The sequence below is a fragment of the Micromonospora sp. A3M-1-15 genome, assembly GCF_024213425.1.
GTDB lineage: Bacteria > Actinomycetota > Actinomycetes > Mycobacteriales > Micromonosporaceae > Micromonospora > Micromonospora chersina.
The window spans coordinates 454,448-512,118 of record NZ_JANAVK010000001.1; the positions used below are offsets into that span (position 1 = coordinate 454,448).

Consider the following 57,671-nt stretch of genomic DNA (forward strand, 5'->3'; position numbering starts at 1 on the left):
TGGCGCGGGCGCCGGTGTCGACGTCCGGGCCCGGTACGACGAGCGCGACCACGAGGTCGGCCTGACCCTGGTGAACCGGGGCGCGAAGCGGATCGAGGTGACCGTCGCCGACCGCTACTCGTCGCGGCGGACCAGGCTGTCGCTCAAGCCGGGCGAGACGACGTCCCCGTCGTGGTCCGTGTCGCGGGCACACGGCTGGTACGACCTGACCGTCACGCTCCCCGCCGACGCCGCCTTCACGGTCCGGTACGCCGGTCACGTCGAGAACGGCAGGCCCAGCATCAGCGACCCGGCCATGGGCGGCCTCGTCTGATCTCCTTCCGACGGCACGACCCGAGGTGACCGTCAGCCCCCGATGCCGGGGGCGGGCGGTCACCTCGGGCAGCAGCGGCGGCGTCGCCTTTCCGACGCCGGTGTTCCCGCGCACGGCCCGCAGGTCGTTCACTGTCGCCACACCGAACCGGCGGAAGGGAACCCCGACATGACGATCAGCCACCTCAGCGTCGGTCACGGACCGCACCGGGTGTTGGCCCTGCACGGCTGGTTCGGGTCGGCGCAGGGCTGGGGCTGGCTGCCGGAGCTGATCGACGTGGAGCGCTTCACCTGGGCGTTCCCGGACTACCGGGGGTACGGCGCGCGCGCCGGCGTCGCCGGTGAGCACACCATCGCCGAGATCTCCCGCGACGCCCTGGCGCTTGTCGACTCGCTCGGCTGGGACACCTTCTCGGTGGTCGGGCACTCGATGGGCGGCAGCGCCGCCCAGCGGGTCCTCGCCGACGCCCCGGGCCGGGTGGACCGCCTCGTCGGGATCAGCCCGGTCCCGGCCGGCGGGGTGCCGTTCGACCTCCAGGGCTGGACCCTGTTCGACGGCGCGGCCGGCAACCCGGCGAACCGGCGCGCGATCATCGACCTCACCACCGGCAACCGGCTCTCCGGCCGCTGGCTGGACGAGATGGTCCGGTTCTCCCTGGACCACTCCACCCCGGAGGCGTTCGGCGCATACCTCACGGCGTGGGCGCGCACCGACTTCACCGACGAGGTGAAGGGCAACCCGGTGCCGGCGCTCGCCGTGGTCGGCGAGCACGACCCGGCGCTGGGCGCCGACACGATGCGCGAGACCTGGCTGCGCCACTACCCCAACGCCCGGCTGGAGGTCCTCGCCAACGCGGGGCACTACGCCATGTACGAGACCCCGGTGCGGCTGGTCACGGTGGTCGAGGAGTTCCTCGGGCGGTGACGCCGGGACGCCCGCTCACCGCACCGGCCGCCGGCCCCGCGTCGACACGAACTGGTACGACATCACGGCGAACCCCGGATCCCGCAGCAGCCGGCGGAACGCCTCCAGCTGCCCCGGCGACAGCCCCGCGTCGAGCAGTTCCGGCTCCAGTTGCCGGGAGTTCGTCCCGTACAGCGATGCACCGAGGGAGCCGCCGGGCCAGCTCTGCGCGTGGGTGACCGTGTCCACCTCGACCAGCCCGGCCGCCACCAGTTCCCCGTGCACGTCCTGCGCCCAGGCCAGGTCCGCGCCGTGGCCCTGGAGGATGTCGAGCATCGCGTCCGTGACCTGGGCGAAGAGCTTCGCCGCGTCGTCACTCGGCGCGGTCAGCACCCGCAGCGGCGCGGTGCAGTCGAACTCCTCGACCACCAGCCACCCGCCGGGGGCCAGGGCGCCGGCGAGCGAGGCCAGCACGCGCCGCCGCTCCGGCAGGTGCAGCAGCACGAGCCGCGCGTGGATCAGGTCGAAGGCGTCGCCGGGCGGCGGCTCGGTACGCACGTCGTGCCGCCGTACGTCGAGGTTGTCGGTCGGGGTGAGATGCGCGGTGTCCAGGTCGGTCGCCACCACCTGGCCGCCCGGGCCGACCGCCCGGGCCAGGCTGCGGGCGACCGAGCCGCCGCCGGCGCCGACCTCCCAGCACGTGCCGCCCGGCGCGAGCACCGGCGGGGCGATCCGGCGCGCGGTGATCGGATCCAGGAAGGACTCCAGCGCCCGCAGCTGGGGCACGGCCTCCGGGGAGCCGTTGTCGAAGGCGTAGTCGGTGTCATGGACGTGGGTCGGCATCGTTCCTCATCCCTGTCGCAGCGGGTCGGGTCAGGCGCCCGGCGTCGGGCCACAGCCCGGGCACCGGTCGGGGAGCCGGCGGCTCCGGGACCGCGGCGACGCTGAGCATCGCCGCCAGGACGTCCGGGTCGGCCCGGACCTCGTGCGCCGGCCGGTCGTAGACCACCCGGCCGTACTCCAGCACCGCGACCCGGTCGGCCACCTCGACGGCGTGCCGGAGCTGCTGCTCCACGAGGAGCACGGTGAGCCCGGCCCGGGCCAGCGTGCCGACGAGGTCCCGCACCCGGGCCGCCAGGTCGGGGGCCAGCCCCTCGCACGGCTCGTCGAGCAGCAGCAGCCGGGGCTGGCCGAGCAGGGCCCGGGCGATGGCCAGCATCTGCTGTTCGCCACCGGACAGCTGGTCGCCGCGGTGGCGCAGCCGGGCCCCGAGGCGGGGCAGCAGCTCCAGGACCCGGGTCACCGTCCAGCCCTCGCCGCCGGGTGTCGCGGCCCGCCACGGCGCGGCCGCCAGGACCAGATGCTCGGCCACGGTCAGCCGGGAGAACACCCGGCGGCCCTGCGGCACGAGACCGACCCCGGAGCGGGCGATCCGGTGCGGCTGCCGGCCGGCCACCGGCACGCCGCCGACCTCGATGGCGCCGGCGTAGGGCCGCACCAGGCCGGCCACGCTGTGCACCAGCGTGCTCTTGCCCGCGCCGTTGCGGCCCACCACGGCCTGGACGGTGCCGGTCCGCACGGCGAGGCTGACCTCGTGCAGCACCGTGCCGCCCGCGTAGCCGGCGCAGAGCCGGTCGATGCGCAGCATCAGGCCACCCCCTCGGCGTACGCCTCGCGGACCGGGCCGGAGGCGCGGATCTGTGCCGGTGTGCCGGTGGCCAGCGTCCGGCCGTCGCGCAGCACGGTCACCGTGTCGCAGAGCGCGTAGACCAGGTCCAGCCGGTGCTCCACCAGCAGCACCCCGACCGCGCGCGGCAGTGTCCGCAGGAACTCCCCGAGCCACGCGACCTCGACGGCGGACAGCCCGGCGGCCGGCTCGTCGAGCAGCAGCAGCCGGGGCCGGCCGGCCAGCCCCATGGCGATCTCCACCTGCCGGCGCTGCCCGTGGGCGAGCTGGCCGGCGGGGAACGCGGCGATCTCGTCCAGGCCCACCCGGGCCAGCAGCGCGTCGGCCGTCCGCCCGGCCGCCCGCCGCCGCGCGGACGGGCGCCAGCGGCCCGGCCGCACCGCCCTCGGCAGGGCGGCGACCAGCACGTTCTCCCGCACGGTCAGCGTCGACCAGACGGCGGGGCGCTGGTGGATCCGCCCGATGCCCCGGCGGGCCCGGGCGGCCGGGCCCCGCCGGGTGACGTCCCGGCCGGCCAGCAGCACCCGGCCGCCGCCGGCCCGGGTGGACCCGGCGAGCACGTCCAGCAACGTCGTCTTGCCGGCGCCGTTCGGCCCGATGAGCGCGTGCCGCTGGCCGGGTTCGATCCGCAGGTCGACGCCGTCGAGCGCGGCCAGCGACCCGTACCGGACGGTGATCTGCTGGGCGGACAGCAGCGGGGTCATGCGCGTACTCCCGTCGGCGTCGGGCGGTCCGGTGCGGGACGGCGGGCCGGGACGGCCGGGAGCAGCCGGCCGCGTGCCGGCGGCCGACGCCCGCCGTCGGGGAGCAGGTGGACAGCGGCGACGAAAGCCAGCCCGAGCACCAGGGGCGCCTGCCCGGGGAGCGCGCCGAACAGCCAGTCCCGGCCGGCCACGACGAGCGCGGCCCCGACCAGCGCGCCGCCGACCGAGGCGGTGCCCCCGATGACCACGCCGAGCAGCAGCAGGGCGGAGGTGTCGAAGCCGAAGTCGGCCGGCGAGACGAACTGCTGGGCCACCACGAGCAGCGAGCCCGCGGCGCCCGCGACGGCCCCGGCGGCGACGTGCACGCCGGCGACGTGGACCGGCACCCGGTGGCCGCTGGCCCGCAGCCGCGCCTCGTCGTCCCGGCCGGCCCGCAGCAGCAGCCCGACCCGGGTACGCAGCACCAGCAGCACCACGCCGGCGAGGACCGCGACGACCACCAGGGTGTACAGGTAGCGCGCCCGGTCGGTGGCCAGCACCGGCAGCCCCCACAGTGGACGGGCGGCCGGGACGCCGGCCAGGCCGTCGGTGCCGCCGGTCACCGACCGCCAGCGCCCGACGACGGTCACCGCGAGCTCGCCCACCGCCAGGGTGATCATCAGGAGCACCACGCCCCGCGCGGAGACCACCAGCGGCACGGTCACGCCGGCCAGCGCCGCCCCGGCCACCGCCGCGACGCCCAGGTGCACGAGGCCGACGTCGGAGAGGTGGCTGCCGACGACCGCGCTGGCGTAGGCGCCCGCCGCGTAGGGCGCGGTCTGGCCGAGGGTGGGCAGGCCGGCGACCCCGGTGAGCAGCGCGACGCTCACCGCCACCAGGCCGAGCGCCAGGGTGCGGGCGAGCAGCGCGACGGTGTAGTCGTCGACCGTCCACGGGGCCAGCACCAGGGCGGCCACGACCGCCGCGGCGACACCGCGGCGCAGTGCGCGGACGGCTCCCTGCCTCACGTCGCCCTCCGGGCCGTGGCGAGACCCCGCGCCCGTACCGCGAGCACCGCGGCCATGGCGGCGAAGAGCAGGAACGGGGCGGCGGACGGGGCGAGCGCGACGCCCAGGGTCTGGATCTGCCCGACGGCCAGCGCGGCGAGCAGGGTGCCGGTCATCGAGCCGAGGCCACCGAGGACGACGACCACCAGGGACAGCAGCAGCACGGCGTCGGCGGTGTCCGGCCCGGGGCCGATGATCGGCGCGCCGAGCACGCCGGCGGCGCCGGCCAGCGCCCCGGCCGCCGCGAGGACGCCGACGCGGATGCGGGCCGGGCTCACCCCGAGGACGGCGACCATCTCGGCGTCGTCGACGGCCGCGCGGACCAGCATCCCGGCCCGGGTGCGCCGCACCACGAGGTGGAGCAGGCCCGCGAGCAGCGCGGCCACGACGATGAAGACCAGCCGGTACGCCGCGTAGCGGTGGCCGGCGACGACCACCGACCCGTCCAGCGCGGCGGGGACGCGCACCGGCGGGTCGTCCGGCCCGAAGGCGCCCACGAGCAGGCTCCCGCCGGCCAGCGCCACCCCGAAGGTCAGCAGCGCCTGGGTGAGGTGGTTGCGCGCGGCGACCCGGGTGAGCAGCCCGGCGACCAGCGCGCCGGACGCGGTGGCGGCCACCACCCCGACGGCCAGCGCCAGCGCCAGGCTCGGCCAGCCGCCGTCGAGCAGCGCGGCAGCCGCGTAGCCGCCTATCGCGTAGAGCGTGCCGTGCGCCAGGTTCAGGATGCCGGCGACGCCGAAGCAGAGCACCAGCCCCGCGGCGGCGACGAAGACCAGCAGCCCGTAGGCGACCCCGTCCAGGGCGGGGACGACGTACGGGTCGAACCGGATGCCGGCGGCCACCGCGGTCACCCGCCGACGGTGGCGAGATCGCCCACCACGGTGTTCGACAGCGCCCGGCCGTCCTGGCGCACCTGGCGCAGGTACCACTTCTGCACGGGCGCGTGGGTGGTCGGCGAGAACTGCCAGGTGCCGCGCGGGCTGGCGATCTGGCCGAGCTGGCCGATGGCCGCGTTGACGCGTTCCGGCGTCGGGTCGTCCCCGGCCGCCGCGACGGCCCGGTCCAGCACGGCCGCCGCGTCGTAGGAGGCCATGGCGTACGTCGTCGGGGAGCCGTCGTGCTCGGCCTTCCAGGCGGCCACGAACTCGCGGTTCTCCGCGTTGTCGAGGTCCGGCGAGTAGTTGAGCACCGAGTAGATGTCCCGCGCGGCCTCGCCCTGCGCGTTGAGCACCCCGCCCTCGGTCAGGAAGCCGGCGGCGTACAGCGGCAGGTCCCTCACCTCCGACTGGGCGTACTGCTTGACGAAGTCGACGGCCGCGCTGCCGGCGTAGAACGTGTAGACGGCGTCCGCCCCGGAGGCCTTGATCCGCGCGAAGTACGGGGTGAAGTTGGTGGTCGTCGGGAACGGGGTGAAGGTGGCCTTCCCGTCCGGGTTGGCCAGCCGGCCGCCGGCCCTGGCGAACGCCTCGGTGAAGCCGCGCAGCTCGTCCCAGCCGCCCTGGTAGTCCGGGCCGATGGCGTAGACGCTGCCCTTGACGTCGTCGCGGACGTGCTGGGCGATCGCCTCCCCCGGTTCGTCGGACAGGTAGGAGGTGTGCCAGACCCGGGAGACGTCCTTCAGCTCCGGCCGGCCGTTGGAGCCGACGAACGGCACCTTCGTCTCGTTGAGCAGCGGGTAGACCGCCGCCACCGAGCCACCGCCGACGATGCCGGTGAGCGCGACCACCCGGTCCTGCTTCAGCAGTTTCGTGGCGGCCGGCACCGCGGTCGCCGCGCCGTTGCCCTCGTCGGCGACCACGAGCTCCACCGTCCGGCCGCCGAGCTTGCCGTCGTGGTTGGACAGGTAGAGCTGGAAGCCGTCGCGGATGTCCTTGCCGACCGCCTGGTACGTGCCGGAGAGCGACGCCAGCAGGCCGATCTTGACGGATCCGCCGGAGCCGGCGCCGCCCTCGTCGTCGGCGCACGCGGGCGCGGCGAGCAGGACGAGGGCGAGCAGCGCCGCGGTGCGGGCACGGCTGCGCCGGGGCATGGTCAGGGACATGTTCGTTCCTCCGTGAGGGGTGGGGTGTCCGGCGTGGGGGCGCCGGAGGAGGTCAGCGGCTGCGGCTCAGGGCCGCCCGCGCCGCGGGGGTCAGGGCGTCGCCGATGCGGTTCGCCAGCTCGGTCATCTCGTAGGAGACCTTGCCGACGTCGCACTGCGGGTCGGCGAGCACGAGCAGCGAGGCGCCGTCGTTGAAGGCCATGGAGAACATGAAGCCGCCCTCGAGCTGGGTGACGTTGGAGATCACCGCGCCGGCGTCGAAGAAGGCCGCCGCGCCGCGGAGCAGGCTCACCAGCCCGCTGCCGGTGGCCGCCAGCTGGTCGGCCCGGTCGGGCGGGAGCCCCCGGGTGGCGGCCACCATCAGGCCGTCGCTGGAGATGGCGATCGCGTGGCTGACCTCGGTGGCGCGCGAGGCGAAGGCGTCCAGCAGCCAGCCGAGATCCTGATGGTCGGTCACGTGCACTCCCTGTCGGATCAGTTGTTGACCAGATTGGGCCGGCGGCCGGCGACGCCCCGGGCGTACGCGGCCATCGCGGTGGCCACCCGGGCCGGGTCGCGGTGCTCGGAGCGCTGCCGCGGGACGGTGACGCCACCCGGCACCAGGTGCTGCTGCGGCTGCCGCTTGGGCAGCCCGGAGGTGGTGGTGCCGGCGACCTCGGGCGAGTCGGCCCGTGCCGCCGTACGCCAGGCGTCGTCGGCGGGGGTGGCCCACGACGTGCCGTTCCCGTCGTCCGGGCGGTCGGCCTGGAACCAGTGGTTGACCTGGTGGAAGATGACCAGTTCCTCGGTGGGCGCGGCGCCGCGGTCCGGCGCGGGCGCGGGCCGGAAGACCGGCGCCACCGGCAGCGCCGGCTCGGCCGGCGGGCTGCCGGCCCACGGCTCCGGCGCCGCGCCGTACGTCGGCGCGACGGTGGTCCGCGCGGCCCGGCGGGACGGCCGGGCGGGCGTGAGCAGGAACTCCTCCGGGGGCAGCGGCCGGATGATGGTGCCCGGCAGCGCCACCTCGGCGATGGTGCCGCGGCGCGGGCCGGGCCGGAGCTGCACGGCCACACCGAGCCGCGCGGCGAGCTGCCCCACCACGACCAGCCCCATGGCCCGCACGGCGGCGACGTCGATGGCGGGCGGCCGGGCGAGCAGGTCGTTGAGCTGTTGCCGGCGTTGCGGGGACAGCCCCACGCCCTCGTCGCTGATCTGGACGATCACCCGGTCGCCCAAGCCGCGGCCGGTCACCCACGTCTCGGTCTCCGGTGGCGCGTAGCCGGTGGCGTTCTCCATCAGCTCGGCGAGCAGGTGGACGACCTCGTCGACGGACTCGGCGGCGACGGCGACGTCCCCGTCGACCAGGCCGAGGCGGATCCGGGCGTAGTGCTCGATCTGGCTCTGCGCGGCCTGGAGCACCTGTTGCAGCGGCACGTCGTGGTGGCGGACCCGGCCGACGCCGACCCCGCCGAGCACCAGGAGGCTCGCGTTGATGCGCCCCATCCGGGTGGCCAGGTTGTCCAGCGTGTAGAGCTGGTGCAGCCGGTCGGGGTCGGTCTCGTCCTGCTCGACCTTGTCGACCTGGGCCAGCACCGCGTCGACCAGGCGCTGCTCCCGCCGGCTGAGGTGGATGAAGATCTCGGCGGTGTTGGCCCGCATCACGGCCTGCTCGGCCGCGGTCCGTACGGCGGCCCGGTGCACCGCGGTGAAGGCCTGCCCCACCTCGCCGATCTCGTCGTCGCCTGACGGTTCGAGCGCGTCGGCGGCCTGCCGCCGGGCCAGCTCGTCGGGGTCCACCGTGGAGCTGTCCGGGTGCTGGAGCCGGGCCACCACCTGCGGCAGCCGCTCGAACGCCACGGCGTTCGCCGCGTCCCGCAGCCGGCGCAGCCGCCGGGTGATCTGCCGGGCGACCGCCCAGGTGACAAGCGTGGTGAGCAGCAGGGCGACCAGGGTGGCGGCCGCCTCCACCGCGGTGCGCCGCCGCTGGTCCGCGTGTGCGGCACGGACGTCGTCGAGGACCGCCGAGTCGACCCGCTGGCGCAGTTCGGCCAGGCGCACGGACCACTGCCGGGTGGCGGTCACCCAGGTGTCCAGGTCCAGCTCCAGGCGGCTGCCCGCGACGGTCCGGGACACCTGGTCCTGCATCCGTTGCAGCAGCAGGGCGCTCTCGCCGCTGCCGGCCTGCTCCCACCAGCCCCGCCAGGCGGGCCGGGCGAGTGCCAGGAAGGCGAGGCTCGACTCGGTGATGCCGGTGCGGGCGGCGGTGATGTCCTGCTGCATGGCGGGGGTCAGCTGGTCGGCGGCGACCGCGCGCAGGACGGCGACCTGCTGCTGGCCGACGGCCTCGGCCACCTCGGACAGCGCCGCGGAGGCCCGGATGCCGTCGGCGATGCGGGCGTTGACCACGCCGAGGGTGACGTGCTCGCGGAGGCTCAGCAGGTCGGCGATGGCGATCCGGTAGCTGAAGGTCATCGCCGACACCGAGGCACGCTCCGCGGTGCGTACCTGGGCGCGCAGCGGCGGCAGGCCGGTCAGCGCCGCGTCGATCCGTGGCAGGACGGCCTGGTCTGCGGCGGCGCCGGCGGGCAGCTCGGCCCGCTGGCGGCGGTAGTGGGCGACGGCGGCGTCGGTGGCGGTGGTGGCGTCGGCGAAGGCGTCCTGCTGCTCCGGCGCGCCCCGGGTCAGCAGGTCGGCGGCGACGATGCGCTCGTGCTGCAGCCGGTGGGCGAGGTCGCCCGCCTTGGCCCCGAGCTGCGCCAGGAGGCCGAGGTCGCTGGCGCGGGTGGTCTGGCGGGCGCTCTCGGTCAGGGCCAGGCCGGCGAAGCCCAGCACGGCGACCAGCGGGGCCGCGACGATGAGGCGCATCCGGGCGGCAATCTTCCAGCCGCGGCGGCGGGTCGGGTAGGGTCGGGCCGCGTGGGACCTCGTGCTCGACGCCAAGGCTGACTCCCCGCACTCATCGACAAAGTTCTATCTGCATTTGCGGATTGCACGTCTCATTGCGCCGGAAGCCGTGCGCTCAGACCAGACCTGGCCGTGGTACAAACAGCCCGTACCAGCATCTGTACCCAGAGTCGGCGGCGCCGACGGCGCGCGCCGCCCCGGCCCCGACGCGGGCCCCGCCGGCGTCAGCGCCCGCCGGGCGACGGCGGCGGGCCGCCGGCCTCCGGCTGGCTGAGCACCTGACCGATCAGCTCCCGCAGCTCGTCGATGGCCGCCACCACCGCCTCGGGATCGCGCGCGTCGCGTCGCACGGCCGGAGCCGGTTCGAGCTGTGCCACCTCGCCGAACCGGGGCCCGCGCCGACCGTCCGCGGCCAACTGCTCCGCCGCGACCTGGGGCCACAGCGCGGCCAGCCGGCCACCGGTGCCGAGCACCTCGTCGCAGCGGACGGCGAACTCCTGGCTGCCGAACCGGCGACCGGACTCGACCGCGGCGACCGTCTCCCGGCTGAACCGCACCCGTTCCGCCAGCGCCCGCTGGGTCAGCCCCTGCCGGGTCCGCCAGCGGCGCAGCTCCGAGCGGAACCGGTGGCTGGCAGCGCAGTGAGCGGCGCTCGACGGGGGCGTGCGATCCATGTGCTCACCTTCGCGACGCCGGGTCGGCATCGGCATGAGATCGGGGTGGGGTGATGACTGGGCATTCGCAGGGGACAATTCTTAACCCATCGGCGGACGGGTGTGAAGTCGTGACTCCGCTCCGTGACCGCGTCCGCAGGTCAGCGCCCGGCACGGCGGAGCGGGTCAGGCCGCCGGACGCTCGACGGCGGGCGCCGCCCGGCCGCCGGACGGCACGGCCGTGTCGATGAGCACCGGCAGGCTCCGGTGCGCCCGGAACGCCACGTTGGGGTGGTACGCCCGGCGGTGGCCGGGGGCCAGCCGCAGCCCGGGCACGGCCGCGGCGAGCCGGGTGAGCGCGATCCCGGCCTCCAGCCGCGCCAGCGCCGCGCCGATGCAGAAGTGCGGCCCGTGCCCGAAGGAGAGGTGGTCGTTCGCGTCGGGCCGGGCCGGGTCGAACCGGTCCGGGTGGGCGAACACCGTCGGGTCCCGGTTCGCGGCGCCGATGAGCAGCAGGCAGCGCGCCCCGGCCGGGATGGTGACGCCACCCAGCGTGACCGGCCGGTTGGTCACCCGCAGCCAGCCGTCGATGGCGGGCGCGAAGCGCAGGGTCTCGGTGAGGAACGCGGGGATCCGGTGCGACTCGGCGGCGATCGTGCGCCACCGGTCCGGTTCGGAGAGCGCCTGGTCCAGCGCGTGGGCGAGCAGCCCGGCCGTGGTCTCGCGCCCGGCGACCAGGAGGTTGAACACGATGCTCGACACCTCGGCGACCGTGAGGACCTCGTCGTCGCCGTCCCGGTACGCGAGCAACTGGTCCACGTAGCCGCCACCGGGCCGGTCGCTGTCGGGCAGGTCGCTGTCGAGCCGGTCGCGTACGAGCGCCTGGCAGTAGCGCCAGAACTCCAGCAGGCCCTGGGCGAGCCGCACCTGTTCCGCCGGATCGGGGCGCCCCCAGACCAGGGCGATCTGGCCGTCCGCCCAGGCCCGGACGCGGGCGATGTCCCGCTCCGGCACGCCGAGCAGGTCGAGCAGGACCAGCAGGGGCAGCTCGGTGGTGAACTCCCGGACGAGGTCGACCTGTTGCCCGGCGCGGGCGACGAGGCGGGACACCAGTTCGCCGACCCGGCGTCGGACGATCGCGCCGTACCGCTGCTCGACCCGGTCGGCGGTGTTGGCGAAGGTGGCCCGCAGCGCCCGGCGGGTCCGCGGGTGCACCGGCGGGTCGGCGGCGGCCGTGGTGGGCGGGGCGTCGATCCGCATGATGACGGCCAGGGCCTCGGGGCAGACGTCGTAGACCGGCGCGAGGGTGAGGGCGTTGCCGAAGCTCTCGGTGTCGCCGAGCGCCCGCCGCACGTCGGCGTGCCGGGTGATCAGCCAGAGCCCGAGGTCCTCGTCGTGGTGCACGCCGCCCGGGGAGTCGAGCAACCGCCGCCACACCTGCGCCGGGTCGGCGAGATACGCGCCGGCGAACGGATTCCACCGCATGACCGCCTCCTGACCTGGCGACCCGGCGACCCCGTCGGGCGCCGGCGCTTCTCACGGTGCGCCTCCCCGCCAACCAAGTCAAGATTGGTTAACGTCAATAGATTCTCCCTGGGAATTGCGTTCCGCCGCGCCCGCGAATTCCTTGCCGGGCTGCAACTTGCGGCTTGCCCGTTGCGCCCTGGCACCCGTGGTGAGCAGCCCGAACGACCCTACGTGAAGCGGCGTGAATGAGCGCCAGCCGACCCGGTCGTTCCATTGAACGAACGCGCGGGAATTGCGGTGTTCACCCGTCGGCGTGGGTCAGCAGCCGGCGCAGCAGCGCGACCAGCGCCGCCGCGTGGACACCGTCCGGATCCAGGTCGGGCCGGAAGTCGGCGACGCTCAGGCCGAGCAGCCGGGGCGAGGCGAGAAGCGGCGCCAGCAGGTCGGCCAGCTGCCGGAGGCCCGGTCCGCCGGGTTCCGGATAGGTGACGGCCGGCATGGCCGCCGGATCGAGGACGTCGCAGTCGACGTGCAGCCACACTCCCCCGTCGACATCGGCGAGCAACCCCGCGGCGCGCTCGCCGCACGCCCGCGGCGCGCCGACGACCGCCGGGGCGTCGATGCGCCGGATGCTGTCGGGCACCCGGGCCAGCTCGGCGGCGGCCTCCGGGTCGAGGTCCCGGGTGCGGTGGCCGACCAGCACCACGTCGCCGGGCGCCACCAGCGGCGCGGACGCTCCGGCCGGCGCGGCGAGCTGCTCGGGACCGGAGCCCGTGAGCAGGGCCAGGTCCATGTCGGCCGTCTCCCCCGTCGGCGAGGCGGCGCCGTCGAGGAAGTCGGGATGCCCGTCGACGAACCACAGCCCGACCCGGTCGCGGCTCCGCCGCAGCCACGGCAGCACCCCGAGCAGGAGGCTGCAGTCACCGCCGACCACCAGCGGCCGGCGGCCGGGCCGGTGCCCGGCGGCGTCATCGAGCCCGTCGGCCAGCAGCCGCGCCGCCCGAGCGGTCTGCCGCAGCGCGCGTACGCCGGTGGCGTCGTCCCGCCGCGCGTCGTCGATGACGATCGGCACGTCCCCGGCGTCGTCGGGGACGAGATCGGACAGCCCGGCCGAGCGCAGGGCAGCAGGCGCGAGCCGCTCGCCCCGGCCGAGCGCCGAGCAGTCCCACGGCGCCCCCACCAGATACCAGCCCGGCGCTGTCACGCTGACATCGTGGCACCCGTCGCACGCGGGAGCGGCGGTATGCGCCGGCTCACCCACCAGGGCAGGATCTGGGCGAGGCCGAACGCCACCTCGACGACGAGGAACAGCCACAGCAGCCGGGTGGAGCCCTGGGCCAGCGCGTACGCCTGCCAGGCCGCGAAGAGGGCGCGCGCGACGGCGTCGTACCGGCCGTGCGCGGGCTGTGGCCGGACGAGGCGCAGCAGCGCCCACACCACCACGACCGAGCCCATCAGGTTCGCGTACAGGACCTGGATCGGGTCGAGGGCGGGCAGGCCGCCCAGTCCGAGCGCGCCGCCCAGCCGGGACAGCGCGCCGTGCAGCAGCGCGTACGTCCACGGCGTCGCGAAGCCGGCCGTGATCAGGAGGTCGTATCCGGCGCTCGCGCGGACGAGGCGCAGGTAGGTGGGGTGGGAGGGGGCGGGAAGGCGGATCACGGGAGGCTCCTGCCGGTCTGACTGCGGGACGCCCGACGCTAAACCCTGGAGTACGCTCCAAGGTCAAGTCCACGAGCCGGCGAGGTGTTCATGCGTATCGGTGAGCTGGCCGCGCAGGCGGGAATCAGCACGGACACCGTCCGGTACTACGAGAAGGTCGGCCTGGTCACCGGCCGGCGGCTGCCCAACGGCTACCGCGACTTCCCGCCCGGGACCGTGGCATGGCTGCACTACATCCGCACCGCGCAGGCGCTCGGCTTCTCGCTGGCGGAGATCTCGCGCAACTGCGCGAAGCTGCGCGCCGCGCCCGACACCGCGGCGGCGCTGTCCGCGCTGTTCCAGGAGAAGATCACCGTCATCGACGCCCGGATGGCCGAACTCGCCGCCCTCCGGGCCGACCTCGCCGCCCGCGTCGACACGGGGTGCCCGTTGCGGGCGGCCGGCCGGGCTCCGGAGGCGACCTCGCGCGTGTGAGGATGCGGGGCATGCGTGCCGTGATCTTCGACGAGTTCGGTGCCCGGCCCGAGGTCCGCGACGTCCCGGATCCGGTGGCGCCGGCCGACGGCGCCGTCATCCGGGTGGAGGCGACCGGGTTGTGCCGCAGCGACTGGCACGGTTGGCAGGGGCACGACCCCGACATCCGCCCGCCGCACGTCCCCGGGCACGAGTTCGCCGGTGTCGTGGCGGCGGTCGGCGCGGGCGTCCGCGGCTGGCGGCCCGGCGACCGGGTCACCGCGCCCTTCGTCTGCGCCTGCGGGCGGTGCCCCGCCTGCCTCGCCGGCGACCAGCAGGTCTGCGAGCGGCAGACGCAGCCCGGCTTCACCCACTGGGGCTCGTTCGCCGGGTACGTGGTGGTGCGCCACGCCGACGTCAACCTGATCCGGCTGTCCGACGAGCTGGACTTCCCGACCGCGGCGGCGCTCGGCTGCCGCTTCGCCACGGCGTTCCGGGCCGTGGTGAGTCAGGGACGGGTGGCCGCGGGCGAGTGGGTGGCCGTGCACGGCTGCGGCGGTGTCGGCCTGTCGGCCGTCATGATCGCGGCGGCCTGCGGCGCGCGGGTGGTGGCCGTCGACATCTCCCCCGGCGCGCTGGACCTCGCCCGGCGCTGCGGGGCGGCGGTCTGCCTGGACGGCGGCGCGCTGACCGGCCCCGGCGCGGTCGCCGCGGCCGTCCGGGAGGCGACCGGCGGCGGCGCCCACCTGTCCCTCGACGCGCTGGGCAGTCACGCCACCTGCGCGGCGTCCGTCGAGAGCCTGCGGCGACGCGGCCGGCACGTGCAGGTCGGCCTTCTTCCGGCCGCGGAGGGCCGCCCGGCGCTGCCCATGGACCTGGTGATCGCGTACGAGCTGGAGCTGCGCGGTAGCCACGGCATGGCCGCGCACGCCTACCCGGAGCTGCTCCGGCTGGTCACCGCCGGGGTGCTGCGCCCGGGCGAGCTGATCACCCGCACCATCGGCCTCGACGAGGTGCCGGACGCGCTGACCACGATGGACCGGCCCACGACCGGCGGCATGTGCCTCATCGCCCCACGTTGAGCCGGCGTCGCCAGCAGGCGCCCGCAGCAGCAGGTAGCGGCGGAGGTCCCCCAGCCTTCGGGCTGCGGTGGGCGGGACCGCCTGCCAGAGTGACGGCATGTCGGAGATCGGGACCAGCGATTTGAGCGACGACAACGAAGCCGTACACATCGAGCCATACGACGACCGATGGCCCGAGCGCTTCGCCGAGGAGGCCACGCTGATCAGCGGGACCATCGGTCCCTGGATCACGGGCGGCATTCACCACGTCGGCAGCACCGCCGTACCCGGGCTCGCCGCCAAACCGGTCATCGACATCATGGTCGGCGTCGCGGATCTGCAGTCGTCGCGTCCCTGCATCGAGCGGCTGCAGCCCCTGGCGTACTGCTACTGGCCCTACCGCGCCGAGGTCATGCACTGGTTCTGCAAGCCGCGCCCCAGCCACCGGACCCACCACCTGCACCTGGTGCCGGCGGACTCACCGCGTTACCTCGACGTCCTGGCGTTCCGGGACCACCTCCGCGCCCGTCCTGACGCCCGTGCCGACTACGAAGCGCTGAAGCGGGACCTGGCAGGCCGCTACCCGAACGACCGGGAGGCGTACACCGAGGGCAAGACGGACCTGATCAGGCAGCTGACGGAGGCGGCCCGGGCGTACGGCCGCGGACCGCTCCGGCATCGGGAGTGACGTAGCTTCCCGACCGGAGCGGTCCGCGGCCGGGCGGCTCAGCTGACGGTCACCGAGACGGTCCGCGGCGGCTGCTGGAGCTGCCCGTAGTTGTCGACCCCGCGGATCGTCACGGTGTACGTGCCCGCCGGGATCACCGGCGAGGTGTACGCGAAGTTCGACCCCGGGGAGCCCGGACTGGTCAGGAAGGACGCGATCCACGGGAAGTTGCCGGGGGTGCTCGGCGTGCTGAACGTGCCGGCGGCGTTCATCCCCTGGCCCGCGCCGTTGGAGATCTGGATGTCCACCCGGAGCATCCCGACGTCGTCGACGGCCCGGCCGGTGACCACGATCCGGCCGCCGGTGTAGACCTCGCCCTCGACCGGCGTGATGCTCGGCTCCAGCCGCGGGTCGAGGTCACCCGGGTAGACCAGGTACCGGGCGGTGGCGCCGGAGGTCGAGCCGTCCTGCTGGCCCGCCGTGTCGACCGCCCACGCCTCGACGCTGTACTCGCCCTTGGTCGGCAGGTCGATCGGCAGGGTGAACGCGGTGCTCGTCGCGCCCGGCGCGGCCAGCGTGGCGTTCACCGTGGCGAAGGCGGCGGCCATGGTGCCGTTCGGCTGCACGTACCGGCCGGTGTCCAGGTCGCGCAGCGCCACCCGGACGCTCTGCACGCCCTTGTCGTCGGTCGCCGTGCCGGCCAGGTCGAGGTGCAACTGGTCGACGTTCTGGTCCACCCCGGTGAAGCTCAGCAGACCGTTCGGGAACGCGTCGCCGGGCACCTGCGCCGTGACGCTGAGCCGGCCCGAGTTGGTGCTCGACGTGGTGAGGCCCAGGCTGTCGGTGGCCCGTACCCGGAAGTCGTAGACACCCGGGGTGAGCGGCACCGTGGTGTAGGACCAGTTGTACGACGCGGCGCTCAGGTTGGTCGGCGAGATCCGGTAGTAGGCCGCGACCGAGTCGGCGCCCCACGTGCCGTCGGCGGCCAGCGCCTCCCGCGTGGTGGTGTTGCGCAGGTAGATCTCGACCGACTTCAGCGCGTCGTCGTCGTTGGCGGTGCCGGCGAAGGTGATCGCGGCGCCGGGCGCGACGGTGACCGGTGCGGCCGCGGTGGGCGGGGTCATCGGCACGGGCGCGCTGATGGCCACCGTCGGCGGGACGCCTGTCGACGAGATGGTCCAGTCCCGGGTGTCGCCGCGCAGGTCGCTCTGGCCGGTGGTGTCGACCGCGGTGGCGGTCATCTTCCACTGGCCCTCGATGGGCAGGGCCACCTCGAACTGCCAGGTGGTCGACAGCGCGCCGATCACGTCCGGCTCACCGCGGAAGGTGTTGTAGACCGCGGCGACCGTCCCGTCGTCCTGGAGGTAGCGGTTGTCGGGGGTGCGGAACGAGTAGATCAGCGAGCTGACGCCCTTGTCGTCGGTGGCGGTGCCGGTGGCCACGAAGCTCTTCGTGGCGAGCAGCCCGCCGGTCGGGGAGTCGATCCGGGTCGACGGCGGCAGGTCGTCGAAGCGGAACGCCTCGATCTTCTTGACGGCCTTCGTGGCGTCGCCGACGCCGTCGCGGCCGAACGTCTTCGCCTGGATCTGGTAGACGCCGGACGGCAGCGACACCGGGAGCGTCCACGTGGTCGAGGCGGTGTTCGGGGCGGCGACCGTGGCGTTGATGCTGTTGGCGGCGCCCCACGTCTTGAGGTCGTCCTGGAGGAACTGGCTGGTGTTGCGGTTCTGGATCTCGATCTGGACCCGGCTGACCCCGGCCGGCGTGAGCGCCTGGCCGCCCAGCGTGAACGACTCGTTGGCCGGCTTCACCGCGCCCTCGATGGGCGTGACGATGGTGGTGTCGACCGCGGCCGGCGCCGGCGCCCTGGACTGGTCGAAGAAGCCGACCCGGCCGACGGTCTTGCCGCCCTTGACGTTGCCGTCGCCGCCGACGAGGAGGCCGCGCGAGGTGGCCAGCATGGCCTTCTCGCCCTCGTACGAGTTGGAGCCGGGGTTCCACTCCAGCGCGGTGCCGGTCTTCGGGTCGAGCGCGCCGAGGTGGTCGCGGCGGACCACCTGGTCGCCGAGGCCGTAGCCGCTCAGGCCCTGGCCGGTGCCGTACCCGACGTTGTCCAGGCCCGGCCACGGGACGTTGGAGGTCGGCGACTCCTGCCAGCTGAAGTGGCCGCCGACGTACACGGCGGTGGCGGTGATGGCGACCGAGTAGACGCTGTCGAAGTGCCGCGACACCCAGAGCGGCTGGACGTTGTCGGCGCCGGTGAGCGGGTACGCGATCGCGGTGTCGTTGATCGGCGGCCGGTCGCCGCCCGAGCCGCTGGTGACGACGAAGTAGGAGTCGTCCGGCGCGATGTCACCGGCGAACACCCGCTGGATGCCGCCGACGAAGGAGAGGTTGTCCTCCCACAGCCGGGTACGCCACGGCAGCAGGGCCTTCGTGGCGGTGTCGACAAGCGCGACGCCGTAGCGGTCCTGGCCGGCGATCTGCCGTCCGGTGTGGACGACGAGCAGCTTGGTCCGGTCGTGGGTCAGCTTGAGCTGCTGCACGGTGAGCATGCCGCCGACGCCGATGCCGCCGGTGAGCGGCAGGTTGAAGCCGGTGTCCACGGCGCCGGTGGTCGGGTTGAGCGCGACCAGGCCGGGGCGGCTCACCCCGTTGACCGTGCTGAACTGACCGCCCACGTAGACCGCCGTGCCGCTCACGGCCAGCGCGGTCGCGCGGGCGTTCGCGGTCGCCGTGAACGCCGCGATCGGCGCGCCCGTGGTCGGGTTGAGCTTCACGATCTTCCGCTTCGTGACGCCGCCGACCGTGTTGAACGAGCCCGCGACGTAGAGCGACGACCCGTCGGGCGACGCCTCGACGGCCTCGACCGATCCGTCGAAGGTCGGCTTGAAGCCGGTGTCGACCTTCCCGGTGTCCAGGTTGTACGAGGCCAGCGACTTCTGCGAGATGGTGGTCCCGCCGACGTTGGCGATCGAGGTGAAGGTGCCGGCGATGAAGACCCGGTTGCCGATCACCTCCAGGTCCTTGATCTCGCCGTTGGTGATCCGCGGCGTGTCGGTGCGCGGCACGCTCGGCACCAGCCGGGTGTCCCCCGGCACGACCTGCGCGGCGGTGGCGACCGTGCGCGCGGCGCCGAGCGCGCTGCCGCTGCTCATCGCCTCGGCGCCGGTCCGCACGGTGGTGCCGGCGTCCGTGGCGGTGAGCTTGGTCGCCACGGTGCCCGCGACCGCCGGTACGCCCATCACGACGACGGCCCCGGCGACCAGACCCGCGACGGTGCGACTCCAGACCTGCATCCAGTCAACTCCCTGTGAACGCCCGAGACGGCACCACCGGGTCGGTTCCCGGCAACGTCCACCCGCCCGCGTGCCGGACGTCACCGTAGAAGGCAAGGTCTTTTCGCGGTACCGCGCCACACCGGGATTCCACCGCACGGCATCAATTCCGGCCGCACCGGCGGGCGGCGCCACCTACGGATCCAGACCCGCTCCCCCGATCGGATGGCGGGGCCCTGCTCAGTGGAGCCCCGCGGGCCTGATCGGCGGATCAACCGGCGGGGTCGACGTGGTCGCGCCAGGAGTGCCGCGGCTCGTAGCCCAGCACCCGGCGGGCCTTGTCGATGCCGAGCAGCGTCTGGTGCTCGCCGAGTTCCCCGCGGACCTCGACGTCCGGGTAGACCTCGGCCATCAGGTCGGCGCTGGACCTGCTCATCACGGTGTCGGCGTTGGCGATGATGAAGACGTCGGCGCCGGGCCGGTCGTGGGCGAGCGCCCGCTCGACCGCCTGGGCGCCGTCGCGGGCGTCGATGTAGCCCCAGAGGTTCCAGCGGCGCAGCTGCGGGTCGGCCTGGAAGGCGGGGAACCCCGCGTAGTCCTCGACGTCCATCACGTTGGAGAAACGCAGGCCGACCATGACCAGCTCCGGGTCCCACCGGCAGAAGTGCCGCGCCATCTCCTCCTCGAGGGCCTTGTTGAGCGAGTAGGTCGACTCGGGCCGCGGCGGGTACTCCTCGTCGACCGGCGCGTACGGCGGCGGGGTGTCGAACGGCAGCCCCAGCACCGTCTCGCTGGACGCCCAGACCACCCGCTTGATGCCGGCCGCCCGGGCCGCCGCGAAGACGTTGTACGTCGCGGCCGAGTTGTTCGCGAAGGTCACGGCGTTGGGCAGCAGCCCGGGCGCCGGCACCGCCGCCAGGTGCACCACCGCCCCGACGCCGCCGGCGTGCTCGTCGGCGCCGCCGGTGAACGCCTCCACCACCTGCCCGTAGTCGGTGAGGTCGACCAGGAGGAACTCGCCGTCGACGTCGCGCGGGTCGCGCCCGCCGGCGCGGTCCACGGCGAGCACGTCGACGCCCACCGCGCGCAGGTGCGCGACCACGGCGCGGCCGAGCTTTCCGGCGGCGCCCGTGACGACGACACGCGTGGGGAGGGTGGACGGCACAGGGTCGGTCATGGCCCCATCCTTTCCTGCCGCGCCGGGCGCCGCACGAGCGGCCCGGCACTTCACGCGTCCGGTCGGGTGGAAACGGGCCATGCGCACCTATCCGCGCCCAATACAAAACCGCCTCCGAAATGGAGATACGGGCGCCGGATGCCACATAGAAGAGGTGATCACCCATCGATCGTGCCAATAGTCCGCTACCGGACATTCACCGGTTCGGGCCACCTCCCAGCCTGAGGCACAGGTGGCCCGCGAACCCGCGGAGGTCCGGTGAAAGCGCAGGTGAAGGGCGGTGCGGTGAGACCCGGTCGCACGCGGGGACGCGTTGCGCTGTCAGGAAAGTTGCCGCCGATCGAGAAATAGACGAACGTGCGACCGCGCTGGCCGAACGCATCGACGGCCGGCACGATCCGGGGATCCCGCCGAAGATCACCAGTGCCATCATGTGGACAGGCAATTCCTATCGAGGCATCTACACCTGTCGTATGAATGAGCTGATCACGAGGCCGCCGCCGGCAATTTCCGGCCCGCGGATCCGATCCGCCGACGACAGGTGCCCGATACCCGATCACGAGCAACTGGTGGGCCGGGGCGGCGCGTGGGCGGCGCTCCCCGGGCCGGCGCGGGAGCAGAGGAGGCGGACGCGATGACCGACGTCCTGAGGTCCCGGCGGTCGGCGCCGGACACACCGCTGCGGGACGGTCCGGCGGGCGGCGCCCCGGCTCCGGCCTCGGCCGCGCAACACCAGATGTGGCAGCTCAGCCGCCTCGACCCCGGGTCGGCCGGCTACCTGGTGCCGCTGGCGTACCGGCTGCACGGCCCCCTGGACGTGGCGGCCCTTTCGGCGGCGCTCGACGGGCTGGTGGCCCGGCACACCGCCCTGCGTACCACCCTGGCCCCGGACGGGCCGGCCGGATCGCCGGACGCCGCGCGGCTGGTCCAGGTGGTCCACGAGCCGCGCCCGGGGCTCCTGCGGGTGCACGACCTGAGCGGGCTGCCCACCTGGCAGCGCGACCAGGAGCTGCGGGCCCGGATGCACACCGAGGCGGGCACCCCGATCGATCTGGAACGCGGCCCGGTGCTGCGCGCCCTCCTGCTGCGCTGCGCGCCGGAGGAGCACGTCCTCCTGCTGACCTTCCACCACGTCGCGGTCGACGAGTGGTCGCTCGGCATCCTCCACGACGAGTGGGAACGGCTCTACGCCGCACACCGCGCGGGGCGGCCGGCGGACCTCGACCCGGTCGACGTCGACTGCCGCGACCACGCGCTCCGGCAGCGGGGCTGGCTCGACGGTCCGGAGGCGGCGGCCCAGCTCGACCAGTGGCGGGCGGAGCTCGCGGGCGCCCCGGCCGTGCTGGAACTGCCCACCCGCGGCCCGCGCCCCGACGTGCCGTCCAGCGCGGGGGCCACCCTGTCGGTGCCGCTGGACGTCCCCACCGGGGCGCTGGCGGCGCTGTGCCACCGGACGCGGGTCTCGCCGTACATGGTCATGCTGGCCACGCTGCACGTGCTGCTGGCCCGCTGGACGGGGCAGCGCGACATCGTGGTGGGCACGCCCGTGGCCAACCGGCGGCGGCCCGACACGCAACGGCTCGTCGGGCTGCTGCTGAACACCGTCGCGGTCCGGGCCCGGCTGGACGACAACCCGTCGTTCGAGACGCTGCTCGGGCGGGTGCGGGCCGCCGCCCTGGCGGGCCTGAGCCGGGAGGAGCTGCCCTTCACGACAGTGGTCGAGGCGCTGCGCCCGGCCCGCCGGCCCGGCTTCACCCCGCTGTTCCAGGTGATGTTCGTCTACGGCCGCGAGGCGGCGCCCCCGCGCCTGGACGACCTGGAGGTCACCCCGGTCGAGGTGCCCGTCGACACCGCCAAGTTCGACCTCACCGTCTCGGTCCGGGAGAACGCCGACGGCCTGCGGACCGCGCTGGAGTACCGGACCGACCTGTTCGACCCCGACGCGATGGCCCGCCTCGCCGGGCACTTCCAGACGCTGCTGCGGTCGCTGGTGGCCGAGCCGGGCGCACCGGTCGGCGCCGCCGCGATGCTCGCCCCCGACGAGTTCCGGCAGCTCGTCGGCGAGTGGAACCGCACCGCCACGCCCGCCGAGCCGGACGACCTGGTCCACCTGCTGATCGAACGGCAGGCGCGGGAGACCCCGGCCGCCGTGGCGGTGACCGACGGCGACACGGCGCTGAGCTACCACGAGCTGCACCTGCGGGCCGAGGCGTTGGCGGAGACGCTGCGCGGGCGGGGCGTCGGCATCGGCAGCCTGGTGGGCGTGCTCCTGCCGCGCGCGGTCCCGTTCGCCGTGGCGGTGCTCGCCGTGCTGCGGACCGGCGCGGCCTACGTACCCCTGGATCCGGCCAACCCGCCGGCCCGGCTGCGGTACCTGATCGCGGACACCGCCGCCCCGGTCGTGCTCACCTGCGCCGAGCTGGCGCACCTCGTGCCCGACGGCGTGGCGCTGCTCGTGCCGGGCCCCGACACGCCTGTCCCGGTCGCCGAGCCGGCCCGGGGTGGCGGCCCGCGGCGGCGTGCCCGCCGGCCGCGGCAGCCGTCGGCGGACGACCTGGCGTACGTCATCCACACCTCCGGCTCCACGGGCCGCCCCAAGGGCGTCATGGTGACCCACCGCGGCGTGTGCAACTACGTGCGCTGGGCGGCCCAGGCCTACCGGCTGCGGCCCGGCGACACCGTGCCGCTGCACTCGTCGGTCGGGTTCGACCTGACCGTCACGAGCCTGCTGGTGCCGCTGGTCAGCGGGGCCACGGTGCGGATGATCGGCGAGCACCTCGGCCCGGAGGCGCTGGGCGAGGCGCTGCGCGCGCAGCCGACCGCGTTCGGCCTGGTCAAGATCACCCCGGCCCAGCTCGACCTGGTCCGCCACCAGCTCCGCCCCGCCGAGCTGGCCGACCGCACCCGCTGCTTCGTGATCGGCGGCGAGAACCTGCGCGCCGACCAGGTGGCGCCGTGGCGGGCCCATGCGCCCGGCACCGCGCTGGTCAACGAGTACGGGCCGACGGAGACGGTGGTCGGCTGCGCCGCGTACGAGGTCGACCCGGCCGCGCCGGCCGACGGTTCCGTCCCGATCGGCCGGCCGATCGCCAACACCCGGCTGTACGTGCTGGACGGGTGGCGGAACCCGGTCCCGGCGGGCGTGGTCGGCGAGCTGTACGTGGGCGGGGCCGGCGTGGCGCGCGGCTACCTGCACCAGCCGGCGCTGACGGCCGAGCGGTTCGTGCCGGACCCCTTCTCGGGCGTCCCCGGCGCGCGGCTCTACCGCACCGGCGACCTCGTCCGGCTGCGCCCCGACGGGCACCTCGAATACCTGGGCCGCACCGACCACCAGGTCAAGCTGCGCGGCTACCGGGTGGAACTCGGCGAGGTCGAGGCGGCCGTCCGGCGCTGCCTGCCGGACGCCGACGTGACCGTGCGACTGCGCCGGGACGACCCCGACGACCCGCGACTCGTCGCCTACCTGGCGGGCGGGACGGAGCCCGACCTCGCCGCCCTGCGGGCGGCGCTCGCCGCCGACCTCCCGTCCTACCTGGTGCCCGCGGCCTTCGTCCGGCTGGACGCGCTGCCGCTGACCGGCAACGGGAAGGTGGACGCCGCCGCGCTGCCCGCTCCCGACCGCGCGGCCGACGTGCCCCGGCAGCGGCCCGCGCCCGGGCCCGCGGCGCCCGAGCCGCCGGTGGCGACGCCCGCTCCGGCCGGGTGGGACGCCACCCGGGTACGCCTGGAGCGGCTCGTCGTGGACGTGTGGCGCGAGGTGCTGGGCGTCGACCGGGTGGGGGTGCGGGACAACTTCTTCGACCTCGGCGGCCACTCGATGCGGCTGCTGGCCGTCCTCGAACGGCTGCGCGACCGGCTCGGCGACGTGGTCACCGTCACCGACCTGTTCCGCCACCCCACGGTCGACGCCCTGGCCACGTTCCTGACCACCGCCACCACCGGGGCGACGCCGCCGGCGGCCGCGCCGGCCCCGACCGCCCGGCCCCGCGCCGGCGCGCACGGCGGCACCGGGCAGCCGGGCGGGCTGATCGCCGTCGTCGGCATGGCCTGCCGCTTCCCGGGGGCACGGACCGTCGACGAGTACTGGCACAACATCCGCGCCGGGGTGGAGTCGGTCCGGGAGTTCAGCGTCGAGGAGATGCTCGCCGACGGCGCGGACCCCGCCCGGCTCGACGACCCGGCGTACGTCCGGGCCGGCACCTGGCTGCCCGGGATCGACGAGTTCGACGCGGCCTTCTTCGGGATCACGCCCCGGGAGGCGCAGACCCTCGACCCGCAGCACCGGCTGCTGCTGGAGTGCGCGTGGCACGCGCTGGAGCACGCCGGCCACGACCCGTCCCGGTATCCCGGCCGGATCGGCCTGTTCGCCGGGTCGGGCCGCAGCAGCTACCTGCTCGACCACCTGAGCGGCCACCCCGAGCTGACCGGCGCCCTCGGCGAGCACCAGCTCTCGATCGGCAACGACAAGGACTTCCTGCTCAGCCGGGTCGCCTACAAGCTCGACCTCACCGGCCCCGCGGTCACCGTCGCCACCGCCTGCTCGACCTCGCTGGTGGCCGTGCACCTCGGCCGGCAGAGCCTGCTGACCGGCGAGTCCGACCTGGTCCTGGCCGGCGGGGTCAGCATCTTCCCGGCGCAGCGGCGCGGCTACCTCTACCACGACGGCGGGATCTACTCCCCCGACGGGCACTGCCGCCCGTTCAGCGCGGACGCGCGCGGCAGCATCGAATCCAGCGGGGTCGGCATCGTCGCGCTCAAGCGGCTGGAGGACGCGGTCGCGGACGGCGACACCGTCTACGCGGTGATCCGCGGTTCCGCCGTCAACAACGACGGGGCACGCCGCACCGGCTACACGGCGCCGGGCGTCGCGGGCCAGGTCGAGGTGGTCAGCAGCGCGCTGGCCACGGCCGGCGTGGACCCCCGCTCGGTGAGCTACGTGGAGGCGCACGGCACGGGCACCAGCCTCGGCGACCCCATCGAGGTGGCCGCGCTGACCGAGGCGTTCCGGCGCGGCACCGGCGACCGGGGCTTCTGTGCCCTCGGCTCGGTGAAGGCCAACATCGGGCACACCGACGCCGCCGCCGGGGTGGCCGGTCTCATCAAGACGGTCCTGGCGTTGCACCGCCGTACGCTGCCGCCGACCGTCAACGTGAGCCGGCCCAACCCGGCCATCGACTTCGCGGGCAGCCCGTTCTATCTCAACGACAGCGCCCGCCCGTGGACCGCCGACGGCCCGCGCCGGGCCGGGGTCAGCTCGTTCGGGATGGGCGGCACCAACGCCCACGTGGTGCTGGAGGAGCCGCCGGCCACGCCGGCCCGTACGGCGGCACCCCCGGCCAGCGGGCCGCACCTGCTGGTCGTGTCGGCCCGGACGCCCGCGGCGCTGGAGCGGCAGACGCGCGGGCTCCGCGACTGGCTCGACGCGCGGCCCGAGGTGGAGCTCGGGGACGTCGCGGCCGGCCTGGGCCGGCGCCAGGCGATGACCCACCGGCGGTTCCTCGTCGTGGCGGACCGGGCCGACGCGCTGGCCGCCCTCGACGCGCCGCAGCGTCAGTTCACCGCCGCCCACCCCGGCGGCCGGCGACCGCTGGTGTTCGCGTTCCCCGGGCACGGCGCCCAGCACGTGGCGATGGGCGCCGGCCTCTACCGCACGGAGCCGACCTACCGGGCCGTGGTGGACGAGTGCGCCGAGCTGGTCGGCGACGACCTGGGGCTCGACCTGCGCACCCTGCTCTGTCCACCGCCCGACGGTCACGCGGAGGCCGAGCGGCTGCTCGCGGAGCCCCGGCTGGTCCAGCCCGCGCTCTTCGTCACCGGGTACGCCCTCGCCCGGTCGCTGCTCGCCCGGGGCGTCACCCCGGACCTCATGGTGGGGCACAGCCTCGGCGAGTACGTGGCCGCCTGCCTGGCCGGGGTCTTCTCGCTCGCCGACGCGCTGCGGCTGGTCTGCGCCCGGGGGGCGCTGGTCGGGCGGACCCCGGCCGGGGCGATGCTCGCGGTGGGCCTGCCCGAGACCGCGGTGGCCGGGCTGCTGGACGGCCGGGTGTCGCTGGCCGCCGTCAACGCCCCGGAGCTGTGCGTGCTCTCCGGCGACCCGGAGGCGATCGGGGCGCTGCGCGAGCGGCTGACCGGCGAGGGCGTCGACTGCCGGCCGCTGCGGGTCGCCCGCGGCTACCACTCCGCGCTGCTCGACCCGGTGCTCGACGAGTTCGCCGAACACGCCGGCCGGGTCGCCTACCGGGAGCCCGAGCGCCCCTACCTGAGCAACCTGACCGGCGGGCCGGTCATCCCGGGGCAGGTCACCGACCCGGCGTACTGGGTGCGGCACATGCGCGAGCCGGTCCGGTTCGCCGAATCGGCCGCGCTCCTGGCCGAGCAGGACGCGGTCCTCGTGGAGGTGGGTCCCGGGCACGCCCTCGGCGGCCTGGCCCGGCTGGCCGGCCTGGCCCCGGGCCAGGCGGTGGCGGCCATGCGGCACCCGCGCGCCGACGCCGACGACCTCGCCACGCTGCTCGACGCGGCCGGCCGGCTGTGGCTGGCCGGTGCGCCGGTCGACTGGACCCGCTTCCACGGCGACGGGCGTCCCCGGCCGGCCCTGCCCGGCTACCCGTTCGAGCGGCACCGCTACTGGGTGGACGCCGCGCCGAAGGCCGGCGCGGCGGCCGTCGCCACGCCCGCCGCGCCGGAGGCGCCGGACACCCCCGAACCCGTCGACACCGGCAACCGGCCGGCCCTGAGCACGGCCTACGTCGCCCCGGACACGCCCGTCCAGGAGTGCGTGGCGGAGATCTGGGCCGAGCTGCTCGGCATCCGGCCGATCGGGGCGCACGACAACTTCTTCGAGCTGGGCGGGCACTCGCTGCTCGCCACCCAGGTCGTGGTCCGGCTGCGCGCCCGGCTCGGCGTGGCGCTCCCGCTGGAGACGGTCTTCGCGCAGCCCACCGTCGCCGGCCTCGCCGCGGCGCTGCCGGCCACCGCACCCGCACCCGCCGCGCCCGCCACGGTCGAGCCGGCCGCGCCGACCGAGCCCACCATCCCCCGCGCCGACCCCGACGCCGGGCCCGCGCCGCTCTCCTCCGGCCAGCACCGGCTCTGGTTCCTCGACCAGGCGTACGCCCAGAACGCGTACACGGTCAGCACCGCGCTGCTGCTGGACGGCGCCCTCGACCTCGACGCGCTGCGCGAGGCCCTGGCCGGGCTGGTCCGGCGGCACGAGTCGCTGCGTACCGTGTTCCCGCTCGGTCCCGACGGCGACCCGGTCCAGGAGGTGCGGCCGGCCGGCCCGGTCGACCTGCCGCTCCTGACCGCGCCGGACGGCGCGGACGACCCGGCGGTGGCCCCGCGGAGCATCGTGGAGTCGGCGGTCGCCGACGCGCTGCCCGGGTGGGTGCACGCGGCCCTCGCCGCCGACGTCCGGCGCCCGTTCGACCTGGCCACCGGGCCGCTGTTCCGGGCCGTGCTGCTCCGGGTCGCCGAGGACCGGCACGTGCTCTCGCTGACCATGCACCACAACGTCTCCGACGGGTGGTCGCTCGGCCTCATCGCCGGGGAACTCGCCACCCGGTACGACGCCGCCCGCGACGGCCGCCCCGCGCCGCTGCCCGACCTGGCTGTCCAGTACGGCGACTACGCGCGCTGGCAGCGCGGCCGGCTGGCCGACCCGGACAGCGAGGACCTGCGCTGGTGGCGCCGGCAGCTCGACGGGGTGGCCAGCGTGCTGGAGGTGCCCACCGACCGGCCCCGACCCCCCGTGCAGACCTTCGACGGCGCGGTCAGCACCCGGATCCTGCCGCCGGAGACCGCCGACGAGCTGCGCCGGTTCAGCCAGGCCCGCGGCGCCACCCTCGCCATGACCGTGCTGGCCGCGCTGAAGGCCCTGCTCTGGCGCTACACCGGCCAGCGCGACATCTGCGTCGGCACGCCGGTCGCCGGGCGGGTCCGCGCCGAGCTCGAACCGATGGTCGGCTTCTTCGTCAACATGCTGCCGCTGCGCACCGTGCTCGACGGCGACTGGACCTTCACGGAGTTGCTCGGCCAGGTGCGGCGCACCGCGCTGGGCGCGTACGACCACCAGGAGGTGCCGTTCGAGCGGCTCGTGGACCTCGTCGACGCGCCCCGGGACCTCAGCCGGAACCCGCTGTTCCAGGTGATGTTCAACCTGCTCAACGTGCCCGAGCAGCGGGACCTGGGCACGGCCGGCCTGCGGATGGTCCCGTTCGCCGTCGAGCCGGGCATCGCCCAGCAGGACCTCGCCCTGTACGCGTACGAGGTCGACGAGGGGCTGCGGTTCCGGCTGGAGTACAACACCGCGCTGTTCGACGCGGAGACCGCCGAGCGGATGATGGGGCACCTGGAGACGCTGCTGGCCGCGGCCGTCGCCGACCCCGGCGTCCGGCTGGCGGACCTGGCCGTGGTCACCCCCGCCGAGCGGGATCGGACGGCCGGGTGGAACGACACCGCCGCCGAGCCGGGCTGGGCGGTGCCGGGCCGGCCCACCCTGGTCGACCTGATCGCCCACCAGGTCGCGACGTGCCCCGACCGGCCCGCCGTCACCTTCGGGGCCACCACGCTCAGCTACGCCGAGCTCAACGCCCGGGCCAACCGGCTCGCGCACCGGCTCCGCCGCGCCGGCGTCGGCCCGGACGTCACGGTGGCCGTCTGCCTGCACCGCTCCGAGGAGCTGCCGGTCACCCTGCTCGGCGTGCTCAAGGCCGGCGGCGCGTACGTCCCCGTGGACCCCGACTACCCGGTCGAGCGGCAGCGGTACGTGCTGGCGCACAGCGGCGCCCGGGTCCTGGTCACCCAGACGGACCTGGCCGACCGGTTCGCGGACTTCGCCGGCGAGGTCGTGCCCCCCGGCGCGGCGCTGGCCGCCGAGCCGGAGACCGACCCCGAGCCGTCGGCCGGGCCGGACGACCTCGCGTACGTCATCTACACCTCCGGCTCGACGGGCCGCCCCAAGGGTGTCCGGGTGACCCACGGGGCCGTGGTGAACACCCTCGCCACCATGCGGGAGCGGCCGGGCCTGACCGGCGACGGCACGATGCTCGCGATGGCGAGCTTCGCCTTCGACATGTCGGTGCCGGAGCTGTTCCTGCCCCTGGTGGTCGGCGCCCGGATGCTGCTGGTGGGTCGCGACGTCGCCTACGACGCGCGACGGCTGGCCGACCTGCTGGCCGCCGAGCGGGTCACCCTGGCCCAGGGCACCCCGGCCACCTGGCGGCTGCTCGTCGAGTCCGGCTGGACCGGGACACCCGGCCTGACCGCCGTGTGCGGCGGCGAGGCGGTGTCCGTCCCGCTGGCCCGGCAACTCGCCGAGCGGGTGGACGCGCTGTGGAACCTCTACGGCCCGACCGAGGCCGCCGTCTGGTCCACCATGGACCGGATCGAGCCCGGCTTCACCCACCTCACGGTCGGCCGCCCGATCGGCAACATGCGCGTCCACGTGCTCGACGCGCAACTGTCCCCCGTCCCGGTCGGGGTGCTCGGCGAGCTGTGCCTCGGCGGCGCCGGGCTGGCCCGCGACTACCACGGCGACCCGGCGCTGACCGCGCAGCGGTTCGTGCCGGACCCGGACGGCGGCGGCCGGCTGTACCGCACCGGCGACCTCGGCCGGCGCCTCGCCGACGGCCGCATCGAGTTCGCCGGCCGCGGCGACTCCCAGGTCAAGGTGCGCGGGTTCCGCATCGAACTCGGCGAGATCGAGGCGGTGCTGCGCCGCCACGAGGCGGTCCGCGACGCCGCCGTCGTGGTCCGCGAGGACGGCGACGAGAAGTCGATCGTGGCGTACCTGACGCTGGCCGGGACCGGCGGCGACGCCGGACCGGAGCGGCCGGAGATCACCGCCGACTTCGACGCCGACCCGGCGCCGTGGCGGGCCTTCGCCCGCACCTGGCTGCCGGACTACATGGTGCCGTCCGCGTTCGTGGTGCTCGACCGGATGCCGCTCAACGCCAACCGCAAGGTCGACCGCGTGGCCCTGCCCGCACCCCGGCGCGGCGCCGCCGCCGGCGCCACCCCGCCGGACACCCCGCTGCGCCAGGCCCTCGCCGAGCGGTGGGCGGCGGTGCTCGGGTACGACAGCGTCGGCATCGACGACGACTTCTTCGACCTCGGCGGCGACTCCTTCAAGGCCATCAAGGCGCTCGTCGGCAGCGAGCCGGCGATCAGCGTCCTCGACCTGTTCCGCCACCCGACGATCCGGGGGTTGACCGACCACCTCGCGGCGACCGGCGGCTCGGTCGGGCGCCTGCTGCACGAGCTGACCCCGGCCCGGCCGGGTACGCCCACGACGTTGACCCTGGTCTGCGTACCGTTCGGCGGGGGCAGCGCGATCACCTTCCAGCCCCTCGCCGACGCCCTCCCGCCGGGCATCTCGCTGTACGCCCTGGAGCGTCCCGGCCACGACGTGAACCGCCCGGACGAACCCCTGCTCGACCTGGACGAGCTGGTGGACCGGTGCGTGGCCGAGGTGGTCGACGGGATCACCGGCCCGGTGGCGGTGTACGGGCACTGCGTGGGCGGCGCCGAGGCGGTCGAGCTGGCCCGCCGGCTGGAGGCGGCCGGCGTCGAGGTGACCGGCGTGGTCATCGGCGCCCACTTCCCCGCCCCTCGGCTGCCCGGCCGGCTGTTCGGCTGGCTGCGCCGGTGGTTCCCGGTGGAGCGCTGGACGTCGAAGCGACGCACGCTGGAATCGCTGCGCGCCATGGGCTTCTTCACCGAGGTCTTCGACTCCAACGAGAAGGACTTCGTGATGCGCGTGGTCCTGGCCGACTCGGCGCGGGGCGAGGACTACTACACCGACGTCTACGCCGAGGGCCTGCCCCGGAAGCTTTCCGCGCCGCTGGTCAGCGTCGTGGGCAGTGGGGACCGCGCCACGGAGTTGTACCAGGAGCGGTACCTGGAGTGGGAGTTCTTCGCCGACCGGGTCTCGCTGGAGGTCATCGAGGGCGCCGGCCACTACTTCGCCAAGCACCAGCCCGCCGAGCTGGCCCGCGTCATCCTGGCGCACTGCGCCGCGGCGCCGGCGGCGCGACCGGCCGAGCCCGCCCACCCGGAGACCACAGCCGTGGCGGCGCCCGCGCCACCGCGCGAGCGGCCGGCGCCCCCACCCCGCGCGACGCCCAGCCTCGCGGTGTTCTACCTGGTCGCGATCGGCCAGCTGGTCTCGCTCATCGGCAGCGGACTGACCGGCTTCGGCATGGGCCTCTGGGTCTACCAGCGCACCGGCTCGGTATCGCTGTTCGCCACGGCCACCGTGCTGGCGCTGCTGCCCGCCGTGGTCCTCTCCCCCGTCGCGGGCGCGCTCGCCGACCGGTGGGACCGAAGACGCCTCATGATCTTCGCGGACTGCCTGGCCGCCACCGGCACGGTGAGCCTCGCGCTGCTGCTCTGGCTCGGCCAGCTCCAGCTCTGGCACGTGTTCACCGCGATCACCGTGACGGCGGTGGCCACCGCCTTCCAGCAACCCGCGTACCTGGCGGCCGTCACGCAACTGGTGCCCAAGCGGTACTACGGGCGCGCCAACGGCATCGTCTCCCTCGGCACGGCGACGAGCACCGTCCTGGCGCCGCTGGTCGGCGGCGCGCTGGTGATCGCGGTCGGCCTGCGCGGCATCGTCGTCATCGACCTGCTCACCTTCGCCTTCGCGGTGCTCGTCACCCTGTCGGTCCGCTTCCCGGACACCCTGTTCGTCCGGCGCGAGGAACCGTTCCGGCGGGAGGTCCTGGGCGGCTGGCGGTTCATCGTCCGCCGGCACGGCCTGGTCGCCCTCGTGGTGCTGGTCGCGTCGCTGAACTACTTCTTCGCCATGGTGGAGGTCCTGGTCACCCCGCTGACCCTGTCCTTCGGCGACCCGGCGGTGCTCGGCCGGGTGCTCGCCGCCAGCGGCGTCGGCATGCTGGTCGGCTCGGTGCTCATGGGCGTGTGGGGCGGCACGGCCCGGCGGACCACCGGCATCCTGGCCAGCGTCGTGCTGCTGGGCGCCTCGCTGCTCACCGTCGGCCTGCACCCGAGCCCGCTGTTCCCGGCGCTCGGCCTGTTCGGGATGGGCCTGGCCACCGCGCTGGTGAACACCCACTGGCTGGCCATCGTGCAGGCCAAGGTGGGGCTCGAACTCCAGGGCCGGGTGCTGTCCATGGGCCAGATGCTGTCCTGGCTCATGGTGCCGGCCGGCTTCCTCACCGCCGGCCCGCTCGCCGAGCACGTCTTCGCCCCGCTGGCCGCCCCCGGCGGGCCGCTGGCCGGCGTCGTCGGCACCGGGCCCGGGCGGGGCATGGCCCTCGCGGCCATCACGGCCGGGCTCTGCGCGCTCGCGCTGGCCGCCGCCGGCATCGCGTACCGGCCGATCCGCGACGTCGAGGACGAACTTCCGGACAACGACCCGGGCAGCGTCATCCTCGCCGACAAGGACCGCCTCCAGGAGGCGGCCGACCGGCAGCTCGCCCTGCACCGCGGCGGAGGGTCACGCCGGTGAGCGCCCCCACCCGCCCCGCCGGCCCGACCCGCCGGAACGCCGGCCGGCGCCCCACCGGTGCCGTGCCCACCGTGGACTGCCTGCACCGGATGGTGGCCGCGCAGGCGGCCCGCACCCCGGAGGCGGAGGCCGTCCGGCACGGCGACCGGACGCTGTCCTACCGGCAGCTCGACGAGGCGGCCAACCGGCTCGCCCGGGTGCTGCTGCGCCGCGGGGTGACCCGGGAGGACCGGGTGGGTGTCTGCCTGCCACGGACGCCCGAGCTGGTGGTCGCCCTGCTCGCCGTGCTCAAGGCCGGCGCCGCCTACGTGCCGCTGGATCCCGCGTACCCGCCGGCCCGGGTGGCGTTCATGGCCGCCGATTCCGGGGTGCGGCTGGTGCTGACCCGCGCCGACCTGGCCGGCCGGTTCCCCGACACGGCGGTCGCGGTCGACCGGCTCGACCCGGTCGAGGACGCGACCGACCCGGCGGCGCCGTCGACTCCGGAGGATCTGGCGTACGTCATCTACACCTCCGGCTCGACCGGGCGGCCCAAGGGCGTGGCCATCGAGCACCGCTCGGCGTCGGTGCTCATGCACTGGGTGCGGCAGACCTTCGACGACGCCGAACTGGGCGGCCTGCTCGCCGCCACCTCGGTCTGCTTCGACCTGTCCGTCTTCGAGATCTTCGGCCCGCTCTGCTGGGGCGGCCGGGTGCTGCTGGTCGACGACGTGCTGGCCCTCGCCGCGCCCGGGGCGGACCGGCTGCCCGTCACCCTGGTCAACACCGTGCCCTCCGCCATGGGGGAACTGCTCACCGCGTCGGCCCTGCCGGCGAGCGTGCGGACGGTCTGCCTGGCCGGCGAACCGCTGACCGCCGCGCTGGCCGCCCGGGTGTGGTCCCGCCCGCACGTCCGCCGGCTCTGCAACCTCTACGGCCCGTCGGAGGACACCACCTACTCCACCTGGGCGGAGGTGCCGCCGGACAGCGGGGACCCGCCGATCGGCCGGCCGCTGCCGCGGACCCGCGCGTACGTCCTCGACCCGGACGGGCAGCCGGTCCCACCCGGCGAGCCCGGCGAACTGCACCTGGCCGGGGCCGGCCTGGCCCGCGGCTACCTCGACCGGCCGGAGGAGACCCGGGCCCGGTTCCTGCCCGACCCGTTCCGGCCCGGCGAGCGGATGTACCGCACCGGCGACCGGGTGCGGCTGCGGCCGGACGGGCAGCTCGCCTACCTGGGCCGGCTCGACGACCAGGTGAAGCTGCGGGGCTACCGGATCGAGCTGGGCGAGGTGGCCGCCCGCCTGGCCGCCCTCCCCGGGGTACGCGAGGCCACCGCCGCCGTGCGACCGGGACCGAGCGGAGACCCCCTGCTGGTCGGCTACCTGGTGGGCGAGCGACGCGACGACGTGCGGGCCCGCCTGGCCGAGGTGCTGCCCGCGCCGCTGGTCCCCGCGACCCTGGTGTGGCTGGACCGGCTGCCCACCCTGCCCAACGGCAAGGTGGACCGTGGCGCCCTGCCCGCGCCCGCCCTCGGCGGCGACACCGGGACCGGCGCGGCGCTGGACGGCACGGCCGGCACGGTGGCCGCCGTCTGGCGCGAGCTGCTCGGGGTGCCGGTCCCCGGCGCGGCCAGCGACTTCCTCGCCCTGGGCGGCGACTCCCTGCTGGCGGTCCGCTGCGCCACCCGGCTGGCCGTCGCCACCGGCCGGCTGGTCCGCCCGGGCGACCTCTTCGCCCACCCCACCGTCGCCGCGCTGGCCGCCCACCTCGACGGACTGGCCCCGGACCCGGCCGCCGAACCGGCCACGGAGAGATCTTGGAAGGAAAGTGCCCCTGGAGGGGCCGATCGCTTCCAAGATCTCTCCGTGGCCGGTCCGGCGCCGGCCGGTCCCGCCCCGCTCTCCGCGGCGCAGACCCGGCTGTGGTTCCTGCACCGGCTCGACCCGGCCGACACCTCCTACCTGCTGGCCTTCGCGGTCCGGTTCGCCGCGCCGCTGGACCCGGACCGGCTGACCCGGGCGCTGCGCCGGGTGGTCGACCGGCACCCAGCCCTGCGCACGGTCTTCCCTGACGGGCCGGACGGGCCGGTGCAGCACGTCCAACCCACCGCCGACACGACGCCGGTCGTCGTGCCGCTCCCCCCGGGCACGCCGCTCGACCCGGGGACGCGACCCGGCGCGGGCACGCCGACCGACACCGGCACGCCGATCGACGCACAGCTGCGCCGGCTCGCCGCCGAGGCCACCCGGGTGCCTGTGGACCTGGCGACGGGCCCGCTGCTCCGCCTCCACCTCGTGCCGGACGGCTCCGGCCGCGCGCTCGCGCTGCTGCTGGTCGTGCACCACATCGTCTTCGACGACTGGTCGTTCGGCGTGCTCGTGCGGGACCTGGCCCGGGCATACGACCGCGAGGGCGACCCCACGACGGCGCCCGAGCAGCCGGCGGTCGGTCCGGCGGCGTTCGCCCGTTCCCAGCGGGAGTGGCTGGCCGGGCCGGCGGGCCGGCGGGCGGTGGGCGACGTGCTGGCCGAGCTGCACGGCGCCCCCGACCTGCTCGACCTGCCCGCCGCCCCACCTCGGCGAGCCTGGGTCGCTCCGGCCGCCGCACCGACCCGGCCGAACCCACACCTCACCCACGGCCCGCTCCACGCCGCCCCGCGGACCACACCGAACGCCCGCGACGGCTCGACGTCCAGCGCCGTACGACGGACCGCACTGGACGGGCGCGACGGCCGGCCGGCCGGAGCGGCCCTGCGGACCACCCTCGACGCCGCCACCGCCCGCGCGGCGAGGGAGCTGGCCCGGGCCGAGCGGGGCAGCCTGCACATGGTCGGGCTGGCCGCGTTCGCCACCCTGCTCGGCGCCGCCACCGGCCGGCGCGACCTGCTCGTGGGCGTCGCCTTCGCCGGCCGGACCAGCGTCGCCGCCGAGCAGAGCGTCGGCTGCCACGTCAACACGCTGCCGCTGCGGCTGCGGCCGGCGCCCGACCGGAGCTTCGCCGACCTGCTCGCCGAGGCCCGCCGGGTCACCCTGTTCGGCGCCGCTCACCAGGACGTCCCCTTCGACCTGCTGGTGGAGCGGCTGCGGCCGACCCGCCGGCCCCGGCGCAACCCGCTCGTCCAGGTGGCCTTCGGGGTGCAGAACGCTCCGCCGGCCCGGCACCGCGGCCTGGCCGGGATCGAGTTCACCGGCGTGGAACTGACCCCGGACACCGCCCGGCTCGACCTGACCCTCTGGCTCGACGAGCGGCGGGACGTGCCGGCGGCGCTCTGGACCTACCGCACCGACCTGTTCGACCACGACGGGGTGGCCGCGTGGCACCGCCGGTTCTGCGCGGTGCTGCGTACCGCCGCCGCCGACCCCCGGCGCAGTCTCGCCGACTGCGCCGACACCGCTGGGAGTGAGAGAGATGAGTGAGCAGAACCGGGTCGCGCGGACCATCCCCCGTCGCGGCCGCGAGCGGAACCTCGTGGACGTCCGACCGGACTGGCCCGGCGGCCCGCTGCCGGCGCTCGTGCGGGCCAACGTGCCCGACGTCGACCTGGCCGGCTGGCTGGCCGGCCACCGCGACGAGGTCGACGAACTGGCCCGCCGCGCGGGAGCGGTGCTGTTCCGCGGCTTCGCCGTGGCCGGCGCCGACGACTTCCGCACCGTGATGGCGGCCCTCTCCGACGACGTGCTCTCCTACGGCGAACGCTCCTCACCGCGCAGCCAGGTCACCGAGGGGGTGTACACCTCCACGGAGCACCCCGCCGACCAGCCGATCGTGCTGCACAACGAGCAGTCGTACACGGTGAACTGGCCGCTGCGCATCGTCTTCCACTGCGAGGTCGAGCCGGGTGCCGGCGGGCGCACACCCCTCGCCGACAGCCGCCGGGTGCTGGCCCGGCTCCGCCCGGAGACCGTCGCCGGGTTCGAGCGGCGCGGGGTGCTCTACCGGCGCAACTACCTGCCGGGCATCAGCCTCTCCTGGCAGACCGCGTTCCAGACCGAGCGGCGCGAGGAGGTCGAGGCGTACTGCGCCCGGGCCCTGATCGACGTGGAGTGGGTGGGCGACCGGCAGCTGCGGACCCGGCAGGTGCGCCCGGCGGTGCGCCGCCACCCGGTCACCGGGGAGCGGACCTGGTTCAACCACGCGCTGTTCTTCCACGTCACCTCCCTGCCCGACGACGTCAGCAGCGGCCTGCGGGCCGCGCTCGGCGAGGAGGACCTGCCCTACCAGACCGCGTACGGGGACGGCACGCCCATCCCCGACGAGGTGCTGGCCGAGCTGCGCGCCGCGTACGCCGCGGAGACCCGCTCCTTCGCCTGGCAGCGCGGCGACGTGCTACTCGTGGAGAACATGCTGGCCGCGCACGCCCGGGAGCCGTTCACCCCGCCCCGCCGGATCCTCACCGCGATGTCCGACCCGGTCGCCGCGCCCGAGCTGACCGAGGCGCGGGCTGCGGGCACCCTGACGGGAGGCCGGGCGTGAGCGCGAGGAGTGAGCCGGGCCTGCGAGCCCCACAGTCGCGAACGAAAGACGGCGCGGTGAGCGGGCCAGGGCCGCGACGGCGCGCCACCGGAACGGTCACCTCGCCGGTGACCCGGCGGGTGCTCGTGGACGAGGAGTTCGTGCTGCTCGTCGAGGCCGCCGTGCCCGACCTCGACCTGGGGGGCTGGCTCGCCGGGCGCCGCGACGAGCTGCTGGCCGACCTGGACCGCCACGGCGCGGTGTTCTTCCGCGGCTTCGAGGTACGCACCCCCGACGACTTCAGCCAGGCCGCCCGGGCGGTGAGCCCGGACCTGCTCGGCTACCTGGAGCGGGCCGCCCCCCGGCACGAGGTCGCCGACCGGGTGTTCACCTCCACCGAGTTCAACGCCGAGCAGTGGATCCCGCTGCACCACGAGATGTCGTACTCGCACAACTGGCCCACCCACCTCTACTTCTGGTGCGCGCAGCCGGCCACCGGCAGCGGCGGGGCCACCCCGCTGGCCAGCGAGCGGGTCATCACCCCGCTGATCCCCGCCGACGTGCGGGAGCGGTTCCTCCGCGCCGGCGTCAGCTACGTGCGCAACTACGGCCCGCACCTGGACCTGCCCTGGCAGGAGGCGTTCCAGACCACCGACCGGGCGGAGGTGGAGGCGTACTGCGCCGCCTCGGCGACCGAGTTCACCTGGCTGGGCGGGGACGGGCTGCGGACTCGCGCCCGGCGGCAGGCGGTCGCCACGCACCCGCGTACCGGGGAGACGGTGTGGTTCAACCACGCCCACCTGTTCCACGTCTCGAACATGCCGGCCGAGGTGGCTGGCGCCCTGCTGCGCGAGTACGGCCCGGAGGGGCTGCCCCGCAACGCCTACTACGGCGACGGCGAGCCGATCCCCGACGAGGTGGTCACCGGCATCCGCGAGCTGTACCGGCGGCACGCCGTCTCGGTGCCCTGGCAGCGCGGCGACGTGCTGGTGGTGGACAACTTCCTGGCCACCCACGGCCGGGAACCCTTCAGCGGCGACCGGCAGATCCTGGTCGCCATGTCCGACCTCTACGTCAACCGGAGTGTGTCGTGAACGGATACCGTCTCTCGCCGGTCCAGCGCCTGGCCTGGTCGGGGAAGCAGGACCTGGTCCGGGCGCGGGTGCGGCTCGACCGGCCGCTGGACCGGGCGCGGTTGCAGGCCGCCGTCGACACGGTGGTGGCCCGGCACGAGGCGCTGCGGCTGACCCTGGTGCACCACCCGGGGCTGCGGGTGCCGTTGCAGGACGTGGACGACGCCCGGGCCGTGACGGTCGGCGCGCAGGGCGACCTGTCGGTCACGCTGACCGACGACGCGCTGGAGGTGGCCGCCACCCCGCTCATCGCCGACCCGGCCAGCCTGCGGCTGGTCCTGGCCGACCTGGCCCGCGCCTACGCCGGCGAGACGCTGCCGGAGGACCCGGAGGCGTTGCAGTTCCTCGACGTGGTCGAGTGGCAGCTGGAGGAGCGGGAGCAGGCCCCGAAGGCGGAGCCCGGCGCGCCGGCCGCGCGGCTCGTCACCCCGCCCGGCGACGACCCGACCGCCGTGGTCACCGCGACGGTGCCCGCCGCCGCGCTGGCCGACGCCGCCCGGGCCGCCGACGTGGAGCCGGCCACCGTGCTGCTCGCCGCCTGGGCCCTCGCGGTGTCCCGCCGCGCCGAGGCGCCGGACGGGGCCGACGAGGCGGACCTGGTGCTGGCCCGGTGGAGCGACGGCCGGCAGGCCGACGGGACCGCCGAGGTGGTGGGCCCCCTGGGCGGCTACGGCCCGCTGCGGCTGGCCCTGCCGCTGCCGGACGCCCCCGCCGACCTGCTGGCCGGGGTCCGCGCCGCGGAGGTCGCCGCCGACGAGACGTTCCACCTGGTCGACCCGGTGGACGAGCAGTCCGGCGCGGTCGCCGGCTTCGCGCTGCTGCCCGCCGTGGACCCGGCCACCGTGGCCGGTTTCGGCGGCGCCACGGCCATGGTTGCCGACCCGCCGCCCGCCGCCGGTCCGCAGCTCACCGCGCTGACCGGCGACGACCGGGTCACCCTGCGGGTGGTCGGCGGGCAGTGGCTGCTCGACTCGCTGCTGGCGATCCTTAGCACCCTGCCGGCCGCGCTCACCGGGGACGCGGCGCTTACCGTGCTCGGCGACGGGGAGGCCGGCTGGCTGGCCGACGCTGCCGGCAGCCCGTCGGTGGCGCCGGGGCGTACCCTCGTCGACCTGCTCGACGCGGGCCTGGCCGGGATGGACCAGGATGCCCCGGCGGTGGTCGCCGCGGACGGCGCGTACACCGCCGGTGAGCTGCGGGAGCGGGCCGCACGGGTGGCCGGCGCCCTCGCGGCGCGCGGCCTGGCCGGCGCCCCGGTGGGGGTGCTGGCCGCGCGGTCCCGGGACACCGTCGTGGCCTTCGTCGGCGTGCTGCGGGCCGGCGCGGTGTTCGTGCCGCTGGACCCGGACGCCCCGGCGCCGCGCCTCGCCGCCCAGCTCCGCGCGGTCGGCGCGGAGGTCGTGGTCGGCGCCGGCGGACCGGCCACCGCGACCGTGGACGACCTGGTCGCGGCCGGCGGGCCGCCGCCCGCCGCGCCCGCTCCCGCCGACCCCGCGTACGTGATCTTCACCTCGGGCTCCACGGGCACGCCCCGGGCCGTGCGGGTGTCGCACGGCGCCGCCGCGCACCTGGCACGGGCGTTGGAACAGACCGTGTACGCGGGCAGCCGCCCCGGTCCGCGGGTCGCGGTGAACGCCCCGCTCACCTTCGACGCCTCGGTGAAGCAGCTCGTGCAGCTCGGCCACGGCCGCGCCCTCTACGTGGTGCCCGAGGAGGTCCGCCGGGACGGGGCGGCGCTCGCCGCCGCGCTGGCCGACCACGACGTGGACGTGCTCGACCTGACCCCCTCCCAGCTGCGCATCCTGCTCGCCGGCGCCGGGGACACCCGGCTGCCCGGCCTGCTGCTGCTCGGCGGCGAGGCCGTCGGCCCGGACCTGTGGGAGACGGTGGCGGCGCTGCCCGACGTCCGCGCCGTCAACCTGTACGGGCCGACCGAGTGCACGGTGGACACCACCGCCGCGGAGATCCGCGCCGGAGACCCACCCAGCATCGGCCGGCCGCTGCCCGGCGTCGAGGTCCGGGTGCTCGACGAGCGGCTGCGGCCCGTGCCGCCGGGCGTGGCCGGGGAACTCTGCGTCAGCGGCCCGCAGCTCGCCGACGGCTACCTGGGCGACCCGGAGACCACGGCGGGGCGCTTCGTCGAGGTGACGCTGCCCTCCGGTGACACGGAACGGGTGTACCGGACCGGCGACCGGGTCCGCTTCGACGCCGACCGGCGGCTGCGCTACCTGGGCCGCCTCGACGACCAGGTGAAGATCCACGGTTTCCGGGTGGAGCCGGGCGAGGTCGCCGCCGTCCTGCGCGGGCACCCCGAGGTCGCCGACGCGGCCGTGGTCGCCCGCGACGACGACGGGTACGGCGACCGGCTCGTCGCCTACGTGCGGCCCGGCCGGGCCGCCGCGGCCGTCGACGTGGACCGGATCGCCGGGGTGAACCCGCACGAGACCCGCTACCTGTACGACGAGATCTTCGTCCAGCAGGTCTACCTGCGCGACGGCATCGTGCTGCGGCCCGGGGCGACCGTGCTCGACGTCGGCGCGAACATCGGCATGTTCTCGCTGTTCGTCCACAGCGTCTGCCCGGACGCCACGATCCACGCGTTCGAGCCGGTGCCGTCGGTGGTGGACCTGCTGCGGCGCAACGTCGCCGAGTTCGGCGTGCCGGCCACGGTGCACGGGTTCGGGCTGGCCCGGGCGGCCGGGGAGGTGTCCTTCACCTACTACCCGGGCTACTCGATGATGTCCGGCCACGCCGCGTACGCCGACCCGGACGCCGAGGTGGCGGTGATCAAGCGGTACCTGGCCAACGAGCGGGACGCCGGCGCGGACGAGCGGGACGTCCTGCTCGACCGGGTCGACGAGCTGCTCGCCGAACGCTTCGCCGGCCGGCGGCTCACCGTGCCGGTCCGGCCGCTCTCGGCCGTCCTCGACGAGCTGGCCCCCACCCGGATCGACCTGCTGAAGATCGACGTGCAGCGCGCCGAGGCGGACGTGCTGGCCGGCCTCGACGACCGGCACTGGCCGCTGATCGCGCAGGTCGCCATGGAGGTGCACGACGCGCCCGGCACCGAGACGGCCGGCCGGCTGGCCGAGCTGGCCGCGTCCTTCGAGGCCCGCGGCTTCACCGTGGTCACCCGCCAGGACGACCTGCTCACCGGCACCGACCGGCACACCCTGCACGCCGTGCGCCCCGGGTACGCCGCCGACCCGCGCCCGGCGGTGGCCGCACCGGCCGCGCCGGCGGCCGGCCCGCTGGCGGAGCGGCTGGCCGGCTGGCTCGCCGAGCGGCTTCCCGCCCACCTGATCCCGGCCGCGGTGGTGCTCCTCGACGAGCTGCCGCTGACCCGCAACGGCAAGCTCGACCGGGCGGCGCTGCCGGCGCCCCGGCTCGACCGGCCGGGCGCCGGCGCGGCGGTGACACCGGCCAACCGGGCCGAGGAGATCCTGGTCGAGGCGTGGCGCGAGGTACTCGGTGTGGCGGACTTCGGGGTGACGGACAGCTTCTTCGCCCTCGGCGGCGACTCCATCCGCAGCATCCAGATGCAGGTGGCGGCGCAGAAGCGCGGGCTGTCCTTCCAGCTCAACGACATCTTCACGTACCAGACGATCCGGGAGCTGGTCGAGCACGGGCAGCTGACCGTCGACGGTGTGGAGACCCGGCCCGCCGCGCCGGAGACCGGGCGGTTCGCCCTGGTGGCCGACGCCGACCGGGAGCGGCTGCCGGACGGGCTCGCCGACGCGTACCCGATGACCGCCCTCCAGCAGGGCATGGTCTACCACGGCGAGCTGTCCGGCGACCCGGCCATGTACCACAACGTCACCGCGCACCGGGTCGCCGCGCCGCTGGACGCGGCGGCGCTGCGCCGCGCGCTGGCCGGTCTGATGGCCGCCCATCCGGTGCTGCGCACCGGGTTCGCGCTGGGCGCGTACTCCGAGCCGTTGCAGCTCGTGCACGCGGACGCGCCGGTCGAGGTGCCGGTGACCGACCTGGCCGGCACCGACCCGCGGGCCCGCCGGGAACGGATCGACGACCTCGTCGCCCAGGAGCGGGTACGCCCCTTCGACTGGGCCCGCCCGCCCCTGCTGCGCCTGCACGCCGTCCGGGAGGACGCCGACGCGTTCACCCTGATCGTCGCCGAGTACCACGGCATCCTCGACGGCTGGAGCCTGCACCGCTTCCTCACCGACCTGCTCGCCGCGTACGACGGGGAACGGGCCGGCGCGCCGCGCCCGGCCGACCCCGGCCTGCCGTTCCGCGAGTACGTGGCGGCCGAGCGGCACGCCGTGGCCGACCCGGCCACCCGCCGGTTCTGGCTGGCCGGCGCCGGCGCGGTGCCGCCGCTGCTGCTCGGCGGGGCGCAGCCACGGACCACCACCACCCAGCGGGTGCCGCTGCGGGCGGGCGCCACCGAGGTGGTCGCCGAGGCGGCCCGGGCCGCCGGGGTGCCGGTCAAGTCCTGGCTGCTCGCCGTGCACCTGCGGCTGGTCGGCGAACTCGCCGGGCGGGACGACGTGGTCAGCGGCCTGGTGGTCGGCGGCCGGCCGGAGGGCGAGGGCAGCGACGCCACCCTCGGGCTGTTCCTCAACACCGTGCCGGTGAGCGTCACGCTGGGCTCCCGGTCCCCGGCGGAGCTGGCCGCCGAGGTGTGGCGGGCCGAGCGGGAGCTGATGGGGCACCACCGCTTCCCGCTCGCCGAGATCGTCCGCGCCGGCGGGGCCGGTCCCCGCTTCGACCACTTCTTCAACTGGACCCACTTCCCGAACGGCCCGGCCGGCGGCGGCAGCCGCATCGTGGACAGCCGGGGCATCACCGTGGACGTGGCGTTCAGCCTCGCCGTCGACGCCGAACTGGCCGCCGACACCGGCCGGCTCGCCCTCACCGTCCAGTACGACCACCGGCACGTCCCCGCGGAGCGGGTGGACGCCTTCGCCGACGGCTTCCGCCGGCTGCTGGCCGCCGACCCGACCGCGCCGCTGCGGCCCGTCGCCACCGCCGGACCGGCGGCCGGCGGCGACGCGCGCAGCGAGTGGGCGGCCCGGGTGGCGGGGGCCTGGCAGGAGGTGCTCGGGGCGGCGCCGCGCGACCCGGCGACCGACTTCCTGGCCGCCGGCGGGGACTCGCTGCGCGCCCTGCGGCTGGTCACCGTGCTGCGGCAGCGCCACGGCAGCGACCTGACGCTGCCCGAGTTCACGGCGCTGGGCAGCTACGGCGCCCTGGTGGACCGGGTGGCCCGCTCGTGACCGGCTTCGGCACGGCCGCCGTGCACGGCGACGACGGCCTGGTCCCCGGTGGGGCGGTGGCGCCGCCGATCGTGCAGAGCGCGACCTTCAGCGCCGAGTCCGACGAGCGGTTCACGGAGATCGCCACCGAGCCCCGGGGCAGCGCCTTCTACACCCGCTACGGCAACCCCAACCACGCCCAGGTGGCCGCCGTGGTGGCCGAGCTGGAGGGCGCGGAGACGGGCCTGGTCACCGCCTCCGGCATGGGCGCGATCAGCACCGTCGCCCTGGCCCTGCTCTCCGCCGGTGACCACGTGGTGGTGCAGCGCAGCACGTACGGCGGCACCACCTCGCTGGCCACCGGCCTGCTGCCCCGCTTCGGGGTCGCCTGCACCCAGGTCGACCAGACCGACGCCGGGGCCTTCGAGCGGGCGCTGCGCCCGGAGACCCGCCTGGTGCTGGTGGAGACGCCGAGCAACCCGCTGCTGGAGCTGACCGACCTCGCGGCCGTCGTGGCGACGGCCCACGCGGCGGGCGCGCTCGCGGTGGTCGACAACACCTTCGCCACGCCGGTCAACCAGCGCCCCCTGAGCGCGGGTGCGGACCTGGTCTGGCACAGCGGCACCAAGTTCCTCGGTGGCCACTCCGACGTGTCGGCCGGGGTGGTCGTCGGCCCCGCGGGGCTGGTCGAGCGGGTGTGGCAGACGGCGATCGTCACCGGCAGCACGCTCGGCCCGGTGGACGCCTGGCTGCTGCTGCGCGGCATCCGCACCCTGCCGCTGCGGGTGGAGCGGCACAACGCCAACGCCCTGGCCCTGGCCCGCGCCCTGGAGGGGCACCCGGCGGTCGCCCGGGTCCGCTACCCGGGGCTGCCCTCGCACCCCCAGCACGCCCTCGCGCGCCGGCAGATGACCGGCTTCGGCGGGGTGCTGGGCGTGGAACTCACGGCCGGCCGGGCGGGGGCCGCCGCGCTGCTGGCCGGGCTGAAGCTGTCCAAGCGGGCGGCCAGCCTGGGCAGCGTCAGCACGCTGGTGGTGCATCCCCGGTCGATGTGGGCGGGGATCGTGGACGCGGCCCAGCTGGCCGCCGCCGGCATCTCCGACGGGCTGGTCCGCGTCTCCACCGGCATCGAGGACACCGCCGACCTGGTGGACGACTTCCTGGGGGCGCTGGACCGGGCCCCGGCCTGACGCGCGGGGGTCGTCGGCGCATGGTCGCGGCCGCAACGGGAATCGGAGTGCCGCCAGCAGGACCGACGGAGGCAGGAGCCAGCCATGACGGACCTCTCGCCCACGGGATCGCCGCCGCAGGCGGGTGACGGCGGCTTCGCCGTCGTGGAGATGTTCACCTCGCAGGGCTGCGAGAGCTGCCCGCCCGCCGAGGAGGTGCTGACCGAGATCGAGCGGGACGCCCGGAAACGGGGCGAGCCGGTCTTCGCACTCGGCTTCCACGTCGACTACTGGGACCACCTGGGCTGGCCCGACCCGTACGCCGCCGCGGCGTACACCGCCCGGCAGGAGGCGTACGCGCGGGCCTTCGGCACCGGGCACCTCTACACGCCGCAGATGGTCGTCAACGGGACCGCCGAGTTCGTCGGCTCCGACCGCCGGCGGGCGGCGGAGGCGATCTCCTCCGCGCTGTCGGCACCGGCCGTCACGCCGCTCGCCCTGTCGGTCGGGGACGCGGGCGGCGGCCACGTGACGGTGGACTACCGGGCGCAGTATCCGCCGGCGCGGGGCATGTTGCACGTGGCGGTCGTGGAACGCGGCCTGGAGAACGACGTCCCCCGGGGCGAGAACGCGGGGCGCCGGCTCCGGCAGGACAACGTGGTGCGCGCCTTCACCTCGGTGGGCCTCGACGCCGAGGAGGGGCGGGTGGACCTGGCGGTGCCGCCCGACCTCGATCCCCGGCAGGCGTCGGTGGTCGGCTACGTGCAGCAGGAGGGTGAGCGGGCCGTGGTGGGCGCTGCGGCCGTCGACGTGTCCGGCTGAGCGCCGGCCGTCACGGCCCGAACGTGAAGACGTACGCGCGGAAGCCGGCCTGGTCGGTGACCAGGGTGAGCAGGTGGTCGTCGCGGGACGCGCCGGCGACCAGCCGGATCATGGCGGCCCGGTCGACCGGCGCCACCGAGTCCGCGCCCACCGCGGCGCCCCGCTCCGCGCCAATCGGCTCCCCGTCGAGCAGCACCCGGAGCGCGGCCTGCCCGGCGGGTCCCGGACGGACCACCAGGTTCACCTCGCCGGCGTTGAAGGGCAGCGCCAGTTCGCCGATCCCGGAATTGAGCTCCACGTACTCGCCGCCGCTGAGCCAGTCACCGGCCACGCTGAACGAGCCCGGCACCGCCCGGTCGGCGCCGAGGTAGGTCTCCGGGGTGATGCCGACGTAGCTTGGCTCCCCCGTGGTGGCGAACGCCGACACCTCGGGGCTGACCGGCGGCAGCCGGGTGCCCGGCGCCCTCATCTCCAGCAGCCGCCGGATCTCCGACTCGACCCGCTCGTAGTCGCCCTCCCCGACCCACCGCTGCACGAACCGCCCGTCCGCGTCGAAGAGGTACTTCGCCGGCCAGGCGTCGTTGCCGAGGGCCCGCCAGAAGGTGAAGTCGTTGTCGAGCGCGATGGGATACGTGAGCCCGTGGTCGCGGATCGCCCGGTCGATGTTCTCGGCGTGCCGGCCGAACTCGAACTCGGGAGCGTGCACTCCGACGACGGTGAGGCCGAGGTCGGCGTAGTCCCGGTGCCACGCCTTCACGTAGGGCGCGGTGCGGATCCAGTTGACGCAGGTGTACTCCCAGATGTCCACCAGGACCACCCTGCCGTGCAGGGCGTCGGGGGTCAGCGGGGGCGAGTTCACCCACCGCTGGACGTCGATCGGGGGGATCTGCCGCGCCATGCCAAGGAGGCTAACCGCGCGCCGGGGCGGGGCGAGGCGGAACGGCGACTTCACGCCGGGCCGCGGCCGTGCCGCGTGCGTCGGGCCGGACGGGGTACTCCGCTGCGCCGGTCGACCGGAGTGCGGCCGGGTCGTCCCGCGCGTTCACCGAGGAGCAGGTCTGATGAGCAACGTCCCGTCGAGGCGCCTCACACCGCACGTCGCCCTGCTCCTGCTCGCCTCGATCATCGTGTCCTTCGTCGCCGCGTCCACGGCCCCCAGCCCTCTCTACGGGATCTACCAGGCACGCTGGCACTTCTCGCCGATCACCACCACCGTGGTGTTCGCCGTCTACTCCGCCGCGGTGCTGGCCACCCTGCTCACCGTCGGCAAGCTCTCCGACCATGTCGGCCGGCGGCCGGTCCTGCTCGCCGCCATCGCGGTCCAGATGATCTCGCTGGTCATCTTCGTCCTCGCCGGCGGCGTACCCACGCTGGTGGCCGCCCGCGTCGTGCAGGGCATCGCGGCGGGCGCCGCCACCGGCGCGGCGGCCGCCGCCATGCTGGACATCGACCGGTCCCGCGGCACGCTCGCCAACTCGATCGCCCCGGGCATCGGCACCGGGGTCGGCGCCCTGCTCTCCGCGCTGCTCGTCCAGTACCTGCCCGCGCCGACGCGACTGGTGTACCTCGTCCTGCTCGTCGTCCTGCTGGTGCAGGGTGTCGGGGTCGTGCTCATGGCGGAGACGGTCACGCCGATGGCGGGAGCGCTGCGGAGCCTGCGGCCGGAGATCAGGCTGCCCCGCGCGGTACGCGGGCCGATGCTGGTCGTCGCCCCGGTCGTCTTCGCCGTCTGGGCGCTGGCCGGGTTCTTCGGCGCGCTCGGCCCGGCGCTCGTCCGCGCCCTCATGAACTCCTCGATCGTGGCCGGGGGCCTGAGCATCTTCGTCTTCGCGGTCTTCGGGTCCGCCGCCATCCTCGTGCTGCGCGACCGGCCCGCGAAGACCGTCATGCTCACCGGCATCACCGCGCTCGTCATCGGCATGATCATCACGCTGGTGTCGGTGTCCGCCGACTCCATCGCCGGCTTCTTCGTCGGCCTCGCGTTCGGCGGCGTCGGCTTCGGAGGCGGCTTCCAGGGCGCCCTCAAGACCGTCACGCCACTGGTCGAGGCGCACGAGCGCGCCAGCGTGCTCTCCCTGCTCTACATCGTCTCCTACGTCGGCTTCGGCCTGCCCACCGTCATCGCGGGCTTCCTCGTGGTCCACGGCGGGGGCCTGCGCCGGACCGCCGAGGAGTACGCCGTCGCCGTCATCGTGCTCGCCGCGGTCGCGCTGCTCGGGCTGCGTGGAACGGCCCGGCCGACCCGGGTGAGCCCGCGATAGCGTCGAGGTGATGCACAACGCGCCCGGACCAGCCGCCCTGACCACTGCCGAACGTGCGATCGACGCCCGCTTCCGCGCGATCCTCGCCCGGCTGCCCCGGCACGGACCGGCCGGCTGGCTGACCGAGTTCGCGGTGTTCGGGCTCAAACAGGCCTGGGCGTGCGTCTTCGGCGGGGCGACGCTGGCGGTCATCTTCGCGGCGCATCTCTGGTACCCGAGGGACCCGGCGTTCGCCCGCAACGACTTCCTGACGCTCGCCGCGGTCGCCATCCAGATCGCCATGGTGGCCGGACGCCTGGAGACGCTGCGCGAGCTGCGGGTGGTGGTGCTGTTCCACCTCGTCGGCACCGTCATGGAGTTGTTCAAGACACAGGTGGGCTCCTGGTCCTACGCCTCCGACGGCCTGCTGAGGATCGGTGCGGTGCCCCTGTTCAGCGGCTTCATGTACGCCGCCGTCGGCTCCTACCTGGTCCGGGTGAACCGGCTGTTCGACCTGCGTTTCACCCGCTACCCGAGGCGCTGGCTGACGGCCCTGCTGGCCGCCGCGATCTACGCCAACTTCTTCACCAACCACTACGTCCTCGACCTGCGGTGGCTGCTCATCGCCGCCGTCGCGCTCGTGTTCGGGCGCTGCGTCATGCAGTTCCGCATCTTCCGGTTCCGGTGGCGCATGCCGCTGCTGCTGGCCTTCCTCCTCGTCGCCTTCTTCATCTGGCTCGCCGAGAACATCGCCACCTGGTCCAACGCCTGGCTCTACCCCAGCCAGCTGGGCGGTTGGCACTTCGTCTCGCCGGCGAAGCTCGCCTCCTGGTTCCTCCTCATGATCATCTCGGTCGTGCTGGTCACCTGGATCTCGCCGCCCCAGCCGCCCGACGACGGGCAGCCGCCCACCTCGGCGGGCCCGGCCGCCGCCGACGTGTCGAGCGGGCAGGTCAGGCGACGGACGCCGGCGCGCTGAGCCGGCCCTCGTTCCCGCTGCGGTCCAGGCCGGCCACGCAGTAGGTGAGCAGCCCGGCGGCCGGGGCCGTGCGGTCCACCCAGTCACCCCCACGGGTGGTGCCGACGAGCCGGGCCGCGTCGCCGTCCACCCGGTAGACGGCGAAGCTCACCGCGTGGTCGCCGCGCCAGGTCAGCGCCACCCCGCCGGTGTCCGCACGGCCCGCGCCGGTGATCGCGGGCGCCGGTGGCGGCGCCGCCGGCAGCTGAGCCATCGTCGGCAGCAGCGCGGGAGCGGCGTAGTGCGCGTCGCTGTACCGGCTGACCGCACCGAGCTTGTCGGCGCGCACCTGCCGGGCGCTGAAGTGGACGCTCCCGCTGACCCCGTGGCGCCGGTTCAGGGCGAGCTGGCGGTCCAGCTCGGCGGGGTCGCGCCAGGCCCCGCGCTCGCCCACCCGGTAGTCGGCCTGGCCGATGTAGAGCTGCACCCGGGTGCCCCGCACCGTGGCCGCCCACCAGGGCAGCAGCTTGGCGTAGTCGGCCTTGCCGAATCCGATGTGCCAGTAGAGCTGCGGCACGACGTAGTCCAGCCACTGCCGCCGTACCCAGAGCCGGGTGTCGGCGTAGATGTCGTCGTAGCTCTGCAGGCCGGCGCTGGCCGAGCCGGCCGGGTCGGTGCGCTTGTTGCGCCAGATGCCGAACGGGCTGATGCCGAACTTCACCCACGGCTTGATCGCCTTGATCCGCTCGCTCATCTCGCGGACCAGGGTGTTCACGTTGTCCCGGCGCCAGGCGTGCTTGTCGGCGAACCCCCGGCCGTGGCGGGCGAACGCCGCGCCGTCCGGAAAGTCCTGCCCGGCCTCCGGGTACGGGTAGAAGAAGTCGTCGAAGTGCACGCCGTCGACGTCGTACCGCTGGACCGCCTCCAGCATGGCGTCCTCGACGAACCGGCGTGCCTCCGGGATGCCGGGGTTGAAGTAGAGGCGGCTGCCGGGCCGGTCGGCGCTGGGGTAGGTCACCACCCAGTCGGGGTGCTGCCGCAGCGGGTGGTTCGGCGCGAGCTGGTCGACCCGCGGGCCGGGCCCGCCCACCGTGGCCGGTTGGCCGCCCCGGTACGGGTTGAACCAGGCGTGGAACTCCAGGTTGCGGGCGTGCGCCTCGGCGACCATGAACTCCATCGGGTCCCAGCCCGGGTCGCGGCCGTCGCGGCTCCCGGTCAGCCACTCCGACCACGGCGCGTAGTTCGACGGCCAGAGGGCGTCGCCGCTCGGCCGGACGTGCACGAAGACCGCGTTGTGGTGGCGCCGCACCGCCAGGTCCAGCCAGCCCCGGAACTCGGCCCGCGCGGTCTCGGCCGGCAACCCGCGGCGGCTCGGCCAGTCGATGTTGTTCACCGTCGTGATCCACATGCCGCGCAACTCCCGGGTCGCCCGGGCCGGCCGGCCGGCGCAGTCCGTGCCACCGGCGACCGTGGCCGCGCCGCCGGAGGACGGCGTAGCACCGTCGACGACGACCCGGTCCCGCAGCGACCAGGCGCCGACCGCGGCGGCCACCGCGAGCGCGACGGCCACCGCGACGAGCGCCCGGGTGCGGCGGCGGGGAACAGGCGGGGCGGACGCATGGGCGGAGGGCATCGGCCCAGTCTGCCAGCGCCCCCGCCCCGTGAACCGGCCGGAACCGCTGCGCAACGGTCAGCCCGCGGCCGACCACACCGGGCGGCGGCGTGGGCCGGTCCGTGTCGGACCGGCCCACGCTGCTCGGATCCGCGGTTCGCCGATCCCCGCGGGTGGGACGCCTCAGCCCTGGATGAGCGAGGCGCCGTAGTAGGTCAGGGAACCGATCTGCGCGTCACCCACCGGCCGCAGCAGCGGGGCGTACCAGACGGTGCTGGACCCGTTGGGGCTCACGCCGGGGCAGACCGCCGTGCCGGTCACCCCGGCGGAGACGGTGCCGCGGGCGTCGACCCGCCCGTCCGAGCGGTACGAGTACACCGGCCCGCCGCTGTCGCCCGGCGCGGCCGCGCAGCCCCCGGCGACGATGTGGTTGGCCTGCGTCACCGGCCCGATCACGTAGCCGACGTTGACGAACTGGTTCACCACGCTGACCCGCAGGCTGCAGTGTTCACCGCTGGAGGAGCCGCCGGTGCAGACGTAGTTGCCGACGTAGTCCGAGGCGGCACCGCCCACCCCGATGCTGGTGGCGGAGTTGTAGGCCCCGGTGTAGATCCGGCCGCCGGCCGACACCCTGATCATCAGGGTGTCCCGCGGGTTCCAGTCGTTGATGATCGGGCCCATGGTGTTGGTGGGGCCGCCACCGTCGTAGGCGACCTGGCCGTTCATCCCGCAGTGCCCGGCGCTGAGGATCTGGCGGGCGTCGTTCCAGTACACCCCGAAGCCGGTGCTGCATCCACCGCCGGCGTAGTACCGCGCCCCGCCCCAGTACGGGGCGAAGTCGTTCTGGCGGTTGAGCAGCGTCGGGCTCGACGCGGTGGTCACGCTCAGCGGCAGCCGCGCGGTACGCAGGACGTCCCGCTTGCCCGACGCCAGCGCCTTGCCGGTGACGGTCACCGCGAGCCCGCTGCCGTCGACCTTGGCGGCCACCGACACGGCGCGCGGGTCGGCCGCGAGCCGCTGCGCCTCGGCGACCATCTCGCGCTGGTGGAAGCGGGCCGGCTTGAACGTCACCGGCACGGAGAGCTGCCGGGCCAGGTCGCGGACGGAGCCGGGGACCCGTCCCTTCCAGTAGACGGTGAGCCTGCGGTCCTCGGGCGCGGCGACCACGCCGGCGAAGCCCGCGCCGCGGGCGGCCGTGATCTCGCCGGCGGCCGCGTTGAGCCGGTCCTGGACCGAGAACAGCTCACGCCAGCTGGTGAACCCGCCCGGCACGGCCTCGGCCGGCTGGGTCGACGGCGTGACGGGTTTCCCGTCGGCCACCGCCGGGGTCGCGATCGCGCCGGTGGCGACGATCGCGGCGGCCAACGCGAAAAGGGTACGGCGCATGACCGTGCCCCCGCGTCCGCCCGGTGTCATTCGACTCATGGGGATGTACCTCCTGCGAGTGAGAGCCGCCGGGGCGACAGTTTCCCCGGCCGAATTCGAATTCTGCGGCGGTGAATTTCGTTCACCACACTCCTGCTGCCAAGCGGACTCAGCTATTTACCGAAAGGGTGCCGCCGTGCGACCATTGCCGGTTCAAACCGGCCGTGAGCAGGGAATATGCTTCACCGTGAGCGTTCTTTCAGAATTCCGGGCCACTGTCGGAAAATGGCCGCCGATTGAATGAACCTTCGCCTTTCCGAAGCGCGACACGGCGAATCCCGACCGCACGATTCAAATCGCCGATTCCTCCATGTCGCATGGCCGACATCGCCCGATCGGAGACCCGCCCGGGGGCGGCCCGGCAGGTTCGGTCTTCTGCCCTCAGGCGATTGTGTTGAGGTACGCGGCCCGCGTCGTGTCGGGTGGCCGCATGCCCTCCGACACCGCGCCGCCCCGCTTCCCGCGTTCCTCGCCCTACTGGCCGGTGGTGAGCCATCCGCTGCTGCGCCGGGTGCTGCCCGGGCTCGCGGTGTCCGCCCTGGGCGACGGCATGGCGCTCGTCGCGGTGACCTGGCTGGCACTGCAACTCGCGCCGCCGGGTCAGCGCGGCACGTGGACGGCGCTCGCGGTGGCCGCGTACACCCTGCCCAGTGCCGCCGGAGCGGTGGTCTTCGGCCGGTTGCTGGCCGGTCGGAGCGGGGCCGAGCTCGCCGGCTGGGACGCCGTCCTGCGCGCCGGAGCACTCGCGGCGATCCCCGTCGCCCACCTCGCCGGTGCGCTCAGCATCGGCCTGTACGTGACCCTGCTCGCCGCGTCCTCGCTGCTGCACTCGTGGGGTTCCGCCGGGCGCTACACCCTGATCGCCGAACTCCTGCCCGAACGGCATCACCTGCCGGCCAACGCGGTGCTCGCCGTCATCGGCGAGACGGCCACCATCGTCGGTCCCCCGCTGGCGGGCGTCCTCATCGGCGCGGCCGGGCCGGTCTGGGTCATCGCGATCGACGCGGTCACCTTCGCCGTCCTGGCCGCGACCTACCGTCGCGCCGTCCCCGACCGCCGGCGGCCGGCTCCGGCGGGGACCGCTCCGCCGCGCACGGCCGGCTTCGGCATCATCCGGCGCCACCGGTCCCTGCGCGGCCTGCTGGGGCTGACCTTCGGGTTCTTCCTCCTCTTCGGCCCCTTCTACGTGGCCATGCCGGTCCTGGTCACCGAGGAACTGCGCGGCTCGGCGACCACCCTCGGGCTGTACTACACGGCGTTCGGCGCCGGCTCCCTCCTCGGCGGCCTCGCCACCGGCTACCTGCACCGGTGGCCGCTGTGGCCCACCACCGCCGGCATCGTCGTCGGGTTCGGCGTCGCCATGCTGCCGCTGGGCCTGGGCGCACCCGTCGGCCTGTCCCTGCCGGCGTTCGCCCTGGCCGGCCTCGTCTGGGCGCCGTACCTGTCCACGTCGATGGCGCTGTTCCAGCGCAGCACCAGCGCCACGGCGCTTCCCCAGGCCCTGGCCGCCAACAGCGCCGTCCTCGTGCTGGCGGTGCCCCTGGGCACCATGCTCGGCGGACCGCTGACGACCGGCCTCGGCGCCCGCCGGACGCTGCTGGTGTGCGCCGCGGCCACCATCGCCCTCGGATTGGCGGCCGGGCTCGCCGTCCTGCCCCGCCGACGGTCCGGTAGCGGCGACGAGCCGAGCGGGGCGGGGCCCGCGCCCGAGCAACCGCCCCGACCGGCGGATCCCGCCGGGACGGGCGCCCGCAGGGGCTGACGCCCGACGATCGGCGATCACCGGCAGCCCTCGACCGGGCCGGAGTGGCGGTCGTCGCGGAGCCCGACGGGGCCGCGGTGGGTACGGCTATGGTCGGGCGGTGGATGAGCTGTTCGAGGCGGCGGGAACGCTGCGCTCGGCGTACCGGGGGGTGGACTGGGCGTCGACGTCACTGGGCGCGGTGTCCGGGTGGAGACCTACGTTGCGCGCGGCCATCGACCTCACCCTGCACTCCCGGTTCCCGGTGACGCTGTTCTGGGGCCCGGAGTTCGTCATGATCTACAACGAGGCGTACGTCGAGCTGATCGGGAACAAGCACCCGGCCGCGCTCGGCGCCCCGGCGGCACGGGTGTTCCCGGAGATCTGGGACGTCATCGGCCCGATGCTCGCCTCGGTGCGGTCGACCCGGCGCGCGACCTGGACGCGGGACATGCGGCTGCTGATGGACCGGCGGGGCTACCCCGAGGAGTGCTACTTCACGTTCTCCTATTCCGCCGCCCGCGGCCCCGGCGGCCAGGTCGAGGGCGTGGTCGACATCGCGACGGAGACCACCACGCAGGTCCTGTCGCAGCGGCGGCTGATCATGCTGGTCGGGCTCAACGACGCCCTCAGCGGCCTCGACGACCCGGCGGAGATCCTCGACCGGGCGGTGCGGGTGCTGCGTACCGTGCCGCAGGACCTGCCGGACGTCGACATCCTGGGCGCCGACGCCGCCGGCGGCGGCCGCCCGCCGCTGCCCGCGGTCCCGTCGATGATCTTCCGCGACGGGGACGTCGTGGTGGAGACGTCCGCGCAGACCCGCGTGATGCGGGTACGCCTGCCCGGCGTGCCGCCGTCCGCCGACACGGCCCTGGTGGCCCGGCTGAGCCAGCACCTGCCCCTCGACGACGGCTACCTGGGCTTCGTGCGGCTGGTGGGCGCCACGGTGGCGCAGGCGCTGCACCGGGCCCGGACGCGCCAGGCCGAGCGCCGGGTCGCCGTCCTCGAACGGGACCTGTCCGAGAGGCTGCAACGCAGCCTGCTGACCCCACCGGCGCGGCCGCACGGCCTGGAGGTGGCGGTCCGGTACCAGCCGGCGGGCGAGCAGGCCCGGATCGGCGGTGACTGGTACGACTCGTTCCTGCAGCCCGACGGCTCGCTCACCCTGGTCATCGGGGACGTGGCGGGCCACGACCAGCAGGCCGCGACGACGATGGCGCAGATCCGCAACCTGCTCCGCGGGGTCGCGTACGCCGTGCGGAAGTCGCCGGCCGCGGTGCTGGAGGGCCTGGAGGAGACGATGCGCGGCCTGGGCCTGGACGAGCTGGCGACCGCGGTCCTGGCCCGGGTGGAACAGGACGAGGAGCAGGCCCGGGCGGGCGCACGCACGCTGTGCTGGTCCAACGCCGGGCACCCGCCACCGGTCCTCGTCGCCCCCGACGGGACCGCGCGCCTGCTGCACACGCCCCCGGAGATGCTGCTGGGCGTCCGGGCCGGCGTCACGCGCGGTGACCACCGCGTCACCCTCACGCCCGGCTGCGCCGTCGTGCTCTACACCGACGGCCTGGTCGACCGGCGGGACGCCGTCATCGACGACGGGCTGGCCGGGCTGGTCCGGGACCTCACCGGCCGGCACGGCTCGACCGCGGAGCAGCTCTGCGACCTGCTGCTGACCCGCTACGCCGCCACCAGCGACGACGACATCGCCCTGGTCGTGCTGCGGATACCGCCGGAGCCAGCCGGCACCCCGCGGTAGGGTCGCGCCGCCGCGGCACCGCCCTCGGAGGATATTCGGAATGCGGGTAGCCTCTTTTCCATGGGCGGTGCCGAACCGCCGGCCGAGATCAGCTCGACGGGGGCCGGGTACGCGCGACACGAGTCGTCGTCGCTGCTGTCCCGGCGGTTCACCGCGGCCAACATCACCGAGCTGCGGCACGCCGTCGCCGCCCGCGTCGCGGCGGCCGGGCTGACCGGCGACCCGGCCGAGGGCTTCGTCCTGGCCATCCACGAACTCGCCACCAACGCGGTACGCCACGGCGGCGGCGCCGGCCACCTGCACCTCCGGCGGCAGGGCGACGAACTGCGCTGCGAGGTCGTCGACCACGGCCCGGGCGCCGACCCGCCGTCGATCCAGCGGGCCGGTGGGACCGAGGCCGGCGGCCGGGGCCTCTGGCTGGCGGATCATCTGGCCGACTCACTGGTCCTCCGCCGCCGCCCCGACGGCCTGACCGCGACCGTCACCATCGGGCTGCCCTGACCGCGCCGGCGGGTGCGCTCCACCAGCCGGCGGGACCGGACGTACACCGCATCCACTCCCCGGCGACGTTCGAACGGCTAGTCGGGGTCGTGGATCTTCGCCATCCCGGCGGCGAACTCGGCGTCGCTGACCGCGCCACGTTCGTGTTGCCGGATGAGCGCGTGCATGTCGCGCCGCTGGTCGGCGCTCAGGGCGTCGCGGGTCGTGCGTGCCCGGCCGGCTCCGGCGGATGACGTCGTCGATCCGCCGGCGGCGGGTGGCTGCGCCGGCGGACCGGTGGACCCGGCCAGCCGGAGTTGCGCGTCACGGTGGTGCGCCCGCAGGGTCTCCAGGATCTCGTCGTAGTGTTCCGGCCACGTGGCGAGCCGGCCCAGTTCCGGCCGGAACGTGAACGGCCGGAACAGGTCGCCGCGCTGCAGCGGGGTCTGCACCCGGGTGCCGTCGATCCGCTCGATGACGATCGCCGGGCGGCCCATGTCCAGCCCCGCCATGGTGGCCGTGCCGCTGTGGATCTCCGCGACCGACGCCCAGGGCACCGTGGTCGTGTGCAGGAGGGAGCGGGACCGGATGCCGCCGTCGCTGACGTAAACCCCGAGCATCGCCTGCCGCGCCGTGCCGACGGTGCCACCGGCCAGCCAGACCGCGAAGAGGATCGCCACCGGCGTCGGCAGCTCCCCACGCGCGTACGTGATCACGAGGACTGCGGCGGGGACGGCGACCGCGACCAGCCCCAGCACCGCGAACGCCGTCGCGATGTCGAGCGAGTAGGGGCGCTCCCATCTCCGCATGCCGTCATGGTGGGCAGCGGCGTCAACCCCGGGCGGCGGGTCAGGCGGGACGGAGGTGGGTGTGCCGGCTCTTGCGCCCCGTCTCGTACGCGGCCCGGGCGGCCCGCCCCTCGGCGGTGCTGGCCACCTCGGCGACCGGCACGTCCCACCACGCGCCGCCGTCCGGGCCGGCCTGGAACCGGTCGGTCCGCACGTGCACCACGGTGGTCCGGGTGGCCGCCGTCGCCGTCGCCAGCGCCGCCCGGAGCTGGGCCATGGTCGACACCCGGATCAGGTCGGCGCCGAGGCTGGCCGCGTTGGCGCCGAGGTCGACCGGCAACGGCGCACCATCCCGGTCGGTGTAGGCGGTGCCGAGCCGGTGCGCGCCGACGCTCTCCGACAGCCGGCCGATCGAGGCGAAGCCGGAGTTGTCGACCAGCACCACGACCAGCTTGACGCCCTCGGCGACCGCGGTGGCCAGCTCGCTCGGCAGCATCAGGTACGACCCGTCGCCGACCAGCACGAACACCTCGCGCTCGGGCGCGGCCAGCTTCACCCCGATCCCGCCGGCGATCTCGTAGCCCATGCAGGAGTAGCCGTACTCCACGTGGTAGCTCTTCGGGTCGCCGCTGCGCCACAGGCGGTGCAGGTCGCCGGGCATCGACCCGGCGGCGCACACCACCACGCCGCGGGGGCCGGCGGCGTCGTTGACGGCGCCGATCACCGCGGTCTGGGTGGGCGCCGCGTCCGGGTCGGCGTGCCGAGCGGCGTCCGCCACGGCCGTCCACCGCTCGCGCAGCCGGGCCACCGATTCCCGGTACGCGGCTTCGGTGGCCCAGCCGGCGCAGGCCGCGTCGAGGGCGGCGAGGCTCTCCCGCGCGTCGCCGACGACCTGCGTTCCGGACAGTTTCGCCGCGTCGAAGCCGGTGACGTTGAGGTTCACGAAGCGCGCACCGTCGCCGAAGAGGGTGCCGGAGGCGGTGGTGAAGTCGCTGTAGCGGGTGCCCACCCCGATCACCACGTCCGCGCCGGCCGCGATCTCGTTGGCGGCGGTGGTGCCGGTGACCCCGACGGCGCCGAGCGCGAGCGGATGGTCGTGCGGCAGCGCGCCGGTGCCGGCCTGGGATTCGGCCACCGGCACCCCGTGCTCGTCGGCGAACCGGCGCAGCGCCCCGGTGGCCCCGCTGTAGATCACCCCTCCGCCGGCCACCACGAGCGGCCGGCGAGCCGTCCGCACGATCGCGGCCGCCCGGGCCAGCGCCGCCTCGTCGGCGCGGGGGCGCGGCACGTGCCAGACCCTTTCGGCGAACAGCTCGTCGGGCCAGTCGTATGCCTCCGCCTGCACGTCCTGCGGCAGCGCGAGGGTGACCGCACCGGTCTCGGCCGGGTCGGTGAGCACCCGCATGGCGGCCAGCAGCGCGGCCGGC

Annotated in this window: 36 protein-coding genes (2 of these 36 running past the window's edge); 17 read left to right on the forward strand and 19 right to left on the reverse strand. The window is 75.2% G+C overall.

The window, feature by feature from the left end; all coding sequences use genetic code 11:
- On the forward strand, positions 1-313 hold the 3' portion of the coding sequence (locus NLX85_RS02085; protein ID WP_256566114.1) for a phosphocholine-specific phospholipase C. It extends 1,760 nt beyond the left edge of the window; 313 of the gene's 2,073 nt are visible here — the last part of the coding sequence; its start codon lies beyond the left edge, outside the window; its stop codon occupies positions 311-313.
- 168 nt (positions 314-481) lie between these two features.
- Positions 482-1,237, forward strand: coding sequence for an alpha/beta fold hydrolase (locus NLX85_RS02090; protein WP_254331328.1), 756 nt, complete (start codon positions 482-484; stop codon positions 1,235-1,237).
- A 15-nt stretch (positions 1,238-1,252) separates the two neighbouring features.
- Here the strand turns inward: NLX85_RS02090 and NLX85_RS02095 are convergent, their stop codons facing one another.
- The 12 genes from NLX85_RS02095 to NLX85_RS02150 all read right to left on the reverse strand — a co-directional run bounded on the left by NLX85_RS02095 (position 1,253) and on the right by NLX85_RS02150 (position 13,356).
- The gene (locus NLX85_RS02095; RefSeq protein ID WP_254331329.1) at positions 1,253-2,059 is read right to left on the reverse strand and encodes a methyltransferase domain-containing protein; all 807 of its coding nucleotides are present in this window, start codon (positions 2,057-2,059) and stop codon (positions 1,253-1,255) included.
- A complete protein-coding gene (locus NLX85_RS02100; protein ID WP_254331330.1) occupies positions 2,040-2,864 on the reverse strand; it encodes an ABC transporter ATP-binding protein in 825 nt (274 codons plus the stop codon). The genes NLX85_RS02095 and NLX85_RS02100 overlap by 20 nt, the downstream gene beginning before the upstream one ends.
- Positions 2,864-3,607 (reverse strand): ABC transporter ATP-binding protein, encoded by a 744-nt coding sequence (locus NLX85_RS02105; RefSeq protein WP_254331331.1) that lies wholly within the window; start codon positions 3,605-3,607, stop codon positions 2,864-2,866. Before NLX85_RS02105 ends, NLX85_RS02100 begins: the two co-directional genes overlap by 1 nt.
- Entirely contained in the window at positions 3,604-4,614 is a 1,011-nt protein-coding gene (locus NLX85_RS02110) for a branched-chain amino acid ABC transporter permease (protein ID WP_254331332.1), read from the reverse strand. Before NLX85_RS02110 ends, NLX85_RS02105 begins: the two co-directional genes overlap by 4 nt.
- Positions 4,611-5,504 carry a branched-chain amino acid ABC transporter permease gene (locus tag NLX85_RS02115; RefSeq protein ID WP_254331333.1) on the reverse strand — a complete coding sequence of 298 codons (894 nt, stop codon included), beginning with the start codon at positions 5,502-5,504 and terminating at the stop codon, positions 4,611-4,613. Before NLX85_RS02115 ends, NLX85_RS02110 begins: the two co-directional genes overlap by 4 nt.
- Positions 5,501-6,694 carry an ABC transporter substrate-binding protein gene (locus NLX85_RS02120; protein WP_254331334.1) on the reverse strand — a complete coding sequence of 398 codons (1,194 nt, stop codon included), beginning with the start codon at positions 6,692-6,694 and terminating at the stop codon, positions 5,501-5,503. Before NLX85_RS02120 ends, NLX85_RS02115 begins: the two co-directional genes overlap by 4 nt.
- Positions 6,695-6,746: 52 nt before the next feature.
- Complete coding sequence (locus NLX85_RS02125) at positions 6,747-7,151, reverse strand: roadblock/LC7 domain-containing protein (RefSeq protein ID WP_091321764.1); 405 nt, start codon at positions 7,149-7,151, stop codon at positions 6,747-6,749.
- Positions 7,152-7,168: 17 nt separating this feature from the next.
- Positions 7,169-9,538: a nitrate- and nitrite sensing domain-containing protein gene (locus tag NLX85_RS02130; RefSeq protein ID WP_254331335.1), complete on the reverse strand. Its 2,370-nt coding sequence runs from the start codon at positions 9,536-9,538 to the stop codon at positions 7,169-7,171.
- A gap of 263 nt (positions 9,539-9,801) precedes the next feature.
- Entirely contained in the window at positions 9,802-10,251 is a 450-nt protein-coding gene (locus NLX85_RS02135; RefSeq protein ID WP_254331336.1) for a helix-turn-helix transcriptional regulator, read from the reverse strand.
- 165 nt (positions 10,252-10,416) lie between these two features.
- A complete protein-coding gene (locus NLX85_RS02140) occupies positions 10,417-11,715 on the reverse strand; it encodes a cytochrome P450 (protein ID WP_254331337.1) in 1,299 nt (432 codons plus the stop codon).
- Positions 11,716-11,998: 283 nt separating this feature from the next.
- On the reverse strand, positions 11,999-12,901 hold the full coding sequence (locus NLX85_RS02145; RefSeq protein WP_254331338.1) for an arginase family protein: 903 nt from the start codon (positions 12,899-12,901) through the stop codon (positions 11,999-12,001).
- Positions 12,898-13,356: a hypothetical protein gene (locus NLX85_RS02150; protein ID WP_254331339.1), complete on the reverse strand. Its 459-nt coding sequence runs from the start codon at positions 13,354-13,356 to the stop codon at positions 12,898-12,900. The genes NLX85_RS02145 and NLX85_RS02150 overlap by 4 nt, the downstream gene beginning before the upstream one ends.
- Before the next feature lie 90 nt (positions 13,357-13,446).
- On the opposite strand from NLX85_RS02150, the gene NLX85_RS02155 reads away from it, so the two are divergent.
- The 3 genes from NLX85_RS02155 (at position 13,447) to NLX85_RS02165 (ending at position 15,558) form a co-directional block, all read left to right on the forward strand.
- Positions 13,447-13,830, forward strand: a complete 384-nt coding sequence (locus NLX85_RS02155) for a MerR family transcriptional regulator (RefSeq protein WP_254331340.1) — start codon at positions 13,447-13,449, stop codon at positions 13,828-13,830.
- 11 nt (positions 13,831-13,841) lie between these two features.
- Positions 13,842-14,891 (forward strand): zinc-dependent alcohol dehydrogenase family protein, encoded by a 1,050-nt coding sequence (locus tag NLX85_RS02160; RefSeq protein ID WP_254331341.1) that lies wholly within the window; start codon positions 13,842-13,844, stop codon positions 14,889-14,891.
- 67 nt (positions 14,892-14,958) lie between these two features.
- Positions 14,959-15,558: a GrpB family protein gene (locus NLX85_RS02165; RefSeq protein ID WP_254331342.1), complete on the forward strand. Its 600-nt coding sequence runs from the start codon at positions 14,959-14,961 to the stop codon at positions 15,556-15,558.
- A 38-nt stretch (positions 15,559-15,596) separates the two neighbouring features.
- On the opposite strand, the gene NLX85_RS02170 is transcribed toward NLX85_RS02165, so the two are convergent.
- Together NLX85_RS02170 and NLX85_RS02175 are read right to left on the reverse strand one after the other, a co-directional pair.
- The gene (locus NLX85_RS02170) at positions 15,597-18,836 is read right to left on the reverse strand and encodes a hypothetical protein (RefSeq protein WP_254331343.1); all 3,240 of its coding nucleotides are present in this window, start codon (positions 18,834-18,836) and stop codon (positions 15,597-15,599) included.
- A gap of 250 nt (positions 18,837-19,086) precedes the next feature.
- Positions 19,087-19,992: an NAD(P)-dependent oxidoreductase gene (locus tag NLX85_RS02175; RefSeq protein WP_254331344.1), complete on the reverse strand. Its 906-nt coding sequence runs from the start codon at positions 19,990-19,992 to the stop codon at positions 19,087-19,089.
- 634 nt (positions 19,993-20,626) lie between these two features.
- On the opposite strand from NLX85_RS02175, the gene NLX85_RS02180 reads away from it, so the two are divergent.
- The 7 genes from NLX85_RS02180 (at position 20,627) to NLX85_RS02210 (ending at position 45,244) form a co-directional block, all read left to right on the forward strand.
- Positions 20,627-32,467, forward strand: coding sequence for a non-ribosomal peptide synthetase/type I polyketide synthase (locus tag NLX85_RS02180; RefSeq protein WP_305885009.1), 11,841 nt, complete (start codon positions 20,627-20,629; stop codon positions 32,465-32,467).
- Positions 32,464-35,865, forward strand: coding sequence for an amino acid adenylation domain-containing protein (locus tag NLX85_RS02185; protein WP_308210637.1), 3,402 nt, complete (start codon positions 32,464-32,466; stop codon positions 35,863-35,865). The genes NLX85_RS02180 and NLX85_RS02185 overlap by 4 nt, the downstream gene beginning before the upstream one ends.
- Entirely contained in the window at positions 35,858-36,922 is a 1,065-nt protein-coding gene (locus NLX85_RS02190; protein WP_254331345.1) for a TauD/TfdA family dioxygenase, read from the forward strand. The genes NLX85_RS02185 and NLX85_RS02190 overlap by 8 nt, the downstream gene beginning before the upstream one ends.
- A gap of 56 nt (positions 36,923-36,978) precedes the next feature.
- Positions 36,979-37,995, forward strand: coding sequence for a TauD/TfdA family dioxygenase (locus tag NLX85_RS02195; RefSeq protein WP_254331346.1), 1,017 nt, complete (start codon positions 36,979-36,981; stop codon positions 37,993-37,995).
- Entirely contained in the window at positions 37,992-43,274 is a 5,283-nt protein-coding gene (locus tag NLX85_RS02200) for a non-ribosomal peptide synthetase (protein ID WP_254331347.1), read from the forward strand. Before NLX85_RS02195 ends, NLX85_RS02200 begins: the two co-directional genes overlap by 4 nt.
- The gene (locus NLX85_RS02205; RefSeq protein ID WP_254331348.1) at positions 43,271-44,443 is read left to right on the forward strand and encodes a PLP-dependent aspartate aminotransferase family protein; all 1,173 of its coding nucleotides are present in this window, start codon (positions 43,271-43,273) and stop codon (positions 44,441-44,443) included. The genes NLX85_RS02200 and NLX85_RS02205 overlap by 4 nt, the downstream gene beginning before the upstream one ends.
- 84 nt (positions 44,444-44,527) lie before the next feature.
- Positions 44,528-45,244 carry a thioredoxin family protein gene (locus NLX85_RS02210; RefSeq protein ID WP_305885010.1) on the forward strand — a complete coding sequence of 239 codons (717 nt, stop codon included), beginning with the start codon at positions 44,528-44,530 and terminating at the stop codon, positions 45,242-45,244.
- Positions 45,245-45,254: 10 nt separating this feature from the next.
- On the opposite strand, the gene NLX85_RS02215 is transcribed toward NLX85_RS02210, so the two are convergent.
- Positions 45,255-46,142 carry a redoxin family protein gene (locus NLX85_RS02215; RefSeq protein WP_254331349.1) on the reverse strand — a complete coding sequence of 296 codons (888 nt, stop codon included), beginning with the start codon at positions 46,140-46,142 and terminating at the stop codon, positions 45,255-45,257.
- Positions 46,143-46,305: 163 nt separating this feature from the next.
- Here NLX85_RS02215 and NLX85_RS02220 point away from each other — a divergent pair, with 163 nt between their 5' ends.
- Positions 46,306-47,505: an MFS transporter gene (locus NLX85_RS02220; RefSeq protein ID WP_254331350.1), complete on the forward strand. Its 1,200-nt coding sequence runs from the start codon at positions 46,306-46,308 to the stop codon at positions 47,503-47,505.
- Between the two features lie 10 nt (positions 47,506-47,515).
- Positions 47,516-48,463, forward strand: a complete 948-nt coding sequence (locus NLX85_RS02225; RefSeq protein WP_254331351.1) for a DUF817 domain-containing protein — start codon at positions 47,516-47,518, stop codon at positions 48,461-48,463.
- On the opposite strand, the gene NLX85_RS02230 is transcribed toward NLX85_RS02225, so the two are convergent.
- Positions 48,438-50,075, reverse strand: a complete 1,638-nt coding sequence (locus tag NLX85_RS02230; protein WP_254331352.1) for a glycoside hydrolase family 10 protein — start codon at positions 50,073-50,075, stop codon at positions 48,438-48,440. The genes NLX85_RS02225 and NLX85_RS02230 overlap by 26 nt on opposite strands.
- A gap of 162 nt (positions 50,076-50,237) precedes the next feature.
- Positions 50,238-51,440: a S1 family peptidase gene (locus tag NLX85_RS02235; protein WP_254331353.1), complete on the reverse strand. Its 1,203-nt coding sequence runs from the start codon at positions 51,438-51,440 to the stop codon at positions 50,238-50,240.
- 469 nt (positions 51,441-51,909) lie between these two features.
- Between NLX85_RS02235 and NLX85_RS02240 the strand changes: the two genes are divergently transcribed.
- The 3 genes from NLX85_RS02240 to NLX85_RS02250 all read left to right on the forward strand — a co-directional run bounded on the left by NLX85_RS02240 (position 51,910) and on the right by NLX85_RS02250 (position 55,477).
- Positions 51,910-53,241 (forward strand): MFS transporter, encoded by a 1,332-nt coding sequence (locus tag NLX85_RS02240; RefSeq protein WP_254331354.1) that lies wholly within the window; start codon positions 51,910-51,912, stop codon positions 53,239-53,241.
- A 100-nt stretch (positions 53,242-53,341) separates the two neighbouring features.
- Positions 53,342-54,976, forward strand: coding sequence for a PP2C family protein-serine/threonine phosphatase (locus NLX85_RS02245; protein WP_254331355.1), 1,635 nt, complete (start codon positions 53,342-53,344; stop codon positions 54,974-54,976).
- A gap of 60 nt (positions 54,977-55,036) precedes the next feature.
- Positions 55,037-55,477 carry an ATP-binding protein gene (locus tag NLX85_RS02250; RefSeq protein WP_254331356.1) on the forward strand — a complete coding sequence of 147 codons (441 nt, stop codon included), beginning with the start codon at positions 55,037-55,039 and terminating at the stop codon, positions 55,475-55,477.
- Between the two features lie 77 nt (positions 55,478-55,554).
- On the opposite strand, the gene NLX85_RS02255 is transcribed toward NLX85_RS02250, so the two are convergent.
- Together NLX85_RS02255 and iolD are read right to left on the reverse strand one after the other, a co-directional pair.
- Positions 55,555-56,265: a hypothetical protein gene (locus tag NLX85_RS02255; RefSeq protein ID WP_254331357.1), complete on the reverse strand. Its 711-nt coding sequence runs from the start codon at positions 56,263-56,265 to the stop codon at positions 55,555-55,557.
- A gap of 40 nt (positions 56,266-56,305) precedes the next feature.
- On the reverse strand, positions 56,306-57,671 hold the 3' portion of the coding sequence (gene iolD / locus NLX85_RS02260; RefSeq protein WP_254331358.1) for a 3D-(3,5/4)-trihydroxycyclohexane-1,2-dione acylhydrolase (decyclizing). Its footprint extends 479 nt past the window's final position; 1,366 of the gene's 1,845 nt are visible here — the last part of the coding sequence; the start codon falls outside the window, past its right edge — the gene reads right to left on this strand; it ends in the stop codon at positions 56,306-56,308.

Bases quoted from the DNA above. Each gene is read 5' to 3' on its own strand.
- NLX85_RS02180 (WP_305885009.1), top strand. From the start codon at position 20,627: ATGACCGACGTCCTGAGGTCCCGGCGGTCGGCGCCGGACACACCGCTG.
- NLX85_RS02190 (WP_254331345.1), top strand. From the start codon at position 35,858: ATGAGTGAGCAGAACCGGGTCGCGCGGACCATCCCCCGTCGCGGCCGC.
- NLX85_RS02235 (WP_254331353.1), bottom strand. From the start codon at position 51,440: ATGCGCCGTACCCTTTTCGCGTTGGCCGCCGCGATCGTCGCCACCGGC.
- NLX85_RS02175 (WP_254331344.1), bottom strand. From the start codon at position 19,992: ATGACCGACCCTGTGCCGTCCACCCTCCCCACGCGTGTCGTCGTCACG.
- NLX85_RS02250 (WP_254331356.1), top strand. From the start codon at position 55,037: ATGGGCGGTGCCGAACCGCCGGCCGAGATCAGCTCGACGGGGGCCGGG.
- NLX85_RS02090 (WP_254331328.1), top strand. From the start codon at position 482: ATGACGATCAGCCACCTCAGCGTCGGTCACGGACCGCACCGGGTGTTG.
- NLX85_RS02105 (WP_254331331.1), bottom strand. From the start codon at position 3,607: ATGACCCCGCTGCTGTCCGCCCAGCAGATCACCGTCCGGTACGGGTCG.
- NLX85_RS02095 (WP_254331329.1), bottom strand. From the start codon at position 2,059: ATGCCGACCCACGTCCATGACACCGACTACGCCTTCGACAACGGCTCC.
- NLX85_RS02240 (WP_254331354.1), top strand. From the start codon at position 51,910: ATGCCCTCCGACACCGCGCCGCCCCGCTTCCCGCGTTCCTCGCCCTAC.
- NLX85_RS02170 (WP_254331343.1), bottom strand. From the start codon at position 18,836: ATGCAGGTCTGGAGTCGCACCGTCGCGGGTCTGGTCGCCGGGGCCGTC.
- NLX85_RS02140 (WP_254331337.1), bottom strand. From the start codon at position 11,715: ATGCGGTGGAATCCGTTCGCCGGCGCGTATCTCGCCGACCCGGCGCAG.
- NLX85_RS02225 (WP_254331351.1), top strand. From the start codon at position 47,516: ATGCACAACGCGCCCGGACCAGCCGCCCTGACCACTGCCGAACGTGCG.
- NLX85_RS02160 (WP_254331341.1), top strand. From the start codon at position 13,842: ATGCGTGCCGTGATCTTCGACGAGTTCGGTGCCCGGCCCGAGGTCCGC.
- NLX85_RS02135 (WP_254331336.1), bottom strand. From the start codon at position 10,251: ATGGATCGCACGCCCCCGTCGAGCGCCGCTCACTGCGCTGCCAGCCAC.
- NLX85_RS02210 (WP_305885010.1), top strand. From the start codon at position 44,528: ATGACGGACCTCTCGCCCACGGGATCGCCGCCGCAGGCGGGTGACGGC.
- NLX85_RS02220 (WP_254331350.1), top strand. From the start codon at position 46,306: ATGAGCAACGTCCCGTCGAGGCGCCTCACACCGCACGTCGCCCTGCTC.
- NLX85_RS02255 (WP_254331357.1), bottom strand. From the start codon at position 56,265: ATGCGGAGATGGGAGCGCCCCTACTCGCTCGACATCGCGACGGCGTTC.
- NLX85_RS02230 (WP_254331352.1), bottom strand. From the start codon at position 50,075: ATGCCCTCCGCCCATGCGTCCGCCCCGCCTGTTCCCCGCCGCCGCACC.
- NLX85_RS02100 (WP_254331330.1), bottom strand. From the start codon at position 2,864: ATGCTGCGCATCGACCGGCTCTGCGCCGGCTACGCGGGCGGCACGGTG.
- NLX85_RS02130 (WP_254331335.1), bottom strand. From the start codon at position 9,538: ATGCGCCTCATCGTCGCGGCCCCGCTGGTCGCCGTGCTGGGCTTCGCC.
- NLX85_RS02155 (WP_254331340.1), top strand. From the start codon at position 13,447: ATGCGTATCGGTGAGCTGGCCGCGCAGGCGGGAATCAGCACGGACACC.
- NLX85_RS02215 (WP_254331349.1), bottom strand. From the start codon at position 46,142: ATGGCGCGGCAGATCCCCCCGATCGACGTCCAGCGGTGGGTGAACTCG.
- NLX85_RS02120 (WP_254331334.1), bottom strand. From the start codon at position 6,694: ATGTCCCTGACCATGCCCCGGCGCAGCCGTGCCCGCACCGCGGCGCTG.